Origin of the sequence: Nonomuraea sp. 3-1Str, assembly GCF_031570565.1 — a bacterium.
GTDB lineage: Bacteria > Actinomycetota > Actinomycetes > Streptosporangiales > Streptosporangiaceae > Nonomuraea.
Window position 1 is genome coordinate 57,672 of sequence record NZ_JALHBK010000003.1, and the last position, 57,671, is coordinate 115,342.

General features: G+C 70.9%; 50 protein-coding genes and 1 pseudogene (2 of these 51 cut by a window edge). 16 read left to right on the forward strand and 35 right to left on the reverse strand.

The window, feature by feature from the left end; genetic code table 11:
- From MTP10_RS07110 to MTP10_RS07120, 3 genes are all read left to right on the forward strand, one after another.
- On the forward strand, positions 1–406 hold the 3' portion of the coding sequence (locus MTP10_RS07110) for a VOC family protein (RefSeq protein ID WP_310708216.1). It extends 5 nt beyond the left edge of the window; 406 of the gene's 411 nt are visible here — the last part of the coding sequence; its start codon lies off the left edge, out of view; its stop codon occupies positions 404–406.
- Between the two features lie 78 nt (positions 407–484).
- Positions 485–949, forward strand: coding sequence for a helix-turn-helix transcriptional regulator (locus tag MTP10_RS07115; RefSeq protein ID WP_310708217.1), 465 nt, complete (start codon positions 485–487; stop codon positions 947–949).
- Positions 950–1,230: 281 nt separating this feature from the next.
- A complete protein-coding gene (locus MTP10_RS07120) occupies positions 1,231–1,707 on the forward strand; it encodes a DUF1801 domain-containing protein (RefSeq protein WP_310708218.1) in 477 nt (158 codons plus the stop codon).
- A gap of 73 nt (positions 1,708–1,780) precedes the next feature.
- Here MTP10_RS07120 and MTP10_RS07125 read toward each other — a convergent pair whose 3' ends face one another.
- Positions 1,781–3,172 carry an MDR family MFS transporter gene (locus MTP10_RS07125; RefSeq protein ID WP_310708219.1) on the reverse strand — a complete coding sequence of 464 codons (1,392 nt, stop codon included), beginning with the start codon at positions 3,170–3,172 and terminating at the stop codon, positions 1,781–1,783.
- Between the two features lie 529 nt (positions 3,173–3,701).
- On the opposite strand from MTP10_RS07125, the gene MTP10_RS07130 reads away from it, so the two are divergent.
- Positions 3,702–5,528: a sugar transferase gene (locus MTP10_RS07130; RefSeq protein ID WP_310708220.1), complete on the forward strand. Its 1,827-nt coding sequence runs from the start codon at positions 3,702–3,704 to the stop codon at positions 5,526–5,528.
- A 365-nt stretch (positions 5,529–5,893) separates the two neighbouring features.
- Here the strand turns inward: MTP10_RS07130 and MTP10_RS07135 are convergent, their stop codons facing one another.
- The 4 genes from MTP10_RS07135 to MTP10_RS07150 all read right to left on the reverse strand — a co-directional run bounded on the left by MTP10_RS07135 (position 5,894) and on the right by MTP10_RS07150 (position 16,004).
- Positions 5,894–6,928 carry a hypothetical protein gene (locus MTP10_RS07135; RefSeq protein WP_310708221.1) on the reverse strand — a complete coding sequence of 345 codons (1,035 nt, stop codon included), beginning with the start codon at positions 6,926–6,928 and terminating at the stop codon, positions 5,894–5,896.
- Between the two features lie 76 nt (positions 6,929–7,004).
- A complete protein-coding gene (locus MTP10_RS07140) occupies positions 7,005–13,145 on the reverse strand; it encodes a DNRLRE domain-containing protein (RefSeq protein WP_310708222.1) in 6,141 nt (2,046 codons plus the stop codon).
- An 889-nt stretch (positions 13,146–14,034) separates the two neighbouring features.
- Positions 14,035–14,697, reverse strand: a complete 663-nt coding sequence (locus MTP10_RS07145) for a DUF4240 domain-containing protein (RefSeq protein ID WP_310708223.1) — start codon at positions 14,695–14,697, stop codon at positions 14,035–14,037.
- Positions 14,698–14,840: 143 nt separating this feature from the next.
- A complete protein-coding gene (locus tag MTP10_RS07150; RefSeq protein ID WP_310708224.1) occupies positions 14,841–16,004 on the reverse strand; it encodes an acyl-CoA dehydrogenase family protein in 1,164 nt (387 codons plus the stop codon).
- Between the two features lie 124 nt (positions 16,005–16,128).
- Here MTP10_RS07150 and MTP10_RS07155 point away from each other — a divergent pair, with 124 nt between their 5' ends.
- Complete coding sequence (locus MTP10_RS07155; protein ID WP_310708225.1) at positions 16,129–17,442, forward strand: UDP-glucose/GDP-mannose dehydrogenase family protein; 1,314 nt, start codon at positions 16,129–16,131, stop codon at positions 17,440–17,442.
- A 76-nt stretch (positions 17,443–17,518) separates the two neighbouring features.
- On the opposite strand, the gene purE is transcribed toward MTP10_RS07155, so the two are convergent.
- The 3 genes from purE to MTP10_RS07170 are packed head-to-tail and all read right to left on the reverse strand — an operon-like array spanning position 17,519 to position 20,121.
- Complete coding sequence (gene purE, locus MTP10_RS07160; protein ID WP_310708226.1) at positions 17,519–18,043, reverse strand: 5-(carboxyamino)imidazole ribonucleotide mutase; 525 nt, start codon at positions 18,041–18,043, stop codon at positions 17,519–17,521.
- Complete coding sequence (locus tag MTP10_RS07165) at positions 18,040–19,188, reverse strand: 5-(carboxyamino)imidazole ribonucleotide synthase (protein ID WP_310708227.1); 1,149 nt, start codon at positions 19,186–19,188, stop codon at positions 18,040–18,042. The genes purE and MTP10_RS07165 overlap by 4 nt, the downstream gene beginning before the upstream one ends.
- Positions 19,189–19,233: 45 nt before the next feature.
- Positions 19,234–20,121: a hypothetical protein gene (locus MTP10_RS07170; protein WP_310708228.1), complete on the reverse strand. Its 888-nt coding sequence runs from the start codon at positions 20,119–20,121 to the stop codon at positions 19,234–19,236.
- Positions 20,122–20,421: 300 nt separating this feature from the next.
- On the opposite strand from MTP10_RS07170, the gene MTP10_RS07175 reads away from it, so the two are divergent.
- Complete coding sequence (locus tag MTP10_RS07175; RefSeq protein WP_310708229.1) at positions 20,422–20,895, forward strand: GtrA family protein; 474 nt, start codon at positions 20,422–20,424, stop codon at positions 20,893–20,895.
- Between the two features lie 29 nt (positions 20,896–20,924).
- Here MTP10_RS07175 and MTP10_RS07180 read toward each other — a convergent pair whose 3' ends face one another.
- From MTP10_RS07180 to MTP10_RS07220, 9 genes are all read right to left on the reverse strand, one after another.
- The gene (locus MTP10_RS07180; RefSeq protein ID WP_310708230.1) at positions 20,925–22,202 is read right to left on the reverse strand and encodes an ATP-binding protein; all 1,278 of its coding nucleotides are present in this window, start codon (positions 22,200–22,202) and stop codon (positions 20,925–20,927) included.
- A gap of 3 nt (positions 22,203–22,205) precedes the next feature.
- A complete protein-coding gene (locus MTP10_RS07185; RefSeq protein WP_043620820.1) occupies positions 22,206–22,874 on the reverse strand; it encodes a response regulator transcription factor in 669 nt (222 codons plus the stop codon).
- Between the two features lie 329 nt (positions 22,875–23,203).
- The gene (gene bfr, locus MTP10_RS07190; protein WP_310708231.1) at positions 23,204–23,683 is read right to left on the reverse strand and encodes a bacterioferritin; all 480 of its coding nucleotides are present in this window, start codon (positions 23,681–23,683) and stop codon (positions 23,204–23,206) included.
- A gap of 16 nt (positions 23,684–23,699) precedes the next feature.
- A complete protein-coding gene (locus tag MTP10_RS07195) occupies positions 23,700–23,876 on the reverse strand; it encodes a (2Fe-2S)-binding protein (RefSeq protein WP_310708232.1) in 177 nt (58 codons plus the stop codon).
- 106 nt (positions 23,877–23,982) lie between these two features.
- On the reverse strand, positions 23,983–24,603 hold the full coding sequence (locus MTP10_RS07200; protein WP_310708233.1) for an MBL fold metallo-hydrolase: 621 nt from the start codon (positions 24,601–24,603) through the stop codon (positions 23,983–23,985).
- Complete coding sequence (locus tag MTP10_RS07205) at positions 24,604–25,689, reverse strand: S-(hydroxymethyl)mycothiol dehydrogenase (protein ID WP_310708234.1); 1,086 nt, start codon at positions 25,687–25,689, stop codon at positions 24,604–24,606.
- A 15-nt stretch (positions 25,690–25,704) separates the two neighbouring features.
- A complete protein-coding gene (locus MTP10_RS07210) occupies positions 25,705–26,739 on the reverse strand; it encodes an adenylate/guanylate cyclase domain-containing protein (RefSeq protein WP_310708235.1) in 1,035 nt (344 codons plus the stop codon).
- A gap of 30 nt (positions 26,740–26,769) precedes the next feature.
- Positions 26,770–27,282 carry a PH domain-containing protein gene (locus MTP10_RS07215; protein WP_310708236.1) on the reverse strand — a complete coding sequence of 171 codons (513 nt, stop codon included), beginning with the start codon at positions 27,280–27,282 and terminating at the stop codon, positions 26,770–26,772.
- 58 nt (positions 27,283–27,340) lie between these two features.
- A complete protein-coding gene (locus MTP10_RS07220; RefSeq protein ID WP_310708237.1) occupies positions 27,341–28,162 on the reverse strand; it encodes a biotin--[acetyl-CoA-carboxylase] ligase in 822 nt (273 codons plus the stop codon).
- A gap of 109 nt (positions 28,163–28,271) precedes the next feature.
- Between MTP10_RS07220 and MTP10_RS07225 the strand changes: the two genes are divergently transcribed.
- The 3 genes from MTP10_RS07225 to MTP10_RS07235 all read left to right on the forward strand — a co-directional run bounded on the left by MTP10_RS07225 (position 28,272) and on the right by MTP10_RS07235 (position 32,578).
- Positions 28,272–30,476: an FdhF/YdeP family oxidoreductase gene (locus MTP10_RS07225; protein ID WP_310708238.1), complete on the forward strand. Its 2,205-nt coding sequence runs from the start codon at positions 28,272–28,274 to the stop codon at positions 30,474–30,476.
- Positions 30,473–31,312 carry a formate dehydrogenase accessory sulfurtransferase FdhD gene (fdhD, locus tag MTP10_RS07230; protein ID WP_310708239.1) on the forward strand — a complete coding sequence of 280 codons (840 nt, stop codon included), beginning with the start codon at positions 30,473–30,475 and terminating at the stop codon, positions 31,310–31,312. Before MTP10_RS07225 ends, fdhD begins: the two co-directional genes overlap by 4 nt.
- Positions 31,313–31,468: 156 nt before the next feature.
- Entirely contained in the window at positions 31,469–32,578 is a 1,110-nt protein-coding gene (locus MTP10_RS07235) for an epoxide hydrolase (RefSeq protein WP_310708240.1), read from the forward strand.
- A 146-nt stretch (positions 32,579–32,724) separates the two neighbouring features.
- On the opposite strand, the gene MTP10_RS07240 is transcribed toward MTP10_RS07235, so the two are convergent.
- The 4 genes from MTP10_RS07240 to MTP10_RS07255 form a co-directional block, all read right to left on the reverse strand.
- On the reverse strand, positions 32,725–33,333 hold the full coding sequence (locus tag MTP10_RS07240) for a hypothetical protein (RefSeq protein ID WP_310708241.1): 609 nt from the start codon (positions 33,331–33,333) through the stop codon (positions 32,725–32,727).
- An 83-nt stretch (positions 33,334–33,416) separates the two neighbouring features.
- Entirely contained in the window at positions 33,417–36,038 is a 2,622-nt protein-coding gene (locus MTP10_RS07245) for a phosphoenolpyruvate carboxylase (RefSeq protein ID WP_310708242.1), read from the reverse strand.
- A 68-nt stretch (positions 36,039–36,106) separates the two neighbouring features.
- Positions 36,107–37,675 carry a hypothetical protein gene (locus MTP10_RS07250; protein WP_310708243.1) on the reverse strand — a complete coding sequence of 523 codons (1,569 nt, stop codon included), beginning with the start codon at positions 37,673–37,675 and terminating at the stop codon, positions 36,107–36,109.
- Positions 37,672–38,481: an ABC transporter ATP-binding protein gene (locus MTP10_RS07255; RefSeq protein ID WP_310708244.1), complete on the reverse strand. Its 810-nt coding sequence runs from the start codon at positions 38,479–38,481 to the stop codon at positions 37,672–37,674. Before MTP10_RS07255 ends, MTP10_RS07250 begins: the two co-directional genes overlap by 4 nt.
- Positions 38,482–38,517: 36 nt before the next feature.
- Between MTP10_RS07255 and MTP10_RS07260 the strand changes: the two genes are divergently transcribed.
- The 3 genes from MTP10_RS07260 (at position 38,518) to MTP10_RS07270 (ending at position 41,375) form a co-directional block, all read left to right on the forward strand.
- Positions 38,518–40,128 (forward strand): acyl-CoA carboxylase subunit beta, encoded by a 1,611-nt coding sequence (locus MTP10_RS07260; protein WP_310708245.1) that lies wholly within the window; start codon positions 38,518–38,520, stop codon positions 40,126–40,128.
- Entirely contained in the window at positions 40,125–40,325 is a 201-nt protein-coding gene (locus MTP10_RS07265) for an acyl-CoA carboxylase subunit epsilon (protein WP_310708246.1), read from the forward strand. Before MTP10_RS07260 ends, MTP10_RS07265 begins: the two co-directional genes overlap by 4 nt.
- Positions 40,326–40,433: 108 nt before the next feature.
- Positions 40,434–41,375 carry an NYN domain-containing protein gene (locus MTP10_RS07270; protein ID WP_310708247.1) on the forward strand — a complete coding sequence of 314 codons (942 nt, stop codon included), beginning with the start codon at positions 40,434–40,436 and terminating at the stop codon, positions 41,373–41,375.
- Positions 41,376–41,532: 157 nt separating this feature from the next.
- Here MTP10_RS07270 and MTP10_RS07275 read toward each other — a convergent pair.
- A pseudogene (locus tag MTP10_RS07275) lies at positions 41,533–41,664 on the reverse strand (hypothetical protein); the annotation flags it as partial.
- Positions 41,665–41,717: 53 nt separating this feature from the next.
- Positions 41,718–42,689, reverse strand: coding sequence for a DUF5937 family protein (locus MTP10_RS07280; protein ID WP_310708248.1), 972 nt, complete (start codon positions 42,687–42,689; stop codon positions 41,718–41,720).
- A 62-nt stretch (positions 42,690–42,751) separates the two neighbouring features.
- On the opposite strand from MTP10_RS07280, the gene MTP10_RS07285 reads away from it, so the two are divergent.
- The 3 genes from MTP10_RS07285 to MTP10_RS07295 all read left to right on the forward strand — a co-directional run bounded on the left by MTP10_RS07285 (position 42,752) and on the right by MTP10_RS07295 (position 46,071).
- A complete protein-coding gene (locus tag MTP10_RS07285) occupies positions 42,752–44,005 on the forward strand; it encodes an MFS transporter (protein ID WP_310708249.1) in 1,254 nt (417 codons plus the stop codon).
- Positions 44,006–44,128: 123 nt separating this feature from the next.
- On the forward strand, positions 44,129–45,568 hold the full coding sequence (locus MTP10_RS07290; RefSeq protein WP_310708250.1) for a DNA-3-methyladenine glycosylase 2 family protein: 1,440 nt from the start codon (positions 44,129–44,131) through the stop codon (positions 45,566–45,568).
- The gene (locus MTP10_RS07295) at positions 45,565–46,071 is read left to right on the forward strand and encodes a methylated-DNA--[protein]-cysteine S-methyltransferase (protein ID WP_310708251.1); all 507 of its coding nucleotides are present in this window, start codon (positions 45,565–45,567) and stop codon (positions 46,069–46,071) included. Before MTP10_RS07290 ends, MTP10_RS07295 begins: the two co-directional genes overlap by 4 nt.
- On the opposite strand, the gene MTP10_RS07300 is transcribed toward MTP10_RS07295, so the two are convergent.
- A complete protein-coding gene (locus MTP10_RS07300) occupies positions 46,011–47,216 on the reverse strand; it encodes an MFS transporter (protein ID WP_310708252.1) in 1,206 nt (401 codons plus the stop codon). The genes MTP10_RS07295 and MTP10_RS07300 overlap by 61 nt on opposite strands.
- Before the next feature lie 89 nt (positions 47,217–47,305).
- Here MTP10_RS07300 and MTP10_RS07305 point away from each other — a divergent pair, with 89 nt between their 5' ends.
- Positions 47,306–47,737: a MarR family transcriptional regulator gene (locus MTP10_RS07305; RefSeq protein ID WP_310708253.1), complete on the forward strand. Its 432-nt coding sequence runs from the start codon at positions 47,306–47,308 to the stop codon at positions 47,735–47,737.
- A gap of 84 nt (positions 47,738–47,821) precedes the next feature.
- Here the strand turns inward: MTP10_RS07305 and MTP10_RS07310 are convergent, their stop codons facing one another.
- The 11 genes from MTP10_RS07310 to MTP10_RS07360 all read right to left on the reverse strand — a co-directional run.
- Entirely contained in the window at positions 47,822–48,805 is a 984-nt protein-coding gene (locus tag MTP10_RS07310) for a hypothetical protein (protein WP_310708254.1), read from the reverse strand.
- On the reverse strand, positions 48,802–49,500 hold the full coding sequence (locus MTP10_RS07315; RefSeq protein ID WP_310708255.1) for a hypothetical protein: 699 nt from the start codon (positions 49,498–49,500) through the stop codon (positions 48,802–48,804). Before MTP10_RS07315 ends, MTP10_RS07310 begins: the two co-directional genes overlap by 4 nt.
- Before the next feature lie 95 nt (positions 49,501–49,595).
- Positions 49,596–52,262, reverse strand: coding sequence for a BTAD domain-containing putative transcriptional regulator (locus tag MTP10_RS07320; RefSeq protein WP_310708256.1), 2,667 nt, complete (start codon positions 52,260–52,262; stop codon positions 49,596–49,598).
- A gap of 929 nt (positions 52,263–53,191) precedes the next feature.
- Positions 53,192–53,320 (reverse strand): hypothetical protein, encoded by a 129-nt coding sequence (locus tag MTP10_RS07325; protein WP_310708257.1) that lies wholly within the window; start codon positions 53,318–53,320, stop codon positions 53,192–53,194.
- 1 nt (position 53,321) lies between these two features.
- Positions 53,322–53,585, reverse strand: coding sequence for a pilus assembly protein TadG-related protein (locus tag MTP10_RS07330; RefSeq protein WP_310708258.1), 264 nt, complete (start codon positions 53,583–53,585; stop codon positions 53,322–53,324).
- A gap of 77 nt (positions 53,586–53,662) precedes the next feature.
- Positions 53,663–54,031 carry a TadE/TadG family type IV pilus assembly protein gene (locus MTP10_RS07335; RefSeq protein WP_310708259.1) on the reverse strand — a complete coding sequence of 123 codons (369 nt, stop codon included), beginning with the start codon at positions 54,029–54,031 and terminating at the stop codon, positions 53,663–53,665.
- Between the two features lie 59 nt (positions 54,032–54,090).
- Positions 54,091–54,483 carry a TadE/TadG family type IV pilus assembly protein gene (locus MTP10_RS07340; protein ID WP_310708260.1) on the reverse strand — a complete coding sequence of 131 codons (393 nt, stop codon included), beginning with the start codon at positions 54,481–54,483 and terminating at the stop codon, positions 54,091–54,093.
- 71 nt (positions 54,484–54,554) lie between these two features.
- A complete protein-coding gene (locus tag MTP10_RS07345) occupies positions 54,555–54,779 on the reverse strand; it encodes a hypothetical protein (RefSeq protein ID WP_310708261.1) in 225 nt (74 codons plus the stop codon).
- Positions 54,779–55,699, reverse strand: coding sequence for a type II secretion system protein (locus tag MTP10_RS07350; RefSeq protein WP_310708262.1), 921 nt, complete (start codon positions 55,697–55,699; stop codon positions 54,779–54,781). Before MTP10_RS07350 ends, MTP10_RS07345 begins: the two co-directional genes overlap by 1 nt.
- Positions 55,700–55,746: 47 nt before the next feature.
- Positions 55,747–56,589 (reverse strand): type II secretion system F family protein, encoded by an 843-nt coding sequence (locus tag MTP10_RS07355; RefSeq protein WP_310708263.1) that lies wholly within the window; start codon positions 56,587–56,589, stop codon positions 55,747–55,749.
- Positions 56,589–57,671: the 3' portion of an ATPase, T2SS/T4P/T4SS family gene (locus MTP10_RS07360; protein ID WP_310708264.1), read on the reverse strand. 213 nt of this gene lie beyond the right edge of the window; 1,083 of the gene's 1,296 nt are visible here — the last part of the coding sequence; its start codon lies beyond the right edge, outside the window — the gene reads right to left on this strand; it ends in the stop codon at positions 56,589–56,591. The genes MTP10_RS07355 and MTP10_RS07360 overlap by 1 nt, the downstream gene beginning before the upstream one ends.

Below are 57,671 nucleotides of genomic sequence, written 5' to 3' on the forward strand. Positions count from 1 at the left end.
CATCACCATTCACACGACCTTCCTCCCGCATGACGACCCGGACGCCGCTGTGGCCTTCTACCGCGACACCCTCGGCTTCGAGGTACGCAGCGACGTCGGGCACGGCAAGATGCGCTGGATCACGGTCGGCCCCGTCGGCCAGCCCGGGACGTCCATTCTCCTGGCGCCGCCGGCCGCCGACCCCGGCATCACCGAGGACGAGCGCCGCACGATCATCGAGATGATGGCCAAGGGCACCTACGGCTGGATCCTGCTGGCCACCCGGGACCTGGACGGCACCTTCGAGAAGCTGCAGGCCGGCGACGCCGAGGTGGTCCAGGAGCCGACGGAACAGCCGTACGGCGTTCGCGACTGCGCCTTCCGCGATCCCGCGGGCAACCTGGTCCGCATCCAGCAGCTTCGCTGAGCCCCGCTCCACCCTCACCGGCGAGCACCTCGCCATGCGGCCCGGATGCTCGCACACCTCGATGAAAGGAGTTCTCTCATGTGTCATCCCGCATGGGGACGCGCGCTCACCGCGGCACAGCACCTGAACGACCTCGCGCGACTGCGCCGCGTCCGCGATCGGATCGACCGCGAGTACGCGCAGCCGCTGAACGTCGAGGCGCTGGCCCGCAGCGTGCACGTGTCGGCCGGGCACCTCAGCCGGCAGTTCCGGCTCGCCTACGGCGAGTCGCCGTACGCCTACCTGATGACCCGGCGCATCGAACGCGCGATGGCGCTGCTGCGTCGTGGCGACCTCAGCGTCACCGACGTCTGCTTCGCGGTCGGCTGCTCGTCGCTGGGCACCTTCAGCACCCGCTTCACCGAGCTGGTCGGCATGCCGCCCAGCGTCTACCAGCGCCGCACCGCGGGCGCCGGGGCCGGGATGCCGTCGTGCGTGGCCAAGCAGGTGACGAGACCGGTCAGGAACCGAGAAGCGCCCGTCAGCGAGCCGCAGCCGGCGTGACGGACATGACGTCGATCGCGTCCCTCGCTCTTGAGGGCGCCTTGACCGCGACGGCGTCCCATGGACGGCACCGGCTCCTGCTCGGCAGGGACGCCGGGCCCTTCACGGACTCGGACGGGTTCGCGTGGGTGGCCGCATCACCGGCGACCACGCCGTGACCTGCCGCTGTCGTCACCCAGGCGGTAACCGATCAGTTTTCGAGAAGCCTTCACCGGCGGCGGATCTCTAGCATCAGATTGTCCGGATCAACCCTTTAAGACTTGTATGAGAGGAAACCTGCCATGGAGAGCACGCAGACGTCCGCCAAGAGCACCGGCGCAGCGGCGGAGAAGTACGACGGATTCACGGAGGAGGAGCGGAGCGCGATGAAGGAGCGCGCCCGGGAGCTGAAGGCCTCCACGCGGCGCGGCTCCGGCGCGGCCAAGCCGGACCCGGAGAGCGAAGTGCTCGCGAAGATCGCCGAGCTGGAGGAGGCGGACCGCGTCCTCGCCGAGCGCATCCATGAGATCGTCAAGGCCAGCGCGCCGGCCCTCTCGCCGAAGCTCTGGTACGGGATGCCGGCCTATGCAAGGGACGGCAAGGTCGTCTGCTTCTTCCAGAGCGCCCAGAAGTTCAAGGCGAGGTACGCCACGCTCGGCTTCAACGACCCGGCGAACCTCGACGAGGGCACCATGTGGCCGACCGCGTTCGCTCTGACGCAGCTGACCGCCGCCGACGAGGCACGGATCGGCGAGCTCATCAAGAAGGCCGCAGGCTGAGCCGGCCCTTCACGTGACTGTCGGACAGGCGCCTTCTGAACCGTGGTCAACACCCGCCGCCGCCACGCTGGTGTCATCGACCGGGTTCCACGAGCTCACCGACGCTGTCCGCACGGGCCGGCAGGAGCAGGGCGGTGACGACCACAGCCAAGGACAGCACCGCGCCGATGATGAAAGCCAGCCGCATGCCGTCGAGGTTGGCGAGTGCCTCGCTGACGCCTGCGGATCTCAGGGCATCGGCTCGCGCGCTCATCACGGTGATCACGAGCGCGGTGCCGAAGGCCGCGGCGACCTGCTGCAGCGTGCTCAGGATCGAGCTGCCGTGAGAGTAGAGGTGTGAGGGAACCGCTCCGAGCCCGAGCGTGAACACCGGGGTGAAGGTCGCGGCCAGACTCACCATCAGCAGCGCGTGCAGACCGAGGAGCTGCCAGTACGGCATGGTCATCGTGACCTGGGTGAAGCCGGCGAGCGCGAGCGTGATCCCGATCGCGCCGGGGATGACCAGGACCCGGCCACCGAACTGGTCGAACAGGCGGCCGACGGCCGGACCGAGCAGGCCCATCGCGAGGCCGCCCGGCATCACGAGGAGCCCGGTCTCCAGAGGGCTGAGCTCGCGGACGTTCTGCAGGTACAGCGGCAGCATGATCATCGAGCCGAGCATCGCCATGAAGGCCACCGACATCAGGATCAGCGCGACGGTGAAGGTGCGGTGACGCAGGGTACGCAGGTCCATCAGCGGCGCACCGCGCTTCTGCAACGCCAGCTGGCGGACGACGAAGACGGCGATGGCGACCAGACCGGCTGCCACGATCGCGGCGGCAAGACGGACGTCACCGCCCTCGAACCGGCTGAGCCCGTAGACCAGGCCGCCGAAGCCGGCGGCGGCGGTCACCACGCTCAACCAGTCGATGGTGCTGAGCTCGGGCTCTCCGACGTTCTCGAGCTGCTTCAGGCCGCGCCAGGTGATCACGGCGGCGATGGGGAGCACCACGGCGAACAGCAACCGCCAGGACCCGAATTGGAGGATCACCCCCGAGACCGCCGGGCCCATCGCGGGCGCGACAGAGATGGCAAGGGTGACATTGCCCATAACCCGGCCCCGCTCCGCCTCGGGCACCACCTGCATCAGCGTGGTCATCAGCAGCGGCATCATCACCGCCGTCCCGGACGCCTGGATGATGCGGGCGCCCAGCAACACCTCGAACGTCGGCGCGACGGCGGCCAACGCCGTCCCGATCAGGAACAGACCCATCGCGGTGGTGTACGCGCGGCGGGTGGACACCCGCTGCAGGAACCAACCGCTGATCGGGATGACAGCTGCCATGGTCAGCATGAACGCGGTCGAGAGCCACTGCGCGGTCTGCTCGGTGATGTGCAACGCGCCCATCAGCCGCGGGATCGCATTGATCATGATCGTCTCGTTGAGGATGACCACGAAGGTGGCCAGCACCAGCAGCCGGACCACGGCCGGGGTGCGACCCGGAACGGCGGTCGCTGATGTGGCGGGTGAGTCGAGCTGTGGGCTGGACACGGCACCTCGATCGGGATTGTCGGACATGACGTGATCATGGCTGGCGTCCCAGCCGTGGGTCTCACGAGAAGTAGTAGTCATCAGCAAAGACTGACCTGCACCACCGACAAAACTCATCGCTCATGCCCAGCATCCCGGCAGGCGATGCGAAATTCCACCCGGTTTTCACCGGTGGACAACGATCTGAAGACCATGAGAAGGAGCGCCCGCCGAGCCCGCCGACTCGGCGCAGGAGGGGAGCGACCATGAGCGTCACAGGCCCCGGTGGCGGGGCGAGCGGCCACACACTCCGCCGGGGTGGCTGATCCGTTAGAGTTGCCCGACCGCCTGCTGCAAATCATGAGGTTGAAGAGACATCGCCGCCGACGATCTGTCCCTTGCGGGGGCAGCGCAGTTCGACCCGGAGATCTGCGTCAGCGCGGGGAGAGGCGTCCGGGAGGTCGCCGACGATCTGGCCCGGGGCGTGGACACGTTCTGCCGGGCGATGGATGAGCGGCCCTTCGGTCAGGACGATCTGGGCCGGGCGCTGTTCGAGGGCCATCCCGAGGCAGACAGGCCGGGGTTCGCCCGGCTACGTGACGACCTGCTGAACGACCTCGCCCTGGCGGTGAACCTGTTACGCGGGATGGCGGCCGGATTGGTCGTCGCCGGCGACACGTACGCCGCAGCCGAGGCGGCCAACCTCGGGATTCCGTACGCGCAGCGGTGCCCGGGATGGCTGACGGATCCGGAGGAGTACAAGCCTGAGCTGGGCCCGAGCGGCCTGCCGACGACCACGCCCCCACCTGGCTTGGTGCGCCAGGCGATCTGGTTCCTCGAATCTGTGGGCTTCGGCTCCGCGTGGCCGGATGCCGATCTCGACGGTGTGGCGCGGCTTCGCGATGCCGCGACGGCGCTGGGACGCGTGGTCGGCGACGTTCAGGAGCAGATCGCCGGGCAGGCCGGGCGCGTGACCAGGGCGGGCTTCGGGCCGGCCACGGCCGCGTTCGGGCGGGCCGCGCGAGTGGTGCACGGCGAGAAGGGGCCGCTGGCGGACCTGCGGCGGCGGTGCGAGCATCTCGCCTACTGCGGCCAGATCGCCTATGACGCGATCGTCAAGGCCAGACGGCGCTTCGTGGCATCCGCGGCGTTCGTGGTGACACTGATGCTTCTCGCGAGGCTGCTGGCCCCCCGGCTCGGCCCGCTCCTCGACGTTGTGGTGCGAAGGCTTCTCCGAGCGGAGGGCTTGGCACTGCGGATCATCTTGCTGGTCATCCGGCAGGCCGCGCTGGGTGCTATGTACTCCGGCGGACTGAGCGCGATCGATCAGTTGTTCGCCACCGGCGACGTCGATGCGGCGGAGCTGGTTCGGGACATGTTCCACGGAGCGCTCGCCGGCGGGTTGATGGCCGGTGCCCACGCCGCGCTGCCCGTGCTCCTGCGCCGAGGCGGACCCGCGCTCACCGGCCTGGCCGAGGCCATGGAGTCGGCCACCTGGGAGCGGGCATTCTCCCGGATCATGGCCGGCGGGGCGGTGAGCACAACCGTGCTGGCGACCGCGGGATGGGCCAGCGGTGCCGGCTGGAACTGGAAGCACGCCGCCGAGGTGGGATTCGGCATGGCCGTTCTCAGCACCGGCGCGGCACTCGCCTCCCGGACCTGGCCCGCCCCCAGTTATGCGAGCCTGAGGGGCAGAGCCTGGAAGCAGAGCCCGGCCAAGCGGTGGCATGACGTCAAGTGGGCCTCGGCAATTCTCCTGGTAACCGCTCCCGCGGTCGCCGTCTTCGCGCTCGCGAAGTTCGCCGAGGACAGACGGAACCCCTTCTTCCTGCAGAAACGAGTCGGCCAGTTCGGCCGTGAGTTCGACCTCGCCAAGGGCCGTTCGATGAGCACGACCGACGGCAAGGACAGCAGTCTCGGCTCGTCGGATTCGCGGCGCACGAGGGTCGGCGAACTCTGGGCGAGAACCAGTCTCGACGAGTTCGTCCAACTCGCCTACAACGTCCTCTACAAGAGTGACATGTCAGTCATCAACGACCGGCCGCTCCTGAATTCCACCAGACAGGAGACGATAGAGGCCCTCGGCCCCACCTTGGGACCGCGTTGGGACGAGGCGGATCTGGCCGGAAAACCCGGGCTGTTCGGCCCGTTCCCCAACAAGATCGTCGAGCTCGGCCTCAAGCCGAAGACAGAGGCGTTCGATCTTCAGCGAGGCTACACAGGCATCTGGCACGACAGAACCGCGAGCCTGCATTCGGACCGGAATATCCTCTGGGAGTTCATCTCCACTTACGTGAAGCGCATTTCCTGACCTCGATCTTCATCGCGCCCAGCGGAACGGGAAGGTGAAGCCGTGCCGGGCAGGCGATCGACGACCGGCTGTTCCCCCTCGGCTGTCAGCGTGGATACCCAGGAGCTCGCGGGCATCTGGGCACCTCTCATGGCCGTCACCTCGCCCGCAGTGCCTCGGGGCATCGGGTTCCTGGGCCTGCGCGTCGTGAGTCGTCGTGGCCCACGGGCGGCGCAGCGGGTTGTGGTGCAAATCTGATCTCCGGCGCCTCAATCAGTGAGATCATGAACCACGGCCACGCTCCATCCCGGGGAGGAAACCGCTACTTGCAGCGGGACAGAACCGAGGCTTCTGATCGACCGTCCGACGCACCCCGTGCAGGTCTGTCAGCGTGTTTCTTCCAGGACCCTTTCTCGCAACCAGAGCGTTGCATTGTCCCAGCCCTCTCCAAGGGCAAACTTCGCGTACGTCAGCCCGTCGAGATACGTAGCCCCCTCGGATACAGAGCGCAGACAGTGGTAGATACCCCTGCCCGCGACCCATCGCCGCCATACGTCTTCGTTGCTATCACGGTGAGCGAAGAGCTGTCCCTCCCACCATGATCCGAGATTTAGGACGTCTCTTTTCACCTCGGAGAGAATGGCCGCGTCGAACTGCTCACCACCGCGTGCTTGTCCGATGACGCTCTCAATAGCGGCGCCCTCCGGACCGAAGATGTCGAAGAGAGTCACCGCGACACGGCGCAGCATGATGTTGCGGACAGGCGCGGGCGCGCTGCGGATCCAAGCGTCCAGCCCTGGCTCGTGGCAGGCGAAATCAAGGGGCGGAATCTCGCTTGAGATCGGTTGCTCGATCTCAATTCCGAGATGAGGTCGATCCAAGAAGCCTTGCGGGAGCCGTACGCCTGAGCGTGCCTCGATCATCGCCAATGCCCTGGCCCGCTTGGACGGCCAGATCCGCGAGGCGCCCGAACCGAGCGTCTCTGCTTCTGCTTGGAGAAACACCTGCTCCGAGCCGAGCAGATACGACCGAGGGAGGGGAAAGTCTTTGATCTGCGCGAGTATGTGACCATTCGCCGCGTAGAAGAAGAACGCGCCCATCACATTCCAGCTGACATGCCACACCCGAGCGTGGCGACTGAGCCGGCACAGGACCGTATCCAGGCCCGCATACGTGAACCCATCCTCTTCGAGCAGGGCGATGCCGGATGGAGTCTCGTGTGCATGGATTGGTGGGTACGGGTCTTCCGGGTTTACGTCGACCACGTCAGGACGGCCGCCGCCGGTGAGACGTCTGGCCGTTTCACGCAGCGAAATAGGGCCATCGAGGGGCTGGATCACCGTCCAGCACAGACTCGACTCCAGATCGGGGTCCGTGCGGAGAAGTTCGTGATAGTACTCGAGCGCCTCATCGCCGATCACTGATGTGTCTCCTCTGCGAGTAGCGTCTTGACCGGCGCGGAATCCCGCGCCGGTCAAGACACCGATGTCGGCTAGATCATCCTACGCCGGTGTAGTACGGCGAGCTGGTGTTGATATGGCCCGGCCAGCAGTGATCCTCCATCCGTGGTGGATTGGTCAGTGTGGTGGCGAACCGGTTGAAGAAGTGGTCTTCGAAGATGACCCGATCCTCGTTGAAGAGCCGGTTGAGCACCTTGCCGGCGATCTGGTTCGGCCCGGTCTTTCCTCCGGGCATGGCACAGACGGACAGGTGGCCTGCCTTGTCCGTGTCGACAGTCCGGTTGCTCGCCGCGGCGTAGGGGTACTCGTCGCATTCCTGCCCAGCAGCGCCATAGCCCGGCCACAGACTGCGGCATCGAGTGACAGCCCTCGCACGAATGTTATCAACGAGTTGGTCGTGGTTTTGGGTGGGAGTCCTGCCGGTTCTGGCCAGATATGCGTTGGCGGGTGGACGTGCCGTACCGTTCACCGCGCAGCCCGGGATTGTCTTCTGCGGGTTGTACGGGAAGGTCACGGCCTTGTTGTAGCAGGCGCTCCAGTAGTGGACGTAGGCCGCGTCGTAGCTGTTTCCGAGTTTCCACTGGACCGAGGGGATGACGGGAAGAATGCATCCGCCCTTGCGGCGGGACACGCCTTCCGCGTTGTCGCATCTGACGTGCATCTTGGTCTGGGTCGTCCCGTAACGCCACTCCACCCATTCGCCGTCGTCGTCGCCTTCGTCCTCGAAACTGATTGCGGCGTACGGCTGGAAGTCGCAGCTGGTGATGTTGTCCACAGGGTCGGGGGACGCGCTCTGGGGCGCGGTCAATCGGAAAGTTCCGGCCTTTTTCCAAGGGGTCGTCGTGTCCCCGACCTTGACACCCATGGCCGTCCAGTCCTCGACAGACTTCGTCAGGTGATTTACCTGCGTGGCCCCACCGAAGCTGGTGACGTGCTGGCAGGCGGTCTGGCTGCGGGCCGGTTCCATCCCGATGGTGAGGAGGACCGATTCGACGCGGTTCCAGACGTCATTGACGTTGCCGGTCGTGCCGATGTAGAGGTCGAACCAGATGTCGCGCGCCGAGGCGCTCTCCAGTTCGCGCAGGCCTGACCAGGTCTTCGCGACGAACATGATGTCGATCGACTGCATCGCGTGGACTTCGTCCCGGTCACCCGAGTCCTCCTCGTCGTCGGGTTCCATCACCTGGACGGCGTGCCGCCAGCAGCCGCTGTATCGGTTCTTGAGGTAGCCGTAGCTGCGCTTGAGCCAGCCGTGCAGCTTGCGGCAGTCATCGGGATCCACCCGGTCATAGCGCGGCGCTGGAGCCGCGGCTCGTGCCGCCACGCCCGCGCCTTCGGCAGCCGATGCAGAGCTGCCGTCGTACAGGGCGAAGACCTCGCCGCTTTCGAGCGCGCGGGAGAAGAGCCACGTCTCGTCGAGCATCCCTCTCATGGAGGCGCCCAGCATTGTCGGCCCGCTCGCGTTCCAAGACGCGAAGCTGAGCTGCGACGTGCCGATGAAGTTGCCATTGAGGTACAGGGTCGCGACCTTGCTGACCGGGTCGAATGTGCCAGCGAGATGGAACCACTCGCCGACAGGCGGTTCAACTCCGGACAAGACGCCTTCCACTGCGGGTGCCGCCTGGTCGCTGCCGGTGAAGGTGAAGACGAGGCCATGCTCGGGGTCGTTCCCGAGCGTGAAGGCCGCTTGGTGCTCTCCTCTTTGCTCGATGACGGAATAGCCTCCGTCTTTGTCATCCCATTTGAGCCATGCGCCGACAGTGAATGCCTGATCGGTCCGCATCACCGACCCTGAAGTTTGGGCGAGGGGCGCCGCCTGGGTGGGTGTCAGGTCGATGGAGCCGTTGGACCAGCCGGTCCATGGCGAGGCCGTGGAGGTCCCGGAGTTGACAGCGCGGGCGCGCCAGCGGATCTTCCAGCCGTCGGCCAGCTTCCCGGCGGGGACGCTCACCGTGGCCTGGCCGCCGGAGGTGACCACCGCGGAGGCTCCGGCCCAGATCTGGCCCGTGCCCTGGCCGGTGGCCGCCGGGTCGTGGTCGACCTCGAACTCAGCCCTGACTGACTGCCCTCCAGGATCCGTGACCGTGGCCATGAATGCAGGGGTGAGGCTGGTGATCACGGTCGTTCCGCCGATGACGGCGGAGGGGACGACCGCGAGACCGCTGACGGTCGGCTTGGGCAGAGCGACGGCCAGCGATTGCCACTCCGACCAGGCCGACGCCGCCGTCGGCGACACGGCGCGGGCTCGCCAACGGATCTGCCAGCCATCTGCCAGAGTGGATGCGGGGATGGTGGCACTGGCCTGGCTGCCGGAGGCGACGTCATCGACGCCACCCGCCCAGATCTGGCCCGTCCCCTGGCCGGTAGCGGCCGGGTCGTGCTCGACCTCGAACTCGGCCCTGAGCCTCCCCCCGGCCGGGTCGGAGACCTGCGCCAGGAGGCTAGGGGTGAGCGAGGCAGTGTGCGTCTTCCCGTCGACGACCTGCGATGGATCGACTCGCAGGGCTGTCACCGCCGGTTCGGAGACCGGGTCGGCGACGTCGATCATCACGCTCTGCCAGCCCGCCCAGGGCGAGGCGACGGTGGTGCTCGGATTCACCGCGCGGGCGCGCCAGCGGATCTTCCAGCCGTCGGTCAGCTTCCCGTCGGGAACAGTGGCACTGGCCTGGCTGCCGGAGGCGATGTTGTCGACGGTGCCGGCCCAGATCTGGCCGGTTCCCTGCCCGGTAGTAGCCGGGTCGTGCTCGATCTCAAACTCGGCCCGGACGGGCTGCCCACCGGGGTCGGTGACGGTAGCGAGCAGGCTCGGCGTGACACTGGTGCTCACAGTGACACCCTCGACCAGGGTCGAGGGTGTCACCTGGAGACCGGTCACGGCGGGGTTGGGGACATCGACTGTGGCCATCTGCCAGGCGGACCATGCCGAGGTGGTTGCGGCGGTCGCGTTGGACGCGCGGGCCCGCCAGCGGATCTTCCAGCCGTCGGCCAGCTTCCCGGCGGGGACGCTCACCGTGGCCTGGCCGCCGGAGGTGACCACCGCGGAGGCTCCGGCCCAGATCTGGCCGGAGCCCTGCCCGGTCGCGGCCGGATCGTGCTCGACCTCGAACTCGCCGGTGAGACGGCCGCTCGCCGTGTCGGCGACGGTCGCGGCAAGCTGCGGGGCCAATGAGGTTGTCACGGTGACGCCGTTCACGCTCTGCGCCGGCGTGATGGCGAGGTTGGAGACGACCGGCTGCGAGGCGGGTCCGCTGGTGGTGATGGTCAGTGTGGGCGGCTGGTTGAAGTCGGTGTCTTCGGAGGCTGTGACGTAGCGCCAGTTGGTCGTGGTGCCCTCGGTCGGTGACTGCACCACCAGGCCGTGGTCGGCGGCTCCGGCGGCCCAGTCCTGGGCGATGCCGGTGACGTTCCACTCCAGGCGCTGAGCCCCGCCGGAGCAGGTCAGGTCGTATCCGGCCTTGTTGGTCTGCGCGTCCTCGGTGGTCGCGGCCGGCTTGTTTGCCCAGTAGAGGTTGTCGGTGTCCCAGGCGCCGGTCACCCGGCGGACCTGAAGGCCGTCACCGACCGACGCTCCGCAGGCCGAGCTTTCGAAGTTGTACAGCGACACCTTCGCGTCGGTCACCGTCTGCCCCTGCAGACTTCCTGTGGGGAAGCGCAGGTATGAGCGCATCTTCTGGGTCTGCTGCACGCCGGCGATCATGATCGGGTTGCCGGGGGACGCCGGCCAGTCGACCGTGTCGGTGCTGGCGAGCGTGACGTCCTCGCTGCTCGTCGACGCCGCCATCGGCTGAATCCGGACCGGGTAAGTGGTGGCGGAATCGGTCAGGAACTGGTGATCGGGTTTGAGTACCAGCTCAGTGCGGCCATTCTTGGTGACCACCTCGGTGTTGACCTTGGAAGTCTTGGCGAGCGGATAGCGGCCCTTGGCGCTGCCATCCCACATGATCGGCTGTGGTGCCGAGGCGACCAGCTTCTTGTCCTTGCTCCTCAGCAGCAGTCGTCCGGCCATGCCCTCGGTCAGGGTCAGGCCGTCGTCGTCTACGCCGATGCGCAGCTCCAGCGGCTTCGACGCCTTCTGTCGCAGCACCACCTCGTGCCGGAACCCGGTCGGCAACACCGTCACCACCAGGTCGGCGCCGACTCCCGCCGCGTCGGTGTAGGTTGCGACGCTGCCCTTGACCATTGGCTTCGGCAACGGCGTCGGCCAGCGCAGCGCATAGGACTTCCCATCGGCGGTCATCTTGACGAGTGCATCCGTGCCACCAGCGGATAGCTCAACAGCCACACCGTCGGCGATCACGTTCGGCGTCAATCTGCCGTCCTGAGTCCTCAGCGTGGTGTCGATGGGCACCCACCCCCCGTTGCGCTTGGTCCGCACCGGACCGGCCGCGACTTCTGTTCTGAACGAACGTCCGTCTCGCAGGGCATAGGTGATGCTGGTGGCGGTGGTTTCTTCGGTGACCTCCACGTCGCGGCCTTGACCTGCGGCGAGACCGGATGCCATCGCTCGTGCAGCCTGTGGGCCCTCCGGCTTCGGCCTCGATCCGGTGGTCGCGGCGATGTTAGTCACGGCCGAACCTCTGACGCCGGGTGTCCAGGAGGTTCCGCTGTTGACGGTGGCGTGATGCCCGTTCCCTGACGCGTCGGCCGCTTGGGTGCCGGAAGCCTCGTCGAAGGACCAGCGGCCGGCTAGGTCGTCCGTCGGTGGCGGCAGTGGTGCCTCAACGTCCTCCGGCGAGGCGACGTAGTCCTGGTCGCTGTTGCGGCGGTACTCCGCCGCCTCGGCCTCCGAGATGGGGTCCGGTTGAGGCAGAGTGTTCGATACGCGTCCGCGTGCGGCCAGCTGGCCGATCTCTCCCTTCGTGGTCGGCGCTGTCTCACCCGCGTCCAGCATCACGACGGAGGCCTTCGGCGGGAGCAGGAAGTCGACGGTGAGGATGGGTGGGTGGAGTTGCCCCTTACAGGCCTCTAGCGGGGTGCTCCTGCAGCCGCCTGCTTCGTCGGTCCGATAGCGGCGCCAGTTGGTGCTGTCCGATTCGCTGCCGGCAGTGAGTTGGACGCCGTAGTTGGTTTCGCCGTTCGACCAAGCCTGGGCGATCTCGTCGATCGAGTAGACCAGGTCCCATTCTTTGCCTGCCCAGCTCGCGGCTCCACTGGTGCAGTTGGGGCTGTAGGCAGCATATTCGGTGATCTGCCCCGTGGAGGTGACCGACGGCTGGCTGTTCCACGTCATGGTCGCTTCGTCCCAGGCCGACGTGATCCGCCGGGTGGTGATCCCGGAGCCGACGTAGGTCCCACAGTCGTTGGACAGATGGTTCCACAGGATCAGGTCAGCGTTCTGGACCTTGAGGCCGCGGAACTCGGCGGGCATGTCGGGGAACTTGATGTAGCTGCGCCAGCGGACGGTGCCGCTGTTGGACTTGCCGACCAGGATCCGGTCCAGGTTGAAGTTGTACCAGCTGTCCTGGTAGTCGGCGTTGTTGACGAAGGTGTCCCAGCCCTGCTGGGGCAGACCGCCTGCGCCGGTGTGGGTCTCCCACCAGTCGGCTGCCACGGCCGCCATGGTCACGGGGTAGGTGACCGCAGGGTCGGCCAGGAATGTGGCGTCCGGGGTGAACACCAGCGACTTACCGTCGTCATCGAGGCTGATGGCGGCTTTGCCGACCTTGCCCGCGTCGATGGGGGCGTAGGCGTCGGCGGCCGTGGCGTCCTGCAGGAGCGTTGGCCGCACCTCGGTCAACGTCTCGCTGTCCTTACCCACGATGATGGGCTGGCCTTGAGCGTTCTTGCTGAAGGAGAGTCCGGTGGGCAGTGCCACCGGCATTTTGAAGGTGACCGGGCCGGTGGGCCGTTCGGTGATGACAACCTGCTGCCGGAAGCCGGTCGCGGTCGCGGTCACCAGCAGGTCGCGGCCTTTGCCGTAGGCGGCTGGGTATCGCGCGGTGTTGCCCTTCAGTGTGGGCTTGGGCAACGTCGAGGGTGTGGTGATCTTCGCTGTGTCGGCGCTTGCTGTTGCTTGGCTCTTGAGTAGGGTCTTGTCCTGTCCTGCAGACAGCGTGAGGGTGCCGTTGATCGCCTTGGGTTTGATCACGCCGGCCTGCTCGACGAGCGTGGTGTCGATCGGGGTGAAGCCCTTGCCGTCAGTGTTCTTCACCCGGACTGGCTGGCTGTGCAGTTCCATCCGGAGGGTCTTGCCGTCGGGGTTGGCGTAGACGGTGGCATTTTCTGAGCGTAGCGACTCGATTTCGACGCGACGGTTGTCCTTCTTCGCCTGCGTCAGCGCTTTGCTGGTGGGGGTGGAGGGCGTGCTTGGTGGGGGCGTCGTGGGGCTGCTTGTAGGAGTAGTGGTGGGGGGTGGCGTGGGGCCCTGAGCGATTGCCGGTGCGCTCATTGACGCGAGCGGCAGCGTCAGAGCCGCGAGCAGGGCAACGCGACGGCGCGTCCGGACGGGTAAGCCCGACGCTGTTCGTGATGTGTTCACTCCAGCCTTTCGAACAAAAGTGGCAAAACGGAGTGATCATCACATGTGTTGCGATCTTGTGTAAAGATCCTTTTCGGTGACGGAGCAGGTGGTCTTCTGTGAGCATCGGGCGTGTGGAGCCCGTATCTCTACTGGCGCCAATAGCGGATCGCCCGCCAGCGTGCAAGAGGATGCCTTGGCCGTGCTGAGCGAGCAGGAACTGCTCAGCCAGGGGTGTGATCCCACGCCAAATGCCGGGGCATCGACAGTTGGAGCGTGCGCGGCACCGAACGCGGTGCCTGCACGGTTACGACGGTGTCAAGAAGGCCCTCGGGGGGAGACGCCATCTGATGGTTGGTCCCCTTCGGCATCGTGCTGGATGCCTGCGTCATGCGAGGGCAAGGCCCGACAGAGGAGGGCGGCAGCAGTTCCCGTGTCTACGCTCGCATGATGCCGGGCTCACATGAGCGTGCCAGGCAAGCGATCGATAACCGGCTTTCCAGCCTCGGGCCACCAGGATTGAGATCAAGGATCTCGGCTGACACTCGACGCGTCCCCTATCATGCGGACCTCGCCAACGGTGTGGTCCGCTTCGTTCTGCCAGGGGTCATCAGGCAAGGCCGTAGTGCCGTGCAAGCCGTGGAAGACGGCGAGTGAACTCTGCCTCGTCGTCGAAATCCCACCCCTCGCCATCGGGCTCCGCGTGGCAGGTCAGAAAGGGAAACTTGCTGCGGACGCCTCGTGCGCGAACGGCCTTCCCCAAGCTGTCCGTTTCGAGGCCAGTCGCCCGCCTGTAGGGCTCGAAGGTGACGTAGGCGAAGGACTCGAACCTGGGGTCGTCCTCACCCGGCCACACTTCTCGCCGGATACGAGTGACCCGCTTCAGGCTGAATCTGCCATCCCGGCTCCAGGTCGTCCTCTCGTGAGAGAAGTTCTTCGACAACTCGAGGAGGCGCTGCGCCTCCGGCAGCTCGAGGATCCGATCAGGACAGCCGGCGACCTTCTCGAAGGCGTCACGGCCCAGGCTGATCAGCCAGTTCACGAAGTACTCGAAACCATCGGACGACCCGAATCCGGTGACGGTCCAGAACGCCGCGTACATGTCCCAGGAGCAGGCCCGGTTGGCGCACACCGTGAACAAGGCCTTGAAGTCCACGACCTCCTCGGCGGACAGGCCGGAGAGCTGATCCTTCAGCCATGCCACTCGCGCCTGCCGGGTCTCGGTCTCGCGGGCCGAACGCTCCACCAGTTCCCAGAAGCCGTCGATGTCCACGGCTGCGATCATGACACCTCACGGGCCCTCCTGCCCGGTGATCACGGAACAGCGACGGAACAGCGCTCTTCCGAACCGCTCGACTGATACACCAAAACCCGGGGCCGTACGCGCCCAGCCCCGGGTTTCTGCAGGTCATGGACCTACTTGAGGAGCTGCCTGGCCATCACCATGCGCTGGATCTGGTTGGTGCCCTCGTAGATCTGGGTGATCTTGGCGTCGCGCATCATGCGTTCCACCGGGAAGTCCTTCGTGTACCCGTACCCGCCCAGCAGTTGCACCGCGTCCGTGGTGATCTCCATGGCGGCGTCCGAGGCGGCGCACTTGGCGGCGCTCGACAGGAACGTGAGGTCCTTCTGCGGCCGGCCGTGCATGGCGAGCTCCGACTTGGCCGCCGCGTGGTAGGTGAGCTGCCGCGCCGCCTCCAGTTTCATGGCCATGTCGGCCAGCATGAACTGCACGCCCTGGAAGTCGGCGACCGCGCGGCCGAACTGCTTGCGCTCCTTGACGTACCCGATCGCGAAGTCCAGCGCCCCCTGGGCGATGCCGAGGGCCTGGGCGGCGATGGTGACGCGGGTGTGGTCGAGCGTGGCCAGGGCGGTCTTGAAGCCTGTGCCGGGGTCGCCGATCATGCGGGAGGCCGGGATGCGGACGTTGTCCATGATGACCTGGCGGGTCGGCGACGCCTTGATGCCGAGCTTGCGCTCCTTCGGCCCGAAGGAGACGCCCTCGTCCGACTTCTCCACGACGAACGCCGAGATGCCGCGCGCCCCGGCCGACGGGTCCGTGACGGCCATGACCGTGTAGTACTCGGACACACCGGCGTTGGTGATCCACATCTTGGTGCCGTTGAGGACGTAGTGGTCGCCGTCGAGCACGGCGCGGGTCTTCATGGCCGCCGCGTCCGAGCCGGCCTCGGGCTCCGACAGGGCGTACGAGAACATCGCGTCCCCCCGCGCGACCGGCGCGAGGTAGTGGGCCTTGAGCTCCTCGGAGGCCGACAGGAGCAGCGGCACGGTGCCGAGCTTGTTGACGGCCGGGATGAGCGAGGACGAGGCGCAGGCGCGCGCCACCTCCTCGATGACGATGACGGTGGCGAGCGCGTCCGCCCCCGCGCCGCCGTACTGCTCGGGGACGTGGACGGCGTGCAGGTCCGCCGCGACGAGGGCCTTGTAGACGTCCCAGGGGAACTCGCCGGCCTCGTCAGCCGCGGCGGCTTGAGGGGCGATCTTCTCGTCGGCGAGGGCCCGGACCGTCTCCCTGAGCATGTCGTGCTCTTCGGCGGGCGCGTAGAGAGGGAAGCTCATACCCAGATACTAGGATGTCCGACCAGTTTGTTACTAGTCAGTACGGTTTGTGAAATGGCACAGGTGGCACAGAACGAGATAACGCGGGCCGGTAACATGCCTGGCGATCGAAAGGAGCTCACACGTGCCATATCGCCTCACGGTGATCGGGACCGGATACCTGGGCATCACCCATGCGGCCTGCATGGCGGACCTCGGATTCGACGTCCTGGGCCTCGACATCGACGCCGACAAGATCAATCGGCTCAACAGCGGTGAGCTGCCGATCCACGAGCCCGGCCTGGAATCCGTCCTGCGCCGCGGCCTCGATTCGGGCCGTCTGCGCTTCACCACCTCGTACGAGGAGGTGGCCGAGTTCGGGGACGTCCACTTCATCTGCGTCGGAACTCCCCAGAAACACGGCGAGTATGCGGCCGACGTCTCCTACATGGACGCCGCCGTGGACTCCCTCGCCCCGTACCTGAACCGCGAGTGCCTGGTCGTCGGCAAGTCCACCGTGCCCGTCGGGACCGCCGGGCGGCTGGCCGACAGGCTGGCCCGGCTCGCCCCGGCGGGTGTCCTGGCGGAGCTGGCCTGGAACCCCGAGTTCCTGCGCGAGGGCTACGCCGTCGAGGACACGCTCAAGCCGGACCGCATCGTCATCGGTGTCCGCTCCGAGCGCGCCGAGAAGATGCTGCGGGAGGTGTACGAGCCACTGGGCGAGGTGCCCATGGTCGTCACCGACTTCGCGACCGCCGAGCTGGTCAAGACCGCCGCCAACGCCTTCCTCGCCACGAAGATCTCCTTCATCAACGCCATGGCCGAGGTCTGCGAGGCCGCCCACGCCGACGTCAAGCAGCTCTCCGAGGCGCTGTCGTACGACGACCGCATCGGCGGCCGGTTCCTCAACGCCGGGCTCGGCTTCGGCGGCGGCTGCCTGCCCAAGGACATCCGGGCGTTCATGGCCCGGGCCGGCGAGCTGGGCGCCGACCAGGCGCTGACGTTCCTCCGCGAGGTGGACGCGATCAACATGCGCCGCCGCGCCCGCATGGTGGACCTGGCCCGCGAGCTGGCGGGCGGCTCGTTCCACGGCTGCACGGTCGGCGTCCTGGGCGCCGCCTTCAAGCCGAACTCCGACGACATCCGCGACTCCCCCGCGCTCGACGTGGCGGTCACGATCGGCCACCAGGGCGGCCGGGTCACGGTGTACGACCCGATCGCGCTGGGCAACGCCCGCAAGGCGCACCCGGAGCTCAAGTACGGCGAGTCGGCCCTGGAGGCGGTCCGCGGCGCCCACGTGGTGCTGCTGCTGACCGAGTGGCAGGAGTTCGTGGAGCTGGACCCGGAGGAGCTGGGCTCCGCCGTGGCGACCCGCCGGATCGTTGACGGCCGCAACGCGCTCAACGCGGAGGCGTGGCGCTCCGCCGGCTGGCACTACCGCGCCCTCGGCCGCCCCTAACCCAGGAGAAGCCGCTCCCGGCCTGCAAGAAGCACCGGAGGTCCCCACGTACGAGCAGGGGCCTCCGGAGGTGAGGTCAGCGGAGCTCCGCCGCCTCCTGGCGGAGCTTCTCGCCCTTGGCGTAAGCCTGCTCCTTCAGCCTGCCCTGGAACTCCTCCATGCGCCGCCGGAGCTCCGGGTCCGAGGCCCCCAGGATGCGTACGGCCAGCAGCCCCGCGTTGCGCGCCCCGCCCACGGCGACCGTCGCCACCGGCACCCCGGCGGGCATCTGCACGATCGACAGCAGCGAGTCCATCCCGTCGAGGTACTTCAGCGGCACCGGCACCCCGATCACCGGCAGCGGCGTCACCGAGGCGAGCATGCCGGGCAGGTGGGCCGCGCCGCCCGCCCCGGCGATGATGACCTTGAGCCCGCGCCCGGCCGCCTGCCGGCCGTAGTCGATCATCTCGGCCGGCATCCGGTGCGCTGACACCACGTCGGCCTCGAACGGCACGCCGAACTCGGCCACGGCCTCGGCCGCCGCCCGCATGACGGGCCAGTCGGAGTCACTGCCCATGACGATGCCGATGGTGCCGGCAGCGCCGACCGTGCCGATGGTCATGTGTACTCCCCCGTGGTCAGGTAGACGGCGGCGTGCCGGGCGCGGGCGCGGACCTCGTCGAGGTCGTCGCCCAGCGCGGTCACGTGGCCGATCTTGCGGCCGGGCCGGACCTGCTTGCCGTAGAAGTGCACCTTGACGCCCGGGTCGTGGGCCATCACGTGCTCGTACCGCTTGAACAGGTCGGGGTCGTCGCCGCCGAGCAGGTTGGCCATGACGACGACCGGCGCGGTCATGGCCGGCGAGCCGAGCGGCAGGTCGAGCACGGCCCGCAGGTGCTGCTCGAACTGGGACGTGCGCGCGCCCTCGATGGTCCAGTGGCCGCTGTTGTGGGGGCGCATGGCCAGCTCGTTGACCACCAGCCCGTCGCCCGAGTCGAACAGCTCCACGGCGAGCAGCCCGGTCACGTCCAGCTCCTGGGCGATGCGCAGCGCGATGTTCTGCGCCTGCGCGGCCCGCTCCGGGTCGAGGCCGGGCGCGGGGGCGAGCACCTCGACGCAGATGCCGTCCTGCTGGACGGTCTCCACGACGGGGTAGCTGACGCCCTGGCCGTGCGGCGAGCGGGCCACGAGGACGGCCAGCTCCCGCTGGAACGGCACGAACGCCTCGGCCATCAGCGGCACGCCGCCGGCGAACGCCTCGGCGGCGTCCTCGGCCGAGCGGCACACCCACACGCCCCGGCCGTCGTAGCCGCCTCTGACCGCCTTGAGCACCACCGGCCAGCCGTGCTCCCCGGCGAAGCGGGTGACGTCCTCGACGCCGGAGACACGGGCCCAGGCGGGGCAGGGCGCGCCGATGGCGGTCAGCCGCTCCCGCATGACGGCCTTGTCCTGCGCGTGGACGAGCGCGTCGGCGCCGGGGTGGACGGTGACGCCGTCGGCGGCGAGCGCCCTGATGTGCTCGGTCGGCACGTGCTCGTGGTCGAAGGTGATCGCGTCGCAGCCCTTGGCGAAGTCGCGCAGGTCGGACAGGTCGCGGTAGTCGCCGATCCGCGTGTCGACGATCACCCGGGCGGCGCTCTCGTCGGCCGAGTTGGCCAGCACCCGCAGCTCCACGCCGAGCGCGATGGCGGGCTGCTGGGTCATCCGGGCGAGCTGACCGGCGCCGACCACGCCGACGACCGGGCCGATGGGGCGGTAGGAACTCACGTGTCGTGAGCTTACCCGGCCTTTCCGAGCTCGGCCCGGCCCGGGTCAGCCCGCCGGGCCGCGGCGCACGCCGACGGTCGTGAGGCCGTCGGCGGCGGTGAGCACGCTGGCCAGCTCCACCAGCTCCGTCCCCTCCGGCGACAGCCCCTTCAGAGGGTGCCTGAGCGCCGCCCTCCCGGCCTTGGGCCGCTGCCGGTAGGTGAGCCGTACGACGTCGAAGACCAGCATGGACTCGGCCGACAGCACGACGGCACGCGGCGGGCCCTCGACCAGCTCGACGTCGATGGCCAGCCGGTCCGGCCTGACCTGGGCGGGCCGGCTGACGATCTCGTCCAGCAGCCCGCGCACGGGGTCGCCGGAGGGGAAGCGCACGCCGTTCACGCCGGCCGGGTCGGTCAGGTACGTGAGGTGGCGCTGCGGCACGAGCCGCGCCTCGGTGGCCAGGTCCGGCCCGGCCGTGACGCCGGCGTCGCCGGGACGGACGGGCTTGCCGCGCGCGGGGATCGGGCCCGCGCCGAGCCGCCAGCGACCGTCCTCGAACACGAACACGAAGTACGCGGGCGACGGTTTCCTCGCCAGCGCCGCGAACCAGCCACCCTCCTCCGGCAGGAAGAACTCCGGCTCGCTGTAGAGAGCTGGGCGGCCGTTCCGGGTGCCCTTGCAGGCACGGCCGCCCAGCGGCTTCTCGGCCCACGTGGTGAGCCCGGCGACGGCGGCGCAGTCACGCCGTTTCCACGCCTCGTCGAGCTCGGTGAGCACACCGAACGCCGGCTCGGCCGTGGACGGGTCCACCCGCGGCGGCGGGGACTCCTGGGCCGGGAGCGGCTGCTGCTCGGCCGCCACGGTGCCACCGGTGTCGGCGGGGGCCGTACCCGCGCATCCCGCCGCGCATACGGACAGAACGGCGAGCAGCACGAGCGGTCGTAACGGCACGGTGGGGTCCCGAAGGTCATGGCCGTGGGAACGGCGGTCCGTCTGAGCCCGACACCGGCGCGCGTGGCCCGCCGGCGGTCTGCCTCCGCAGCGTAATACTCATGATCCGCATTTGTCCGTGCATAAGCCGATATTCAGGGGGGTGTTGGTAGGGGTCCCGATCTTCACCGCTCCGGCCCGTGCGTGGGGCCACGGCCAGTACGCTGGTGTGGTCAGCCCGGCCGTGGGCAAGTTGTCACATACGCGGACACCAGGCGGTCAGGACGCGGAGCAGGAGAGGACCGAGCCGGAGACGTGGATGTGATCAGGGTCCTTTACCAGCGGTTCTCGTCCTTGCTGCACGAGCTGACCAAGTTCGGGCTGATCGGCATCGCGGCGTTCGTCATCGACACGGGGATCTACAACGCCCTTCTCGTCCTTGACTGGGGGCCGATGACGTCCAAGGTGCTGGCCACGGCCATCTCGGCCACCTTCGCGTACGCGGGCAACCGGTTCTGGACGTTCCGCCACCGCGAGCAGAGCGGCCTGCGCCGCGAGTACTTCCTGTTCTTCCTGCTCAACGGCATCGCGCTGCTGTTCGGTGTGCTGGTGATCGGCTTCACCAAGTACACCCTGCACCTGCACGACCTGTTCAGCCTCAACGTCGCCAACATCGTCGGCGTCGGGCTCGGCACGCTGTTCCGCTACTGGTCGTACAAGCGGTGGGTGTTCCTGGAGGCCACCGACCCGATCCCGGCCGAGCTGCCCGACACCGAGGTCCGCCAGGAGCGCTGACGCCAGGCACGGTCAGGCGGGAGGCACGGTCAGGCGGGCCCGCTGACCACCCGCGTCCGGTTGTTCTCCTCCACCGGCCGCAGGAAGATCGCGAACGTCGCCGGGCGGCGGCGCACCAGCTCCAGCCGGCCCCCGTCGGCGGCGGCCAGGGCGCGGGCCAGCGTCAGGCCGAGACCCGTGCCGCCTCCCCCGCTCACGTTCCGCTCGAAGACCTTGGGCGCGATGTCGTCGGCGATGCCGGGCCCCTCGTCGGCCACCTCGATCACGATGTAGCTGTCGCCCTGCGTGGTCGTGACTATGACGGTGCCCCCGCCGTGACGCAGTGAGTTCTCCAGCAGGGTGGCGATGACCTGCCCGAAGCCGCCGGTGGTGGCCAGCGCCTTGAGCCCGCGGGTGCCCTCCAGGAGCAGCGTGCGGTCGCAGCCGCGGAACACCGGCTCCCACTCGGTGATCTGCTGGATCAGCACCTCGTCGATGGAGACGGGCTCCGCCTGGGCGTGCCGCTGGCGGCGGGCCGCGGCGAGCAGCTCGTCGATGACGGCCGTGAGCCGTTCGGCCTGGACGATGGCGGCCTCGCCCTCCTCACGGACCACCGTGGGCTGGTCGGAGGCGGCGACGATCTCCTCCAGGCGCATGGTCAGCCCCGTCAGCGGGGTGCGCAGCTGGTGGGAGGCGTCGGTGGCGAACTCCCGCTCCCGGGTGAGCAGGTCGGAGATGCGGGTGGCACTGCGGTCGAGCACCTCCGCGACCTGGTCGAGCTCGGGTATGCCGTAGCGGTGTCTGCTCGGCCGGGCGTCGCCGGAGCCGAGCCGCTCGGCTATCTTCGCCAGGTCCAGCAGCGGCAGCGTCAACCGGCGAGACTGCACGATGGCCAGGCCGACGGCCACGGCCAGAGCCGCGACGGCGAGGGCCACGATCAGCAGCAGGCGCGCCCGGACATCCTGCTCGACCTGGTCCCGGTCGCGGCTCACCCGCACATAGATGCCGTTCTCGGACTGGGCGTCCTCGGCCATCTGGTGGCCCGGCGGCGACGCCGTGCCGACGATGGTCGCCTTGGGAGGGTTCGCTCGTTCGTAGATCTGGATGTAGCGGCCGGGATACTTCTGTTCGAGCTGCTGAGGGTCCAGCGGCGTCTCCTGGATGCGGGAGTACTCCACCTCCCCCACCAGTCGCGTCGCCTCCGCCCTGAGCTCCTGGGCCGCCTCGTCCACGATCAGGCGGCTGACCACGATGCCCAGGGGGACCCCCAGCAGCAGGACCGCGATGACCGCGACGACCAGAGTGGAAGTGAGCAGGCGGCGGCGCATCGCCTACTCGCGTTCGAAGCGGAAGCCGACTCCCCGGACGGTGGTGATGTAGCGGGGCTTCGCCGCGTCGTCGCCGAGCTTGCGGCGCAGCCACGAGATGTGCATGTCGAGCGTCTTGGTCGAGCCCCACCAGTTGGTGTCCCACACCTCGCGCATGATCTGCTCGCGGGTGACCACCTTGCCGGCGTCGCGGACCAGCACGCGCAGCAGGTCGAACTCCTTGGTCGTCAGATGCAGCTCCTTCTCCCCCATCCAGGCGCGGCGGGAGTCCGCGTCGATGCGGACGCCCTGGACCACCGGGGTCTCGGACGTGCCTCGGCGCAGCAGCGCGCGCACCCGGGCGAGCAGTTCGGCCAGGCGGAACGGCTTGGTGACGTAGTCGTCGGCGCCGGCGTCGAGGCCGACGACCGTGTCGACCTCGTCGACGCGGGCGGTGAGTATGAGAACCGGAGTGCCGTGTCCTTCGGCGCGGATCCGGCGGGCGACCTCCAGCCCGTCCATCTCTGGCAGGCCGAGGTCAAGAACGATCAGGTCGATGCCCCCCGACAGAGCCCTTTCCAGGGCCTGCGGGCCGTCGGGGCTCACCTCAACCTGATAGCCCTCACGGCGAAGCGCGCGCGCGAGCGGCTCGGAAATCGAGGTGTCATCCTCGGCGAGAAGTACGCAGGTCATGAAGCGATCGTAGGACCTTAAGCGATCGTTTCCCGGGCACAGCGCACGGTTTGACTTGTCGTTGACCTATCCATTGACCTGGGCAAACGCTGATAAATATCGGTTAGCCGGGCTTAAATTACCGCGATTAGCGGCCGGGACGGCGAATGAGCGCGTCCAGCGGCGCGAAATGGCGTACCGGGCCGGGCGTGTCGCACTCGGGCGTGTCGTTCATAAAATCCGTCCGGGAATGTACGGCCGTGTCCTGTGCCTCCGGCGGCGCGCACCCCGCCCGGAGACGGCGACGCCCGCCGGAGGGGGCCCCGGCGGGCGTGTCGCGCGAACGGGCGTCAGACGGTCGACGGCTCCGTGTAGCGGGCGAGGTAGAGCTGCTCGCCCAGGCTGTGGATGAGCGCCAGCTCCGTCTCCAGGTAGTCGATGTGGTGCTCCTCGTCGGCCAGGATCTCCTCGAAGATGCGGGCCGAGGTGACATCACCCTTCTCGCGCATGAGCTGGATGGCCGGGCGCAGCCGCTGCACCACCGACAACTCGATCTCCAGGTCGGCCTTGAGCTGCTCCTCGACGGTCTGCCCGATGTGCAGCGTGCCGAGCCGCTGGTAGTTGGGCAGCCCTTCGAGGAAGAGGATGCGGTCCGTCAGGCGCTCGGCGTGCCGCATCTCCTCGAACGACTCGTCGCGGGTGTGCTTGGCCAGCTTCGTGTAGCCCCAGTTCTCCTGCATCTTGGCGTGCAGGAAGTACTGGTTGATGGCGGTCAGCTCCGCCGTCAGCTGCTCGTTGAGCAACTCGATGATCTGCTTGTCGCCCTGCATGTACGGGCCCCTCGTGCTATGCGGTCGTCAGTTCCTCAGACCGTTTCAGCATCGCACAGATTTTCCGGACACAAGAGGCACAGTCCCCACCGGCACCAGTGGTGTCGCGCACCTGCCGGGCGCTGCGCGCGCCAGCGGCGATGCAGTCGTGCACCTCGTTCTCGGTCACGGCACGACAGACGCACACGTACATGCGGGGGAAGCCTCACTCTCTGGACGGTCCGTAGGTTAGGCATGCCTAATGTAACCCAGTTTGGTAAGGCTTGCCTACGTTACCTCCGCCACACCGAGGTAAGGGTTCAGTGTCCTCTGGCCAGCCATTCCTCCAGGTGGGGGGCCTCGGCGCGGATGGAGGTGGACTCGCCGTGGCCGGTGTGGACGACGGTCTCGGGCGGCAGCGTCAGCAGCCGGTCGCGGATCGAGGCGATGATCGTGTCGAACGAGGAGTAGGACCGGCCGGTCGCGCCGGGCCCGCCCTTGAACAGGGTGTCGCCGCTGAACAGCACGCCCAGGTCGGGCGCGTGCAGGCACACCGCGCCCGGGGAGTGGCCGGGGGTGTGCAGCACCTCCAGCGTGACGCCGCCCGCCTCCAGCTTCTCGCCGTCGGCCAGCGGCTCGTACGGCACCGCGTCGCCGTACACCTGCTCCCAGAGCACCTGGTCGGCGGGGTGCAGCCGGATCGGCGCGCCTGTCAGCTCGGCCAGCTCACGGGCGGCGTTGATGTGGTCGTTGTGCGCGTGCGTGCAGACGATGGCGGTGACGGTGCGCCCGCCGACGCGCTCGGCGATGGCGCGGGCGTCGTGGGCGGCGTCGATGACGAGCACCCGGCGCGCGTCACCGGCCAGCCAGACGTTGTTGTCGACGTCCCAGGTACCGCCGTCGAGCGTGAACGTCCCCGAAGTGATGACCTTGTCGAGCATTTAGAGGACCACCACCGATCGCAGCACCTCGCCGCGGCCCATCTTGGCGAACGCCTCCTCGACCTCGTCGAGCGCGATGGTCTCGGTGACGAACTTGTCGAGCGGCAGCCGGCCCTGCAGGTAGAGGTCGATGAGCATGGGGAAGTCGCGGCTCGGCAGGCAGTCGCCGTACCAGGAGGACTTCAGCGCCCCGCCGCGGCCGAAGACGTCGAGCAGCGGCAGCTCCAGCGTCATCTCCGGGGTGGGCACCCCGACGAGCACGACCGTGCCGGCCAGGTCGCGGGCGTAGAAGGCCTGCTTGTACGTCTCGGGCCGGCCGACCGCCTCGATGACCACGTCGGCCCCGAACCCGCCCGTGAGGTCGCGCACGGCCTCGACCGGGTCGCTCTCGCGGGAGTTGACCGTGTGGGTGGCCCCGAAGTCGCGGGCCCAGCCCAGCTTGCGGTCGTCCACGTCGATGGCGATGATCTTCGACGCGCCGGCCAGCGAGGCGCCCAGGACGGCCGCCCCGCCGACCCCGCCGCATCCGATGACCGCGACCGAGTCGCCGCGCGTGACGCCGCCGGTGTTGATCGCGGCGCCGAGCCCCGCCATGACGCCGCAGCCCAGCAGGCCGGCGACGGCCGCCGGCGCCTCGGGCGAGACCTTGGTGCACTGGCCCGCCGCCACGAGGGTCTTGCCGAGGAACGCGCCGATGCCGAGCGCGGGCGACAGCTCGGTGCCGTCCTCCAGCGTCATCTTCTGGGTGGCGTTGTGGGTGGCGAAGCAGTACCACGGCCGGCCGCGCAGGCAGGCGCGGCACTGGCCGCACACCGCCCGCCAGTTGAGGATGACGAAGTCGCCCGGCTCGACCCCGGTCACGCCCTCGCCGACGGCCTCCACGACGCCCGCCGCCTCGTGGCCGAGCAGGAACGGGAAGTCGTCGCTGATGCCGCCCTCCCGGTAGTGGAGGTCGGTGTGGCACACCCCGCACGCCTGCACGGCGACGACGGCCTCCCCCGGCCCGGGATCGGGCACGATCACGTTCTCGACGGAGACTTCCCGGCCTTTACCTCGGGCGATGACGCCCCGCACTTCGTACGGCATGGCAGCCATCCTGCGTCAGGAGGATGATCGCCGCAAGAGATGGGGGCGCACCACGCCGAGACCCCGGGCGGTCCTGCGCCGCATGCCGCGCACCTCGAATCCCGGCTCGCCCGCCAGTCCCTCGGCCAGGCCGGAGTCGACGACGACCGTGCCGGGCCTGGCGATGGCGGTGAGGCGGGCCGCCAGGTTGACCGTGGTGCCGTAGACGTCGCCCATCATCGGCACCACCGGCCCGTACGCCATCCCGATGCGCAGCTCGGCCGTGCCGGCCAGGTCGAGCGCGATGGCGGCGGCCCGCGCCGGGGTGGGGGCGGTGAAGAGCACCTCGTCGCCGAGGGTCTTGACCAGCCGGGCGCCGTGGGCCGCAACGATGTCGGCCGCCCGCGCCTCGAACCCCTCCACCAGGTCGGCCAGCTCCCGCTCGTCCAGCTCCCTGGCCCGCCTGGTGAACGCCACGAGGTCGGCGAAGCCCACGGCCATCGCCACGCGGCCCGGCGCGGCCTCGGGCGTCGCCACGCGGCCCGGCGCGGTCTCGGGGCGCGGGTCAGGGGCGGTCTCGGGGCGCAGGTCGGCCATGGCCAGCAGGCGCGTGCCCGCGGCGGCGAGCTGGGCCCGCCAGACGTGCACGAGGAGGTGCTCGAAGTCGGGCAGCAGCGCGCGGGCCGTGTCGAACACGCGCGCCACGTCGTCGTCGGACGGCTCGCCCTCCGCGGGCAGCAGGTGGCCGATGATGATCTCGGCCTGCCACTGGGCCAGCCGGGCCGTGGTCTGGCCGAGGGCACGGGCCATGCGGACGACCGTGGGCTCGTCCAGCAGGCCGCGGTCGAGCATCGTCCGCACCCGCGTCAGGGCGGCCACGTCGGCCTCGGAGAACGCGACGGCGTCGTCGGCGTGGGTGGGGAAGCCCAGGGCGCGCCAGACCCGCTCGGCCAGCTCCTGGGGCACTCCGGCGCCGGCCGCCACCTCGGTGCGGGTGCGGCTGGCGGGCGCGCCGGCCAGCAGCAGGCCGATCTCCTCAGCTGTGGGCCTGCGCGGCCCCTCCCGGCTCAACGGCCCTCCTCGCTCAACGGCCCTCCCGGCTCAACGGCCGTCGAGCTCGCCGTCGGTGGCGTCCTCCAGGAGCCGGAACAGGTCGGCCCGGACGTCCTGGAGGTGCGGGATGTCGCGGAGCACGATCTGGCCGCGGTCGCCCGCCGACTCCACGGTGAGCGTGCCGCAGCCGAGCAGCCGCTCGACGAACGTCTGGTCGGAGCTGACGGTGTTGACCTTGGCCATCGGGATCTCGTCGGTCGACTTGTTGAGCACCCCGGAGCTGATCGTGAAGCGGTGGGTGGTGAGCACGTAGCCGGTGTTCTTCCACTGGAGGTAGGGGACGAACGACCAGACGGTCAGCAGGACGAGGGCGACGGCGCAGACGGCGATCCTGGCGTAGGAGGCGTACTCCCAGTCGCCCGGGACGAAGTACACCGCCGCGCCCGAGGCCGCGGCGATGAGCACGAGCGCGGCGACGGGGCCGACGAGGCGCTTCCAGTGGGGGTGGAAGGACCTGACGCGGCGCTCACCCTGGGTGAGGTGATGGTCCGGGATGGTCATGCGCACATGCTGCCACCTACCGGGACGCGCGGCTACGCCCGTGGACGTAGGGGGGCCGTCACGCGGACGGGCGTAGGTGGACGACATCGCCGGCGCTGAGCGTGTGCTGCTCGCCACCGGCGGTGAGCCGGAGGCGGCCGGCCTCGTCGACGCCGGTGGCGCGGCCCGTCAGGAAGCGGCCGCCGGGCAGCTCCACCCGCACCTCACGCCCGATGGTGGCGCTGGAGGCCTGGTAGGCGGCGCGCAGCCCGGCCATGTCGGCGTCGCCGCCGGCCTCGGCCCAGTCGGCGTAGTGGCTCTCGACCTCGCGCAGCACCGCCCGCAACAACGGGTCGCGGTCGAGGCAGGCGGCCTCCTGGATGGCCAGCGACGTGGCGGTCTGCACGGGCAGCTCGTCGGCCCGCAGCGACACGTTGAGGCCCATGCCGACGACCACCGCGTCCTCCACGCGCTCGGCCAGCACCCCGGCCAGCTTGCGGTCGCCGACGAGCAGGTCGTTCGGCCACTTGAGGCGCACGTCCACCTCGGCCAGCCGGCGCACGGCCGAGGCGGCGGCCACCCCGAACAGCAGCGGCAGCCAGCCGTGCGTGGTGACCGGCGGCGCCGGCCTGAGCAGCACGGACACGGCCAGGCCGGAACGGGCGGGAGCGGTCCAGGTGCGGCCGAGCCGGCCCCGGCCCGCCACCTGCTCCTCGGCGACCAGCACCGTGCCCTCCACGGCGCCCTCCCGGGCCTGGCCGGCGAGGTCGGCGTTGGTGGAGCCGGTGCTCTCGACCACGGTCACGCCCGTCCACAGGCCGCCCGGCCGGACGAGGGCGCGGTTGAGCGCCGCCTCGGAGAGGGGCGGGCGGTTGAGGTCGGAGTAGCGCGAGTCGGGCACCTGTCCATCTTGGCTGACGCGCGGCACCGCCCGGACGCCGCCCCTGCCCTCCCGCGGGAGAGCCGGTGCGCCGGGCTTGGCCCGGCCGGGAAGCGAGCAAGATGGAGGGGTGAGCAAGCTTCTCGATCCACGCAACTGGGCGTCCTGGCGGCCGTTCGGCCTCGGTCTGCGCAAGCCGAACAACTACCTTGAGCTGCTGAAGGCGTTCCGGGCGGTCAAGGGTCGCAGGCGTTACGCCTGGCGGGTCCTCACGCAGGGCACGTGCGACGGCTGCGCGCTCGGCACCAAGGGCATGCGCGACTGGACGATGCGGGAAGTCCATCTGTGCAACATCAGGTTGCGCCTGCTGCCGCTCAACACGATGCCGGCGCTGGACGTCTCGGTGCTGCGTGACGTGTCGGGGCTGGAGGGCCGGCGCAGCGCGGAGCTGCGCGAGCTGGGGCGCCTGCCGTACCCGATGCTGCGCCGCGCAGGTGAGCCCGGCTTCACGCGCGTCCCGTGGGACGAGGCGCTCTCGATCGCCGCGGCCGGGCTGCGCGACGCGCGCTTCGGCGCGTACCTGACCAGCAGGGGCGTGCCGAACGAGAACTACTACGCCGCGCAGAAGGCGATGCGGGCGCTCGGCACCAACAACATCGACAACGCGGCGCGCATCTGCCACTCCCCCTCGACGGTCGCGCTCAAGCAGACGATCGGCGCGGCGGCCACCACCTGCTCCTACGCCGACTGGATCGGCTCCGACCTGATCGTCTTCATCGGCTCCAACCCGTCGAACAACCAGCCGGTGGCGATGAAGTACCTCTACCACGCCAAGAAGGCCGGCACCCGGGTGGCGATGGTCAACGCCTACCGCGAGCCGGGCATGGAGCGCTACTGGGTGCCGTCCAACGCGGAGTCGGCCGTGTTCGGCACGAAGATCACCGACGAGTTCTTCGGCGTGAACGTGGGCGGCGACATCGGCTTCCTCAACGGGGTGCTCAAGCACCTGGTCGAGCGGGAGTGGGTGGACGAGAAGTTCGTGGCGCTGCGTACGACGGGCTTCGAGCGGGCGCGCGAGGCGGTCCAGGCGCAGTCGTGGGAGGAGCTGGAGGCGCTGTCGGGGGCCTCGCGCGACGAGATGCTGCGGCTGGCGCGGCTGCTCGCGGAGGCCAGGTCGGCGGTGCTGGTGTGGTCGATGGGCATCACGCAGCACACCTTCGGCGAGGACAACGTGCGGGCCATCGTCAACCTGGCGCTCGCGCGCGGGTTCGTGGGGCGCGAGTACTGCGGGCTGATGCCGATCCGCGGGCACAGCGGGGTGCAGGGCGGCGCGGAGATGGGCGCGTACGCCACGGGGCTGCCGGGCGGGCTGCCGATCACCCCGGAGAACGCCGGGAGGTTCGCGGACCTGTGGGGCTTCGAGGTGCCGGCCACCCCCGGTCTGACCGCCACCGACATGATCGACGCCGCCCACGCGGGCGAGCTGGACGCGCTGATCTCCAGCGGCGGCAACTTCCTGGAGGTGCTCCCCGACCCCGGGTACTGCCGCGGCGCGCTGCGCCGGCCACGCCTGCGCGTCCACATCGACATCGTGCTGTCGTCCCAGATGCTCGTGCCGTCCGAGGGCGACGTGCTGCTGCTGCCCGCGCAGACCCGTTACGAGATGACGGGCGGCGTGACGGAGACCTCGACCGAGCGGCGGATCATCTTCTCGCCGGAGGTGGAGGGGCCACGGGTGGCGGAGGCGTGGCCGGAGTGGAAGATCTTCACCGAGCTGGCCGCCCGCAGCCGTCCCGCGCTGGCGTCGAAGGTCCGTTTCACCGGCACGCCCGCGATCCGCGAGGAGATCGAGCGGGCCGTGCCGTTCTACGCGGGCATCGCGGGGCTGAGCGCGTTCGGCGACAACGTCCAGTACGGCGGGCGGCACCTGTTCGCCGACGGCGGCTTCCAGACCCCCGACGGGCTGGCGAGGTTCTCGGCCGTGCCGCTGCCCGCGCTGGAGCGGCCGGACGGGTCGTTCATGGTCGCCACCCGGCGCGGCAAGCAGTTCAACAGCATGGTCCACGAGCGGCTCGACGGCTTCAACGGCGCCACGCGCGAGGCGGTGCTGATGAGCGCCTACGACGCCGACCGGCTCGGCCTGCCCGACGGCACCCCGGTCGAGCTGCGCTCCGGCGAGCGCTCCTACCGGGGCAAGGTGCTGAGGGCGCCCGTCATGCCGGGCAACCTGCAGATCCACTGGCCGGAGGGCAACGTCCTGCTCGACGAGTCGCGCCGCTCACCCGACGCCCGGATCCCCGACTACAACGCGACGGTGACGGTGCGCCGCGCATGAGCGAGCGCCCCGGGCCCACGACCCGCGTCCGCATCCGGCGGCTGACCGGCCCGGCCGCCACGGAGCGCCGTGACGACCTGGCCACCGAGGAGCCGCTGGAGATCCGGCTCGCCTCGCTCGACGGCGGACGCCGCACGGTGGCGATCACCATGCGCACACCGGGCCACGACTTCGAGCTGGCGGCCGGATTCCTGCACGCGGAGGGCCTGGTGCGGGCCGGCGGCATCGCCTCCATCGGCTACTGCACCGACGAGGACGTGCCGGTCGAGGCCCGCTACAACACGGTCACCGTACGGCTGCGCGGCCCGATCCCCGAGCTGCCGGCGCTGGAGCGCCACTTCCTGACCTCCAGCGCGTGCGGCGTGTGCGGCTCGGCCAGCCTCGACGCGCTGCGCGACCGCTGCCGTCCGGCGCCGCCCGGCGCCGTCGAGCTCACCCCCGAGGTCCTGTACGGCCTGCCGGACCGGCTGCGCGCGGCGCAGGGCGTCTTCGGCAAGACGGGCGGGCTGCACGCGGCCGGGCTGTTCACGGCGGAGGGCGAGCTGCTGGCCGTACGGGAGGACGTGGGCCGGCACAACGCGGTCGACAAGCTGACCGGCTGGGCGGCGCTGGCGGAGCGGCTGCCGCTGGACCGGCACGTGCTCATGGTCAGCGGCCGGGCCAGCTACGAGATCATGCAGAAGGCGCTGGCGGCCGGGATACCGGTGGTGTGCGCGGTGTCGGCGCCGTCGTCGCTGGCCGTGGACGTGGCCAGGGAGTTCGGCATGACGCTGGTGGGCTTCCTGCGCGGCGAGCGCTGCAACGTCTACGCGGGCCACGACCGCGTCCGCGTCTGACGACATGGGTCGTGGCGGACATCATCCATGACGTGCCGCCACCGGCGGCTCCCATCGGCGTAGGCGGCATCCCGCCCAAACAGTGGAACACATCATTCCGTTCTGCTATTCTGGAACAGAACAAAGCGTTCCGTTCCTTTACGAAGAGGTGTCAGCATGACCGCCATCAGCGCCGAGATCCGTCCCTTCCGCGTCGAGATCCCCCAGGCCGAGCTCGACGACCTGCAGACCCGCCTCGCGCTGACCCGCTTCGTCGACGAGATCCAGGGCGCCGACCAGGGCGTCAGCGTCGAGCGGGTCAGGCGGCTCGTCACCCACTGGCGCACCGGCTTCGACTGGCGCGCCCAGGAGGCCCGCCTCAACGCCCACCCGCAGTTCACCACCGAGATCGACGGGCAGAACATCCACTTCATCCACGTCCGCTCCGACGACCCCGACGCCCTGCCGCTGCTCCTCACCCACGGCTGGCCCGGCTCGATCGCCGAGTACCTCGACGCCATCGAGCCGCTGTCGCGCCACCACCACCTGGTCATCCCGTCGCTGCCCGGCTACGGCTTCTCCGGCCCGACCACCGAGACCGGCTGGGACAACATCCGCATCGCCCGCGCGTGGGCCGAGCTCATGTCCCGCCTCGGCTACGAGCGCTACGGCGCGGTCGGCAACGACGCCGGGTCCATGATCTCCCCCGAGCTGGCCCGCATCGCCCCGGACCACGTCGTCGGCGTCCACGTGACCCAGCTCTTCTCCTTCCCCTCCGGCGACCCGGCCGAGTTCGCCGGCCTCACCGAGGAGGACCAGGCCGGGCTGGCTGTGCTCGACTGGTTCTGGAAGGAGAAGGGCGCGTTCAACGTCCTGCAGTCGCAGCAGCCGCAGACGCTGGCGCACGCCATCACCGACTCCCCCGCCGGCTTGGTCGGCTGGCTGGCCCAGCTCTTCGACGAGGACCTCGACGACGACTTCGTGCTGCTGAACGCCGCGATCCACTGGTTCACCGGCACGTCCGGCTCGGCGCTGCGCCTGTACTGGGAGAACGCCCGCGCCCAGCAGAGCGCTCAGCAGGCCGCCAAGGAGCCGACGACGGTGCCGATGGCGCTGGCCATGGCCGAGGGGGACTTCAGGTCCATCCGCCGCTTCGCCGAGCGCGACCACGCCGGGATCGTCTCCTGGAAGACGCTCCCGGCCCCGGCCCACGGCCACTACACGGCCCACACCGCCACGGAGGCCCTCACCTCCGACATCCACACCTTCTTCGCCGGCCTGCGCTGAGCGCGGCGCGGGTCGGCGAGGAGATCTCACTGGACCCGTCTGGGAGATGGCGGCTACACTGTGTGAAGACGCCGCCGCTTTTCGGAGCGGCCGGAAGTGAGCCCGGGAAGGTCCCTCCGGACGGAGGGGTCCCGGGCTCGCGGCTTTCACGGGCCGGTTCGGTGGATCTCCAGGCAGCCGTCCAACTTTTTCAGGTAAGTGTCATCGCCAGTACGACTTGACACCATGGCGCCGGCCACCCAGTCGGCCGCCCAGAGCAGTGGTTCCGCCGCGCCTGCGAGGTGGTGCACGCGCGTTCGCACAGGCAACTGCCTCCGCGCCAACAACGCGTCCACGAGGCTTCGGTCCTTCCTGTTCTGGGACGCCTCCCGAGACTCAAGGATGAGCTCGGTGACACCCGCCCTGGACAGCTCCCACAGCAGTAGGTCCAGGCACTTCCTACGACGTCGTTCAGCGCTGGCGCCGGGATCACCCTCATGAAGCACGATCACGAAGAGCACACCCAGGCCTTCCAGGAGTTCGCAGATCTCCATGCGGCGGCAAGCCGACTCCTTGACCCAGTGCACCTTGCGTTGGCCGCCAAGGCGTAGCGAGACCAGACGCTGCCTGATCTCGCCGGCCGACGCGCTCTGCACGATCACCGAAGCCAGGATGTAAACGTGAGGGTCGAGGCGCTGGTTCGACTCCGACTCGTCGACGTAGGCGATCCATGCTGCGGGGTCTGCATCAGCGAATCCGTGGCAGGAGGAGAGCATGCGATTACGCTAAGTCAAAACACCCCACTCTTTTGAGAGAAGTCCGAAGGGAAATCGCCACCGCTCAGCCATGGCCCTGCGGGTCAGCCGGTGTTCTGGAGGCCGGCGGCGACGCCGTTGACCGAGAGCAGGAGGAGCGTGGACAGGCGCTCGCGCTCGTGGTCGGACGGGGTGCCGGTGCGTAGGGCGCGCAGGGCGCGGAGCTGGAGGTGCGACAGCGCGTCCACGTACGGGTCGCGGAGCTGCACGGCGCGCGAGAGGACCTTGCGGTTCTCCAGCAGCCGCGTGTGCCCCGTGACCTCCAGCACCAGGCGCCGCGTCCGGTCGTACTCCTCCAGGACCTGGCGCGCGAAGTCGGGCCGGCCGCCCAGCTCCAGGTAGTGCTCGGCGATCGAGCGGTCGGTCTTGGCCAGCGACATCTCGGCGTTGTCGAGCAGGGCGTTGAACAGCGGCCACTCCTGGTACGCGGCCCGCAGCTCCTCCAGCGAGCCGACCGCGGCCAGGCCGGCGCCCAGGCCGTACCAGCCGGGCAGGTTGACCCGGGTCTGCGCCCAGGCGAACACCCACGGGATGGCGCGCAGGTCGTCCAGGGAGCGGGGAGCGCCGAGGCCGCGGCGCGCCGGGCGTGAGCCGAGCCGCAGGGAGCCCAGCTCCTCCAGCGGGCTGACCAGGCTGAACCACTCGGGGAAGCCGGGCGCCTCCGTGAGCGACCGGTAGGCGCTCTCGGAGGCCGTCGCCACCCGCTCGGCCAGCGGGCGGAAGCGCTCGGCCGCGGCGGCCGTGCGCGCGCCGACCGTGACCGAGGAGGCGAGCAGCACGGCGTTGGCCACCTGCTCCATGTGGCGGCGGGCGATCGCCAGGTGGCCGTAGCGGGCGAAGATCACCTCGCCCTGCTCGGTGACCTTGAAGCTGCCCGCGACCGAGCCGGGGGCCTGGGCGAGCACGGCGCGGTTGGCGGGGCCGCCGCCCCGGCCCAGCGCGCCGCCGCGGCCGTGGAACATGCGCAGCCGCACGTCGTGCTCGGCCGCCCAGGCGGTCAGCCGCTCCTGGGCCTCGTACAGCCGCAGCGTGGCCGCGGCCGGGCCGAGCTCCTTGGCCGAGTCGGAGTAGCCGAGCATGACCTCCATGCGCCGGCCGGTGGCGGCGAGCCGCTCGCGCACCTGCGGGATGTCGAGCATGCCGGACAGCACGTCCGGCGAGTTGGCGAGGTCCTGACCCGACTCGAACAGCGGCACCACGTCGAGCACCGGCGCCCGCGTCCCGAGCGCGTGCCGGGCCAGCTCGTAGACGGCGGCCACGTCGGCCGCGCCCCGGGTGAAGGACACCACGTAACGGGAGCAGGCGCGCACGCCGAACCGCTCCTGGATCCAGCCGATCACCCGGATCGTCGACAGCACCTCCTCGGTGCGCTCCGACAGCTCGCCGCCGGCCCTGATCTCCTCCAGCGCCGCGGCGTGAACCTGGGAGTGCTGGCGCACCTCCAGCTCGGCCAGGTGGAAGCCGAACGTCTCCACCTGCCAGATGAGGTGCTGCAGCTCTCCATACGCCTGGCGGGCGGCGTCGCGGGCCAGCGAGTCCTGGGCCAGGCGCAGGTCGGCGAGCAGGTCGCCGGGCGACAGGTAGGCGAGGTCGAGGTCGCGGCGGCGGGTGGCGGCGATGCGGGCCGCGACGAACAGCAGCCACTGCCGGTGCGGCTCGCGCGGGGACCGGGTGGCCAGCTCGGAGACCAGCTCCGGGTGGGCGTCCTCGGCCGCGTCGATGGCGCTCTTCAGCTCGGGCGACGGCGGCGCGAACTCGGCGGTGGCGGTGAGGGTGCGGCCGATGCGGGTGGTGGCGTTCTCCAGCGCGGTCAGCACGTGCTCGGCCTGGATCTGCACGGCCTCGCGGGTGACCTTGGCGGTGACGTTGGGGTTGCCGTCGCGGTCGCCGCCGATCCAGCTTCCGTAGCGGATGAACGGCCGCGCCAGCGGTGCCCGGGTGCCCGTGCCGTCGGCCAGCGCGGCGTCGAGCGAGCGGTAGACCTGCGGGACGACGCGGAACAGGGTCTCGTCGAAGGCGGCCATGGCGGTGCGCACCTCGTCGAGCGGGTCGAGCTTGCTCGGGCGCAGGTGGGCGGTGCGCCACAGGAGGTCGATCTCCTCCAGCAGCCGCCGCCGGCTCTCGGCCCGCTCGGAGGCGCCCCGGCCGGGGGTGTTGTACTCGGTCAGCCGCCCACTGATCCGCTGGATCGCGGTGACGACGGCCCGCCTGCGCGCCTCGGTCGGGTGGGCGGTGAGCACCGGGTGCAGCTCCAGGCGCTCGACCAGCTCGGCGACGCGGTCGGCGCCCAGCTCGTGCACGGCGTGCGCCAGCGACTCGCGCTGAACGCCGCCCTCGGTGTCGCGCTCGCGCAACGTACGGATGCGGTAGTGCTCCTCGGCCAGGTTGGCCAGATGGAAGTAGCACGTGAACGCGCGAGCGATCTGGACGGCCCGGTCGATCTCCCACGCCTCCACCATGGCGGTGATCTCGTCGGCCGACGCCTCGCCCCTGCGGGCGGCGATGACCGCCTTGCGCAGTCTCTCGACGTCGGCCAGGAGGTCTTCGCCCCCCTGCTCGGCAATGACCTGTCCGAGCAGCTTGCCGAGCAGCCGCACATCGTGCCGGAGCTCGTCGGGCATCTCGGTGACGGCGGCGCTACGACGCTCGATCCCCTGGTCAATCATGTGTCGAAGGGTATCCAGTCGCCGACGGAGGCCGTAGTCCGGTCTCACCTAATGGACTAGACCACTGCTCACGTGGGACGGGACACGGCCGCCACGAGCTCGGGCATGCGGGAGAAACCGATCGTCGCGCCGAGCCGGCGGCCGAGCGTCTCGATCAGCAGACCGTAGACCGGGGCGACGACGCAGAGCCAGACGAGTCCGAACGCGATCGGCACCGCGAGCGGCAGCGTCAGGGCGGCGATCCCGGCGAAGGCCCCCATGGAGGACACGAACGCCTGGCCGCCCTGCCCGGGGGCGGCTCCAGTGAAGGCGTTCATGCGCTCGGGCACCGTGTACGGGATCGCCACGCTGGTCACGGCGCCGACGCCGAGCCCGACGCCGAGCGCGCCCCAGCCGGCCAGGACGGCGAACGGGATGGCCGTCGGCTGGCCGGTCAGCAGCGAGCCGGCCACGGCGATGGCGACCAGCAGCGGCGTCGCGGCGATGGCGTTGGCCAGGTGGCGGCCGGCCAGGTCGGTGCGGAAGCCGTCCTCCGAGCCGATGGCCACGACGTTCATCCAGAGGGACGCGCCGTCGATGCCGTAGAGGTTGCCGGACTGGAGCGCGATCATGATGGCGGCCATCGAGGTGGTCGCGATGGGCAGCCACGGGCCGGCCCCGCCCGGGATGTTGGAGCTGAGCGAGAGGGCGAGCACGGCGCTGACCACGACCGAGGTGAACCAGAGCACCCGGAACCGGGGCTCCCGCCGCAGGTACTTGAGCTCCTTGGCGACCACGGCCGCCAGCGGCCCGTCGGGCAGGAACCGGTCGGCCAGCCCGCTCCCCTCGCGCACGGAGGAGCCCTGGGTGGAGGCGTCGGGGGTGACCAGCGCCCGGCTCAGCGCCTTGATCCACAGCCAGGCGGCCAGCACCACGACGAGCGCCACGACGGCGACCTCGGCCAGGCCGAAGAGCCCGCCGTCGGCGATCGCGTGGGCCAGCATGCCCGGCGGCGTCCACCGCAGGACTCCCGCCGTGCCGCGCAGCATCGCGGCGGGGTCGCCGAGGTTGGTGTTGAGGAGCAGGTTGGGCAGCTGGGCCAGCACCACGACGAACAGCGCGGCCACGGCCAGCATGTCGCGCCCGCGCCGGGTGCGCAGGGCGCCCGACAACGACGTGGTCACGAGCCGGGAGAGCACCAGGCAGAGGGCGAACTGCAGGAGCACCGCCACCGCCCCGACGAGCACGCCGCCGGGGCTCGTCGCGAGGCCGGCCAGCCCGCCGGCGACGACCACGAGCGTGGCGACCGGCCAGACGCCGGTGGCCGACGCGGTGAACATGCCGACCGCCAGCTCACCCGTGCGGAGGGGGAACAGCGACAGCCGGGCGGGGTCGAGCGTGTCGTCCAGCCCGAACGCGAGCAGCGGCACGACCATCCAGCCCACGAGGATGGCGGAGTAGGCGACGACGACGATGTCGGCGGCCACGTCGTGCGGCGCGAGGCGCACCAGCGCCATGAGCGCGAAGCCGAGCACGGCGAGGCCGGCGGCCACGACGAGGGAGAAGACGAAGCCGAGCTTGCGCTGGAGGTCGCCGCGCAGGTTGCCGGCGAGCAGGCGCAGCTTGAGCTGCGCGAACAGCGCGACCGTGCCGCTCACGACTCCTCCTGATGGGCGCCGAGCTCCTGGCGGGCGCCGGGCTCCTGGTGGGCGCCGAGCCAGGTCAGGCCCGCGTCGCCGCCCGTGCGGGGCCCGCCGACGAGCTGGAGGAACGCCTCGTTGAGGCTGCGGCCGCCGCGTACCTCGGCGAGCGGCCCCTGGGCCACGATGTGGCCGCCGCTCATCACCGACACCCAGTCGCACAGCCGCTCGACCAGGTCCATGACGTGGCTGGAGAAGATGACGGTCGAGCCGGAGGCGGTGAAGCGCCGCAGCACCTCGGTGAGGGTGCTGGCGCTGACCGGGTCGACTCCCTCGAACGGCTCGTCGAGGAACAGCACGGCCGGGTTGTGCAGCAGCGCCGCCGCCAGCCCGATCTTCTTGCGCATGCCGGTGGAGTAGTCGACGACGAGCTTGCCGGCCGCCTCCTCCAGGTCCATGACCCGCAGCAGCTCGGTGGCGCGCCGCTCGACGTCGGCCTTGTGGATGCCGCGCAGCCGGCCGTTGTAGAGGAGCAGCTCCCGGCCCGACAGCCGCTCGAACAGCCGCAGCCCTTCGGGCAGCACGCCGATGCGCGCCTTGACCTGGAGCTGGTCGCGCCAGACGTCGAGGCCGCCCACCTCGGCACGGCCGCCGTCGGGGCGCAGTAATCCGGTGACCATGCTGAGCGTCGTCGTCTTGCCCGCGCCGTTGGGGCCGACGAGGCCGGCGAAGCTGCCCGCCGGGACGACGAGGTCGACACCCGCGACCGCCACCTGCGGTCCGTAGCGCTTGAAAAGGCCGTGCGTGCGAACCGCGTCCGTCATGGATCCACTCTAGGAGGAGGGATTACCCTTGCGCGCATGACAGCGGACGCCATACCAGAAAAGCCGGACACCCACACCACGGACAACCACACGGACGTCCACACCACGGGCGGGAAGATCGCGGACCTGGAGCGGCGGCTGGACGAGGCGGTCCATGCCGGCTCGGCCGCGGCGGTGGACAAGCAGCACGCCCGGGGCAAGATGACGGCCCGCGAGCGGGTGCTGGCGCTGCTGGACGAGGACTCGTTCGTGGAGTTCGACGCGCTCGCCCGGCACCGGTCGACGATGTTCGGGCTGGAGCGGCGCAGGCCGTACGGCGACGGCGTGATCACCGGCCACGGCACCGTGGACGGGCGGCAGGTGTGCGTGTTCTCGCAGGACGTGACGGTGTTCGGCGGCTCGCTCGGCGAGGTGTACGGCGAGAAGATCGTCAAGGTGCTGGACATGGCGCTGAAGACGGGCTGTCCCATCATCGGCATCAACGAGGGCGGCGGCGCGCGCATCCAGGAGGGCGTGGTCGCGCTCGGTCTGTACGCGGAGATCTTCAAGCGCAACGTGCACGCGTCGGGCGTGATCCCGCAGATCTCGCTCATCATGGGCGCCGCGGCGGGCGGTCACGTGTACTCGCCCGCGCTGACGGACTTCGTCGTCATGGTGGACCAGACCTCGCAGATGTTCATCACCGGGCCGGACGTGATCAAGACGGTGACGGGTGAGGAGGTCACGTTCGAGGAGCTGGGCGGGGCGCACACGCACAACACCAAGTCGGGCGTGGCGCACTACCAGGCCGCCGACGAGAACGACGCGCTGGAGTACGTCAAGGAGTTGCTGTCCTACCTGCCCTCCAACAATCTGGACGAGGCGCCGGCCTACGACACGGCGGCCGACCTGGAGCCCGATCCCGAGCTGGACGGGCTGATCCCGGACTCGTCGAACCAGCCGTACGACATGCACCGGGTGATCGAACGGGTGCTCGACGACGGTGAGTTCCTGGAGGTCCACGCGCTGTTCGCGCCCAACATCGTGGTCGGGTACGGCCGGCTGGACGGGCAGTCGGTCGGCGTGGTCGCCAACCAGCCCATGCATTTCGCCGGATGTCTTGATATCAACGCATCCGAGAAGGCTGCCCGTTTCATACGAACATGTGATGCTTTCAATATCCCAATCCTGACATTTGTTGATGTTCCGGGATTCCTGCCGGGTACAGATCAGGAATGGAACGGAATCATCCGGCGCGGGGCGAAGCTCCTCTACGCCTACGCCGAGGCCACCGTCCCGCTCGTCACGGTGATCACCCGCAAGGCGTACGGCGGGGCGTACGACGTCATGGGCTCCAAGCACCTGGGCGCGGACGTCAACCTGGCCTGGCCGACCGCGCAGATCGCGGTGATGGGCGCCCAGGGCGCGGTCAACATCCTGTACCGGCGCGAGCTGGCGGCGGCCGACGACCCGGACGCCGAGCGCGCCCGGCTGGTGACGGAGTACGAGGACACGCTGGCCAACCCGTACATCGCGGCCGAGCGGGGTTACGTGGACGCGGTGATCAAGCCGTCGGAGACCCGGGCCCAGGTCGTACGGGCGCTGCGCGCGCTGCGCAACAAGCGTGCCTCACTACCGGCGAAGAAGCATGGGAACATCCCCCTATGAAGCCGCACCTCAGGATCGTCCGGGGCGACGCCACGCCGGAGGAGATCGCCGCACTCGTGGCCGTCCTCGCCACCCGCGCCGCCCCGTCGCGACCGTCCGCCGCGCCCTCTCCACAAATGTGGCGAAACCCGGCTAGAAGGATGCGTAAGCCCCTCTCTCCGGGGAAGGCGGCTTGGCGGATGAGCGCCCTGCCCTAGAGAGATCCCAGGAAACGGGTGTCAACTTCCCAGGGAGTTGGGACTATCTAGAAAAAAGCAGGAGTATATAGTCGGCCGATCAACTAACGCTGCGGCCTGGAGGACATCATGGCCATCCCAGACCTCATGCCGCATCCTGTGGCGGCCAAGTACGCCGTCCTCGTGGATGTCGGATACCTGTACGCCGCCGCGGGTGAAGTCCTGCTGGGGGCCAAGGAACGTAAAGAATACCGGGTGGCCGCGGATGAGCTGATCCAAAGTCTCCAGAAGCATGCGATGGAACGTATTTCCGGTGAGCTGCTGCGGATCTATTGGTATGACGCCGCCCGCGACCGCGTGCCCACCGTGGACCAGCGGGTCATCGCCCAGCTGCCCTGGGTCAAGGTACGGCTTGGCAACCTCAACGCCCGCGGCCAGCAGAAGGGCGTCGACGCGCAGATCAGGAGCGACCTGGAGGCGCTGGCCCGCCACCACGCGGTGACCGACACGATACTGCTGGCCGGGGACGAGGACATGGTGCCCGCCGTGGAGGCCGCCCAGGCGTACGGGGTGCGCATCCACCTGTGGGGCGTCGAGCCGCCGTACGGGACCAACCAGGCCGAGCGGCTGGTGTGGGAGTCCGACACCGTCGAAGTGATCTCCGCTGATTTCCTGAGGCCCTTTTTCAGCCGTGCCCCGCAGCCCGTGCCGGTCGCGCCGCCCGTGGCCGCGCCGTCGCCCGCGCAGGTGTTCGCCGGGCGCGCGCCCGTCAAGCCGCATGTCAAGCCCGGCCAGGTGGCCAAGCTCGGCCCCAGCCGCCCGCGGGTGGAGGACGTCGGCGAGCACGTGGCGCAGAAGTGGATCCTCACGCGTGGCCGCGACAACATCCGCGACCTGCTTCCCGGCCCGATCCTGCCCACGGTCATCGACACGGAGCTGCTGATCGAGGCCGAGAAGGAGCTGGGCCACTCGCTGCGGCCGTTCCCGGAGGCCAGGGTGTGGCTGCGCGACGGGTTCTGGGCCCGGGTCTACCGGGAGTTCGACCTGGGCGTGGGCGTCTCGTCCAAGTGACCGGCGGGGAGCGGGCCCCGCCACGCCCGCTCCCCGAGGATCGCCATGGCGGCGGGCAGCAGCACGCCGCGCACCACGGTGGCAGCAGCGACTCCAGATGACCGTCCTGGAAGACCCGGACGAGCACCCCGTACGAGGCCCCGATCGACAGCAGGTTGAGCGCGATCGACATCAGCGGGATGGCCCACGACCGGAACGTCACCGCCAGCAGCACGAACGCCAGCACGAGCACGAACCCGAAGACGGCCGGGGTGCGGCCGTTGACCTGCTGCGCGAAGTCGTACGGCATGGCGGTCTTCCCGCCCACGGCGTAGCCGTGCCTGGGCCGCCGAGTTGCCTTCTTCAGGTGCGGTGCCCGAGGAGCGTCTCGGCCACCGCGGTGCGCGCGTACAGGACGTACCTCCCGGTGCGGTGCGACGTGCACAGGCCGGCGTCGCGCAGCGCCGTGAGGTGCCGGCTCACGCCCGGCTCGGCCAGCTCCAGGCGCCGGGCGAGGTCCTGCGTGGAGGCGGGCTGGTCCAGCTCGGCCAGCAGCCGGGCGCGGGTGCGGCCGAGCACCGTGGCCAGCGCGGAGGGCGTGTCCGCCGCGCGGCTCTCCCACAGCGTGGCCACGCCGCGCGGCGGGTAGCGGACCGTCGGCTGGTACGGCGGCGTCGTGACGGAGAAGACCCTCGGCCAGGCGAACACGCACGGCACCAGCAGCAGCCCCAGGCCGCGCAGTGAGCGGACGCCCGACACGTAGCGGTTCCGCACGTGCAGCCTGCCGTCCTCCCAGGTGACGCCGTCGTCGAGGTCGGCCAGCATGCGGTCCGCGCCGCCCTCGGCGAGCACCCTGGCGCGGCGCAGGATCTCGCCGTCGAGCAGCGACCTGATCCTCGGCCAGTACGGGGCGATGGCCGCCTCCCAGTACCCGCCGACCTCCTCCGCCAGGCGTTCCAGCCCCTTGTCCGGGTCGTCGTACAGGGCCTGGACGCGTTCGGTGCGGGGGCCGCCCACGTTGTCGAGGTCGGCGCGGACGCGGCCGGCGGCGGCGCGCATCGTGGCGAGCTCCACCTCCAGGTCGGGCGTCGAGGTGGACGGCGGGGTGCAGGTGAAGCCGGCGATCGAGACCGTGGGAACGGGCACGAGGTCGGACAGCAGGCGGAAGTCGACGTCCGCCAGGCGGCGCCGTACCTGCTCGGCCCAGGGGCGCAGGGCGGAATGGGCGGCGGGGTCCTTGACCACGCGGACGCTGGCCACGACCTCGCCCAGGGGTGAGACGGCGAAGCGGATGTTGGCCATGTCCTGGGCCGTGAACGCCAGGGTGAGGGGCATGTGGATTAACGCCTCACTTCATCAATAGCCCTATAGGCCGATATTTCAGCATCGTCGGTGGCATGACTTCCACCTCCTCCCCCGCCACCCCTGTTCCGGCCGCCGCCGCGACCCCGCTGCTGCGACACCGCGGCTTCCGCAGCCTGTACGTCGCCGGAGCGGTCAGCGGGCTCGGCAGCCAGGTCAGCCAGGTCGCCCTCCCCCTGCTCGCGGTCACCGCGCTCGGCGCGGGTCCCGGCGAGGTCGGGCTGCTCAGCGCGCTGGGCACGCTCACGGTGCTGCTGCTCGGGCTGCCGGCGGGCGTCTGGGTCGACCGCTCACGGCGGCGGAGCCTGATGATCATCACCGATCTCGCGCGGGCGGTCGTGCTGCTGTCCGTGCCGGTCGCGTGGTGGATGGGAGGGCTCGGCATGGGCCAGCTCTACGCCGTGGCGGTGCTGATGGGGGCCGGGACGATGGTGTTCGACCTGGCGGCCGTGAGCGTGCTGCCGGGGCTCGTCGGACGGGATCGGCTGATGGCGGCCAACTCGCTGCTCGTGGGCACCCAGGCCGGGATGGACGTCACCGGCAAGAGCCTGGGCGGCGTGCTGGTGCAGGCCGTGGGGGCGCCCGTGGCGCTGCTGCTCGACGCGCTCAGCCACCTGTGGTCGGCCGCCTGGCTGCGCCACGTCCCCGAGCCGGCTCCCCCGGACCGCCCGGCGACGGCCGAGGGGGTGGGACGGCAGATCGCCGAAGGGGTGCGCTTCCTGCTCGGCAACACCGTCCTCGTCGCGCTGTGCGCGATGGGGGCCATGGCGAACCTGGCCTTCCCCCTGCTCTCGGTGCTGCTGCCCGTGCTCCTGGTCCGGCAGCTCGGTTATCCGGAGTGGGTGCTCGGGGCGTACCTCGCGGCGGGCGGGCTGGGCACGCTCGCCGGGTCGGCCACCGCGCACCTGTTCGGCCGCCGGCTCGGCGCCGGGCGGACGACCCTGCTGCTCAGCCTCGCCACGGCGCCCCCGGCGTTCGTGATCCCGTTCCTCGACCGCGGCCCGTGGCTGTGGGCCGCGGCCGGGGCGTGGTTCGTGCTGACATTCCGCACGGGGGTGAACAACGTGCTGCTGGTCAGCGTGCGGCAGCGGATCATCCCGGACGGCATGCTGGGCCGGGCGAACGCCACGATCCGCCTCGTCCTCATCGGTGCCGTCGGCCTCGGCGGGCTGCTCGCGGGCGTTCTGGGCGAGGTGTGGGGCGTGCGGGCGGCGCTCTGGGCGGGTGCGGTGATCATGGCGCTGAGCTGGCTGCCGGTCGTGCTCTCGCCACTGCGCCGTCAGCGTTGATCTCGCCCCGCGACAGGGTCCGATTTCCGCCACTCACCCCGTACGACCTGCTGACCTGCGGTTTCACGTTGAGGTCCGATTTCCGCCGGTCCCACCGTCCCGACAGCGCATAACGTCGGAGGCATGTCACCACTGGAGCTCGACTTCGAGTCCTGCTACCGGGCGGTCTCCTCCAGGGACGCCCGGTTCGACGGGCGTTTCTACACGGCGGTGACGACCACGCGCATCTACTGCCGCCCGATCTGCCCGGCACGCACCCCCTCGTCCAGGAACGTGCGCTTCTACCGGCACGCCGCCTCGGCCGAGGCCGCCGGCTTCCGGCCGTGCAAGAGGTGCCGGCCCGAGCTGTCGCCCGGCGACCCCGGCTGGGACGTGCGCGGCGACCTCGTCGGGCGGGCGCTGCGCCTGATCGACGACGGGGCGGCCGACGAGCGCGGCGTCGCCGGGCTGGCGGGGCGGCTGCACATCACCGAGCGCCACCTGCACCGGCTGTTCGTCGCCGAGCTGGGCGTGGGGCCGCTGGCCGTGGCCAGGACCAAGCGGCTGCTGCTGGCCAAGCAGCTCCTCACGGAGACGGCCCTGCCCGTCACGGACGTGGGGTTCGCCGCCGGGTTCGGCAGCGTGCGGCAGTTCAACGCCGCCATGCGGGAGACGTACGGCTTCACGCCGAGCGAGCTGCGCGCCACGGCCGGCGGTCCGGCGCGGGCCGCCGGGGCACAGGCGCCCCGCGTGGGGGCGCCGTTGCGGCTGCGGCTGCACCGGCGCGAGCCGTACGACGTGGAGGGGGTCTTCGCCTTTCTCGCCGCCCGCGCGATCCCGGGGCTGGAGGTGGCGACCACCGCCTCCTACAGCCGGGCCGTGCCGGGGGGCGTCATCACGCTCACGCCGCTGCCGGGGCACATCGCCCTGGACGTGGCGGTGGACGACACACGGCAGCTCGCCCGGCTCGTGGCCCGCTGCCGACGCCTGCTGGACCTCGACGCGGACCCCGGCGCGATCGCCGAGGCGCTCGGGCAGACCTCGCTGCGTCCCCTGGTGGAGGCGCGGCCGGGGCTGCGCGTGCCGGGGACGTTCGACGGGTTCGAGCTGGCGGTGCGAGCCGTGGTGGGGCAGCAGATCTCCGTCGCCGGCGCCCGCACCCTGCTGGGCCGGATCGTCGCCCGCGCGGGCCGCCCGGCCGCGGGCGCGGACGCCACGACGCCGGCGCTGCTGTTCCCCTCGCCCGAGCAGATGCTGGAGGCCGACCTCCAGCAACTCGGGCTGACCGGACGCCGCGTCCTCACCCTCAAGGAGCTGGCCGCGCGGGTGGCGGACGGCCGGCTCGACCTCGACGGCGGCCAGGAGCCCGCCGAGGCCGTCGAGGCGCTGCTCGACGTGCCCGGCATCGGCCCGTGGACCGCCAGCTACATCGCGCTGCGGGCGCTCCGCGACCCCGACGCGTGGCCCACCGGCGACCTGGTGCTGACCAAGCGCATGGCCGCCCTGGGCATCACCGACGACCACATCGAGCGGTGGCGGCCCTGGCGGGCCTACGCCGCCCTGCATCTCTGGAGCTCATCATGATCGACACTATGGTCCTGCCCACCCCGATCGCCCCCCTCTCCCTGCTCGTACGGCAGGGCGTGCTGATCGCGGGCGGGTTCACCGGCGAGCCCGGCGAGCTGTTCGCCCGGCTGTCGCCGGAGCTGCGGGCCGAGGGCATGTCCGTCGCCGCCGACCTGGGCCCGGTGACCCAGGCGGTCCGCGACTACTTCGACGGCGACCTCGACGCGCTCGACGCGATCCCGGTCCAGCAGCCGGGCAGCGAGACCCGCAGGCGCCTCCACCAGGCGCTTCGGGAGGTCCGGGCCGGCACCACGGTGTCGTACGCCGAGCTGGCCGAGCGGGCGGGGCTGCCGAGGACGGCGGCGCGCGCGGCGGGCTCGGCCTGCTCGCAGAACCTCATCGCGCCGTTCGTGCCGTGCCACCGGGTGCTGCCCAGCACCGGCGGCTACGGCGGCTCCCTCTACGGCGTGCCGGTCAAGGAGTGGCTGCTGACGCACGAGTCCACCGGCCGCCCCGCCTGATCGCGGGTGCGCAGGGCGTGGAATCCCGCCAGGCCCGCCACCGCCAGCCCGGCGACCCCGAGCAGCGCGGCGGTCCAGGCGGGAGCCACGTACCCGAGGCCGGCCTCGATCGTGAGGCCGGCCGCGAACGAGCCGATGGCGTTGCCCACGTTGAAGGCGCCGATGTTGGCGGCCGAGGCCAGCGTGGGCGCGCCCGCCGCGGCGTCCAGCACGCGGGTCTGCAGCGGCGGCACCGTGGCGAACCCCGCCAGGCCGAACAGCGTGATCACCACCATGAAGGCGATCTGGTTCCGCGCGACCAGCGCGAGCGCCACGGCCAGCACCGTGAGCAGCGCGACCGAGCCGTAGATGGCCGGCATGACCGCCCGGTCGGCGAGCCGGCCGCCGACGAGGTTGCCCACGACGAGCCCCACGCCGAACAGCGCCATCACCACAGGGACGGCCCCGGCGGAGAACCCGCCCACACCGGTCATCATGGGCGCCACGAAGGTGATGACGGCGAACACCGGCGCGAACCCGAACACGGTCATCGCCAGCGCCAGCCACACGCCGCCCGAGCGGAACGTGGCCAGCTCCCGCAGCACGCCGCCCTCCGGACGCGGCCGGCGCGGCACCAGGGCCAGCACGCCGGCGAGCCCGGCCACGCCGATCGCGACCACCAGCCAGAACGTGGCACGCCAGCCGAACCCCTGGCCGATCCAGGTGCCGAGCGGCACGCCGGCCACGTTCGCCAGGGTCAGGCCGGTGAACATGAGCGCGATGGCGCTGGCCCGCTTCTGCGGCGCGACGAGCTCCGCGGCCACCACGGAGCCGACGCCGAAGTAGGCGCCGTGCGCGAAGGCGGCCAGCACACGGCCGATCATGAGCACGCCGTACGAGGGCGCGAGCGCCGAGAGCAGGTTCCCGGCGATGAACAGCACCATCAGTGCCAGCAGCATGGTCTTGCGCGGCAGCCGCCCGCCGAGCATGGTCAGGGGCGGCCCGCCGACCGCCACGCCCAGGGCGTATCCCGAGACGAGCAGCCCGGCGGTGGGGATCGTGACACCGAAGTCCGTCGCCAGGTCGGGCAGCAGCCCGTTGGTGATGAACTCCGTGGTGCCGATGCCGAAGGCGCTGATCGCGAGGGCGAACAGGGCGAGAGGCATAGAATACTCCTCAGACGACGTTAGTAAGCGTAGACATTATTTGCACACGCCGACTAACTCACCATACAACGATGCCTGGAGGGTGTCACATGCCGCTGCCCGACGACGCCGCGGAGGCCCGCGCCCAGGGCTGGCGCCGGCTCGCCGCGCTGCACGCGCGGATCGAGGACAGGCTGGAGAGAGCCCTGCAGAAGGAGCACGAGCTGAGCGTGAGCGAGTACACCGTGCTCGACGCGCTCGGCAGGCAGGACGGCTGGCACATGCGCATGCAGCAGCTCGCCCGCGCGGTCGTGCTCAGCCAGAGCGCCACGACCAGGCTCGTCACCCGCTTGGAGAACCGCGGCCTGCTCCACCGCTACCTGTGCGAGGACGACCGGCGCGGCATCTACTCCGAGGTGACGCCCGAGGGCCGCGCGCTGCTCGCCGCCGCCGAGCCCACGCACGACGCCGTGCTCAAGGAGGTGCTGGCGGAGGCGGCCGAGGTACCGGAGCTGGCCCCCCTGGCCGCCGTCATCGCCTGACCGCCGCCGGGCTTTCCCGAGGCTTCCTCCCGTGCCGTCGTGCTGCTGGGGCGTTCACTCCGTGCCGTCGTCCTGCTGGCGCGTTCACCCCGTGCCGTCGTCGCGTACGCTGCTCTGCACCTCGCCGACCGGCACATCCCGGGTGGCGCTCATCCGGACGGGCTGGTACTGCACCTGCACCCCCGGGTCGGCCACCTCCACCGGCCACACCGTCGTCACCGTCAGCTGGTACACCTCGCGCGGCTGGTCGATCGACGCGCGCAGGTAGCTCACCCCGCAGGTGTACGTGCCGCCCTTCGTGTACGGCTTGCCGGCCGGACCGCAGTCGGCCGACACCTTCGCCCGGTCGTCGCCGGTGCCCGGGTCGATGTCGATGCTCTTCAGCGTGGCCACCACGGTCGCGCTCATGATGCCGGGCAGCGTCGCCGTGGCCGTCCGCCTCGTCTCGCCGGCGTCGTCCAGCCAGACCCAGGTCGGCAGGTTCACGAAGCTCTTGGCGTCGGGGTTCAGCCGGATCCTGGGCTCGGGCACGGTCAGCGCGGCCCGGGCGATGTCGGTCAGCTCGCGGATCGTGATGCCCTGGGGCGGCGTGGTGTTCGGCGGCACGAAGACGAACATCTCCAGCCCGGTCCAGCACGAGATGCCCCGCGGATCGCTCTCGCTGTAGGCGGGCGTCCACCAGCGGCCCGGCTTGCCGACCTTGTCCTTGAACTGCTCAAGGAAGCGCAGGAAGCTCTCCTCGTCGGCCTTGATCCGGGCGAAGTGGTCGGGCGAGCTCTCCTGCTGCTTCAGCATCTCCTCCGGCGTGGGGCCCGGCTCGTACCAGCAGGGGCTGGTCAGGCGGTAGCCGTCACGATTGCCGCCCTTGACGCCGTTGCCGCTGATGATGATGCGCGAGCCCTTGAGGGTCAGGACGCTGGTGTTGTTGTTCTGGGTCGCCTCGGCGGAGACTCCGCCCAGGTCCTTCGGCGGCTTGCCCCGCACACCCGCGCCCTGGACGCCCGCACCCTGGACGCCCGCGGCGGTCACCATCAGGCTCGCCACCAGCAGAGGGATCAGCGGCTTCATCGGTCACACCCTTTCTCGCCGGCGACGAACGTCCGGATGCGCCACGTACCGTCGTCGTAGCGGTGCGCGGCCACGCCCTGCACGTACGGGGCGCGCGTCCAGGCGGGCTGCTCGGCGACCGCCTTGCCGGTGCGCGTGGACACCAGGCGCACCCCCGTCTCGTCGAAGCACGCGTTGACCTGCGCGCCCTTGCCCATGACGGACTGGACCCGCAGGTTGTACACGCGGGCGACGCCACGCAGGCTCCGCTCCCGGTCGGCGAACGCGTCCACCCACCGGCCCGCCACGCCCACGGCGTCGTACTCCAGGTTGTCGAGGTAGCCGTCGTCACCGGTGACCACGGCCCGCCGGGTGTCCACGTAGTAGTCGGCGACCAGCCGCACCAGCGGGTCGGCGTCGGGCGGCCACTCGATGCGGACCCGCAGCGCGTCACCGATCCGCACGGTCTGGGTGCCTTGGGGGATCGCCGACTTCGCCGTCGCCGGCCGCCCCGTGCTCCCGTCCGGGACGGATGGCGTGGTGGCGTCCGAGGACGCGGTCCCGGTCGGCGGCGCGCTCACGTCGGTCGGCGGCGCGCTCGTGGCGGGCGCCGGGGCGCCCCCCGGCGTGTACGGCCGCGCACTCTGCCCCCCACCCCCGGCCGCCGCCACGCTCCCGGCCACCACCAGCACCACAACCCAGCCGGCCCGCCTCATACGGCCGATCCCGCCGACTCCCGCACCCCACCGGCCCCTTCCGGAGCCCCGCGCACCTTCGGCTCCCGCAGGCCGCCGTACCCATCGCGTTGATCTCATGCCGTCGACTCCCTCACCACGTGGATGCGCCAGGCGGGCAGCAGCTCGTCGATCAGCGCCTCGGTCTCCGGCGCCAGCCCGCCCGTGTAGGAGTGCGCCCCCGATCTCCGGGTCAGCGCGTCGACCACCGCGCGCAGCCGGACGAAGTCGCGGGTCGCGTGCGTCGCGCGCAGCAGGTCGCGCCACAGCCCCTCGTCGTCGGCCGCCAGCAGCAACGCCGCCCGTACGGCCGCCCCCGCGGACTCCGGCTCGCCGTGCGCGAGCCGCAGCTCGCACAGCCGGTGGGCCGCGTCCGCCACCGCCGCCGTGACGTCGTACTCCAGGTCGTCGGCCGCCAGCCACGCGTACCGGCCGGACGGCCGCCCGCTCAGCAGCGGCCCGCGAACCAGCCCCAGCGCCCGTTCGAGCAGCACGGCGCGCGCCGCCGGATCCCGGTGCGACCGGCGCACCAGCTCCCGGAACAACGCCCAGTCCGTGCGCACGCCCGGGCCGAGACTCAGCCGGCCCGCCTCGTCCACCCGCAGGTGCTCCTCGCCGAGCCAGCCCGCGACCCGGGCGATCGTGGCGTCGCGCACCATGCCCTGCACGCCGCGCGGCCACAGCACACCCCCGAGGACGACCGGGTGAACACCGCCGGGATGCGTGGCCAGGTACACCAGCATCTCCGCGGCCAGCGCCATCCGGCCCTCCTCCAGCGGGTCGAGGCCGACGATCTCGATCGGGCCGAGCATCCTTACCTCCACCTCGGCGGGCCGCAGGTCCTCCAGCGGCTCGGCCTCGGCGATCGGCTCGCCGTCGTACCGGCCGGCCGTACGGAACAGCTCGACGAGCGCCTGGTAGTGGCGGCGCGGCAGGAGCTGGGCGGTCACCTCGAAGCCCAGCTCGGCGATCCGCGCCTTGCCCTCGGAGGTGATCTCCAGGGTCCAGGTGGCGTGCGGCACGTCGCCGGTCACCACGTAGCCGGCGGTGTCGTTGCGGGCCAGCAGCGCCAGCCGGCGGGCCTCCTCCTGGGTGGGGGTGACGGCCGACAGCAGGTAGTGGGCGTCGCGCGGGCGGCCCGTGATCCGCCCGGTCAGCACCTCCTGGCGCGGCGCGGCGGCCGCCTCCAGCTCCGGCAGCACCTCGGCCAGGCTGCCCACCGCCCGCACCCGTTCCGGGGCGATGGCGGTCAGCTCCTGGCCGAACCCGACCAGCGTGATGCTCATGCGGTCGGACCAGCGGTTGGTGGCCAGCTCGACGGCCAGCGCGGCGAGCGCGGCGGTGGTCTGCGGGCCACGGATGTTGATCAGGCCCTGGGCGGCCTCCAGGTCCACGAGTACCCGGCCGCCCGCGTCGGTGCCGAGCGACACCAGCCCCGGGTACGGCGCTCCGCCGGGGCCTCCGCCCGCACCGGCGGCGTCCCAGCGCTCGGCCAGCAGGCGGCCCTCGTGGGCCGGCAGCCGCCACACCTGGCCGCCGTCCTGCACGGTCCAGGGTGCGGGCGCGTCGCCGTCCGGCGGGTGGATCCACAGGTCGAGGGTGCGCGCGGACAGGTGCGCCGCGTACACGGTCGGCGGCGTGCGGCCCTGCGCGGCGAGCTCGGCGCCCAGCACCCGCAGGCCGATGTCGAGCAGGCGCGTGCCGGGGGCGTCGGCGCCGATCCGCAGCGCCACCTCGGCGCTGGCGGCGTCGCCACGCGGGCGCGCGATCCGGCGGCCGAACGCGCGCCGCCACAGCTGCTCGCGCCGCCGCCGGCCGAGCAGCGCCAGCAGGCCCGCGGCGGCCAGCGAGGCCCCGGCCAGGTAGTCGACGAGATCCAGCCCCTGCCCCTGCTCCTGCTCCTCCTGCCGCTCGGCGCCCTGCTGATGCGGGGTTCGCTGCTCGGGGCTGTGGTTCTCGGGGCTCTGGTGCCTGGCCTCCTGGCGGACCTCGTCGGCGACGCGGCCCGGCGTGACGGTCGCCCGGCCGGGGTGCTCGCGCAGGGTCTGCGCCCGCGCCTGCTCGGCGGGGACGACGTGGGCGTGGCGGGCGTCGTCGGGCATGTCGAGGACCCAGCCAGGCCTGATCAGGTCGGCCATGCGCAGGCGGGCGCCGTCGGGCTGCTCCTTGTGCTGGTTCAGCTCGAAGATCTCGGGATAGCGACGGCCGTCGCCGAGGCACTTCTCGGCGATCTCCCACAGGCTCTCGTGGTGGCGGCCGTGCGGCGGCTGCACCACGTACACCTTCTTCGCCCGGTGCTGGACCGTGTGCGGCGTCTCGGCCGGCTGCTCGGCGACGGGCGCGGTGAACGCGACGGCCGCCACCACCGGCGCGGCGGGCGGAGTCATGCCGAGGCGCGCGATCGGCACGGCCACGGCCCCAGCGGTGAACAGCAGCAGCACCGCCGAGACGAGCCGGTTGGCCAGCGCCTGGGTGCCGCCGGAGAACGGGACGCGGGCGGGCATGCCGACCCTGCGCACCCCCGCGTACACCTCCACCATGACGCACGCCACGAGCTGCAACCAGGCGAGCCACACCAGCAGGAGGAGCACGGCGACGATCGTGGACGGCCCGACGCTGCTGGTGAGAAGGTCGAGGTCGAGCAGCTCGGGCGCGATGGGCGGTCCGGCGAACCTCAGCAGCGCGTACGGCACACCGCCGACGAGCCCGACCAGGACGACGAGCGCGCCCAGCCCGGCGACCACGTCACCGGGCCCCCGCCGCGCCGCGACCCGCGCATGCCCAGGCCCTGCTCCGGCCGCACGCCTCTGCCCGGCTTCCCGAGCGATCGGCCGACCGGCCGCCCGCGTCCCCTCCCGCCCGGCCCCGGAATCCCAGCCATCGCCCCGACCTCCATCTTCACGCCGGGAATCCCAGGCACCTCCACGGCCGCCGTCACGTGCCCGCCCAGCCTCATGCTGTGAGTCCCACGCACTCGCGCGACCAGCATCTCGTCCCTGCCCAGCATCCCGTCCCTGTCCAGCGTCACGCCCGGACTCCCACGCGCCTCCGCGACCGCCGTCGCGCCTGGATTCACGGCCCCGGGGTTCGTCGGACCGTTCGCGCCCGCGACTCTGCCACGCCCCCCGGACCCGCTCCTGCGCGGACTCCCGCATCGGTTCCCGCGCGGATCCGCGGCCCCGCTCGCGCCCGTACCGCGGCAGCCGTTCCTCCTCGGTCGCCGGCCGCGCCCCGGGCCGCCGCGGCACCCCGTCGCCGGCCCCTCGGTCCTGCCGCGCAGCCGGTTCCTTCGACCCCGGCCCACTCGAGTCCGCGCCGGACCGGTCACGCCCTGAGAGCTCCTGTTCGGAACGGTCCTTTCCGGATCGTGCGTCCCCCTGGCTCCCGGCACGCCAGTCACCCGAGAACACGGACGGCCGGGGAGCCTGCCACGGCCCGGCCGCCGGCCGACCACTCGCAGGCGGAACCGACGAACCGGGCGGAACCGACGAACCAGGCGGGACCGGCGAACCAGGCGGGACCGGGGGGACCGGCCGGCCGGGGAGGCGTGGCCGGTCGCCGGAGGGCTCGCGCCTTGGCGGTGGCTCTGGCGTCGGCATCGCCTCTCCTTTCTCACATCAAGCGTGGGTGCTCATCGCCCCCACATCCATCGACTGACGGGAATCGGTCTGGCTCATCTGGCCTCTGGGCCGGCCGACGCCTCCCCTCGCATCTCGCCGCCCTGGAACCCGAGCGCGCCGAGGAAGAACGCCTGCCAGGCGACGTTGACGCCGACCGTCACCACGGCCTGGTCCCCGCCCACCTCACAGGAGGCGGCGCCCACCCCGTCGCCCCCCCTGCGCGGTGATCAGCTCCTGGGCGCGGGCGCAGACCTCACCCTGGTCGAGCAGCCTGGTCTCGCCGGTCTCGCGCAGATGGTCGATGTCGATCTTGTCGGCGCCGGCGCGGGCGGCCTGCTCGGCGATGTCGGCGGCCCGGAGCCGCGCGTTGATGGCCGCGCCGCCGTCGACCAGCAGCCCCGCCAGCATGAACACCACCACGGAGAACAGCACGGTGAACACCGACATGGACCCGCGTTCCCGGCGCCGTGTCATCCCCTGCGGCCACGGACGGACCCGCGGCCCCTGGCCGGGGTGACGCGCGCTCACTCCACTCTCCTGAGCTGCTCCAGCGGGACCACCGCGGTCCCCGTCATGTCGTGGGTCGCTCCGAAGCCGAGGAATCCGAGGTCGAGCTCGCACGTGACCTCGGCCGTGGCCTGTCCCCCAGCCCGGAAATCAGACTTGTCGAGGGAGACCGACGGCTTCCCGCAGCTGCCCTGGAGCGCGGCGGTGGTGGCCTGCTCGGCCGCCTGTCCCGCCGCGTCGAGATCGCGCTGGACGGAGGCGGCGCGGGCCGCGTCGCGGGCGGCGCCGTTGACCTCGCCCTGCGCCTCCACCACCCGCCCCGCCCCGGCCAGGAACATGAGGAAAAGCAGGAAGACCGGCGCGAGCATGACGGTCTCCACCGCCATCGACCCACGCTCTCCCCGCCCACGCCTGCCGCGCCCGTGCGCGCTCACCCGGTTCGTGGTCATTGGCAGTCGTCGCCCCCGTTGTCGGGCCGGAAGCACTCCACCGGACCGCCCGACGTGGCGGTGATCGTGAACGTGAGCTGCGGCAGCAGCGGTATGACCTGTACGGCGCTGCCCGTCACGGTGACCCACCGCTGGTCGGGTTCGCGTTCGGAGGTCGTGGCCGTGGCGCCGGCCAGCAGGCGCGGCCCGATGGCGCGCACCACGTCCGTGGCCTTCGCCGTGGCCGCCGTCTCCCAGTCACCCGAGTCGAACGGCGCCGAGCGCGCCACCCGGGCGCCCTCGCGAGCCGCCGCCTCTGCCACCTGCCGGCCGTGGAACCAGAGCGCCACCTGCACGATGAGCAGGACGACGGCGAGCACGACCGGCATCAGCAGCGCCAGCTCGATCACGGTGGCGCCACGCTCACCCCGGGGTCGTTCCCGGGAACGCGGGCGAGGGAGGAGCCGGGGGGAGGCGGCGATCATTGGTTGCCGCTGTCCCCGCCGCCGAAGCTGGTCTGGATGTCGTTCTGCTTCTGCTCCACGAGCGTCTTGATGAGCGTGGCCAGGCCGAGCGCGACGCCGGCGATGATCGCGGTGATGATCACCCATTCGACGGCCGAGGCGCCGCGGCTGGGCGCGGTCCGGGCGCGGTGGATGCGCACGCCGAGGTACGCGCGCAGGTAGACGATCCAGGGATGGTTCATCAGGACCCCAACATCTTCATAGCGGCCGGAAAACTGAGAAAGATCACGAACCCGGCGCAGAGCAGGAGCTGCGCCACGAGCATCGACTGGGAGCGCTCGCCGGCCCGGCCCTCGATCTCGGCCAGTTCGCGGCGGCGCAGCGTGGCGGCCCGGGCCGTCAGCGAGGCGCGTACCTTGGCCCCGTCGTCGGCGACGAGTCCCAGCGCGGCGGACAGGTCGCGCAGCTCGTCGACGTTGATCTCCTCGCCGAGCTGGCCGAGCGCCTGCCACGGGGTGATGCCGACGATCCGGGCGCCGCTCAGCGCGTCGCGGATGCGTGACATGGCCCAGTTGGGCTGGTCGCCGCTGATGCTGACCGCCATCATGAGCGCCTCGGGCACGCCGCGCCCGCCCGCGAGGTTCATCGAGACGAGGTCGAGGAACGCGCCCACGACGTGCCGGAAGTCGCGCCGTTTGGCCGCCGCGTCCCGCTTGACCTGGAGGTCGGGCAGGAAGAAGAACACCGCGGCCATCGCCAGAGCCGCCCAGAACGGGATCGTCAGTGACGCGCCCCAGCCCATGAGGAACAACCACGCGAGCAGTACGGGAAACGCGAGCAGCCCCGCCGCGGCGAGCAACGCCTTGGTGGCCAGGTAGCCCTCGAACGACCGCCCCACCAGCGCCAGGTCGGCCTTGGTGGAGCGGACCTCCCAGCCGCGCGCGCCGTACACCTGTGCGAGCCGGACGCCGAGACCGCGCCGGAAGGCGCTGACCTCCTCCTCGGCCGTCACGAGCTGGATGCGCGGCGCGCCCGCGTCCTCCTGCACGGCCTCGATCGCGAGCAGCCGCGCCACCAGGCCGGGCCGGGCCGGGAACAGCGCCCGTACCAGCAGGAACAGCCCGAGGCCGAGCACGCCGCCCGCGAGCACCCCCTCAACCACGGCCGCCTCCCCGGACGCCGGGCGCCTGGACCGTCGTGGTCAGGCCGTCAGCCATGGCCACCTCCGACGAGCAGTCGCGTGGGTTTGTCGAAACGCGCCAGCCGCCGCATCCAGGCGAAGCCGGCGCCGAACAGCCCGGCCACGACCACCAGCACCGCCTGGCCGAGCAGGCTGCCGTACTCGCTGACGTACGACGGGTTGAAGACGACCAGCAGCCCCGCGAACACCAGCGCCGTGATCACCACGATCTGCACGCTGCGGCGGGTGGATCGGCGTTCGGCCTCCACGCGACGGCGCATGTCGAGCTCCTCGCGGGCCGACACGGCCAGGGCGCCCAGCACGTCGCGCAGGCCGGGGCCGCGCAGCCGGGAGTTGAGGATGAGCGCCGCCACGACCAGGTCGGCGGAGGGGTCGTCGAGCTCGTCGGCGAAGAGGGCGAGCGCCTCGGGCAGGGCCATCCTGGTGTGCAGGCGGTCGATGAGGGCACGCAGGTGCGGTCTGAGCGTGGGCGCCGCGGCCCTGATGGAGGCCGGGATGGCCTGTTCGAGACCGGCCGCGCCGGCGATGGTGTCGCGCAGCGACTCGGTCCAGGCGGCCAGCCCTTCGAGGCGATGCATCGCGGCGCGCTCCTCGGCGGCGCCGCCGGACAGGCCGCGCCAGGAGAACACCAGCAGCACCGCGCCCGCGGCGAACACCGGCCAGCGGGTCACCGCGAGCACGACGGCCGCGGCCACGGCGGCGATCGCGGTGCGGGTGGTCAGCATCCTGACGAGCTCGCGCTTCGGCCGGGCCGGGCGGGGGCGCATGCCGTACAGGGAGAGGAAGAGCAGGTAGAGGCCGCCGCCGGCGGCGGCGCCCGGGAGCAGGGCGAGCGGGTCGAGGCCGGTCATCACCACACCCCCGGGGTGTAGCCGTGGGCGATGAGCTCCTGCAGGCAGGAGACGGGGGCGTGCGGCAGGGCGGCGCCGTCCGGACCGGGCACGAACACCTCGCTGGACAGCACGCGCCCGTCGCAGCCGTTGACCTCGCGGATGCTGGAGACGTAACGGCGCAGGGTGCCGCCCCGCTGGTAGTCGTTGCGTTTCTCCACGAACACCACGAAGTCGATGGCTCCGGCGATGAGCATGTGGGTGGCGTCGATGGGCAGGCGCTCCCCGGCCTGGAGGGCGTAGGTGGCGATGCGGTTGAACACCTCCATGCTGGAGTTGGCGTGGATGGTGGACAGGGAGCCGTCGTTGCCCTGGGTCATCGCGTTGAGCATGGTGACGATCTCGTCGCCGAGGACCTCGCCGACGATCACGCGGCTGGGGTTCATGCGCAGGGAGCGGCGGACGAGCTCGGCCATGGTGATCTCGCCCTGGCCCTCGGAGTTGGGCAGCCGCTGCTCGAAGGCCACCACGTTGGGGTGCAGCTCGGGGAACTGGTCGAGGCCGAGCTCCAGGGCGCGTTCGACGGTGATGAGGCGCTCCGTGGGCGGGATCTCGTTGGCCAGGGCGCGCAGCAGGGTCGTCTTGCCGGCGTTGGTGGAGCCGGCGATCATGATGTTCTTGCGGGCGGTGACGGCGGCCGTGAGGAACCTGCCGATCTCCGGGCTGATGGTGCCGTTGCCGACCAGGTCGCTGAGGAACACCTTGCCCAGGCGGGCGCGGCGGATCGACACGGCCGGCCTGAGTGTGACGTCCATGACAGCGCTCAACCGGGAGCCGTCGGGCAGGCGCAGGTCCAGCTGGGGGTTCGCGGTGTCGAACGGCCTGCTCGACAGGCCGGAGTAGGCGGCCAGGATCTGGATCAGCTCGATGAGCTCGTCGTCGGACTCGGCGACCGGCTCCTGCATGAGCTCCTGGCCGTCGGCGTAGCTGACGAAGACGCGGTCGCAGCCGTTGATGTCGATGTTCTCGACGTCGGGGTCGTCGAGCAGCGGCTGGAGGCGGCCGACGCCGAACAGCGCGGCGTGTATGCCCGCCGCCAGGGC

Coding starts and splice junctions, on each gene's coding strand:
- MTP10_RS07115 (WP_310708217.1), top strand. CDS start 485: ATGTGTCATCCCGCATGGGGACGCGCGCTCACCGCGGCACAGCACCTG.
- MTP10_RS07120 (WP_310708218.1), top strand. CDS start 1,231: ATGGAGAGCACGCAGACGTCCGCCAAGAGCACCGGCGCAGCGGCGGAG.
- MTP10_RS07140 (WP_310708222.1), bottom strand. CDS start 13,145: ATGGAACTGCACAGCCAGCCAGTCCGGGTGAAGAACACTGACGGCAAG.
- MTP10_RS07150 (WP_310708224.1), bottom strand. CDS start 16,004: ATGAGCTTCCCTCTCTACGCGCCCGCCGAAGAGCACGACATGCTCAGG.
- purE (WP_310708226.1), bottom strand. CDS start 18,043: ATGACCATCGGCACGGTCGGCGCTGCCGGCACCATCGGCATCGTCATG.
- MTP10_RS07180 (WP_310708230.1), bottom strand. CDS start 22,202: ATGCGCCGCCGCCTGCTCACTTCCACTCTGGTCGTCGCGGTCATCGCG.
- MTP10_RS07185 (WP_043620820.1), bottom strand. CDS start 22,874: ATGACCTGCGTACTTCTCGCCGAGGATGACACCTCGATTTCCGAGCCG.
- bfr (WP_310708231.1), bottom strand. CDS start 23,683: ATGCAGGGCGACAAGCAGATCATCGAGTTGCTCAACGAGCAGCTGACG.
- MTP10_RS07195 (WP_310708232.1), bottom strand. CDS start 23,876: ATGTACGTGTGCGTCTGTCGTGCCGTGACCGAGAACGAGGTGCACGAC.
- MTP10_RS07200 (WP_310708233.1), bottom strand. CDS start 24,603: ATGCTCGACAAGGTCATCACTTCGGGGACGTTCACGCTCGACGGCGGT.
- MTP10_RS07205 (WP_310708234.1), bottom strand. CDS start 25,689: ATGCCGTACGAAGTGCGGGGCGTCATCGCCCGAGGTAAAGGCCGGGAA.
- MTP10_RS07215 (WP_310708236.1), bottom strand. CDS start 27,282: ATGACCATCCCGGACCATCACCTCACCCAGGGTGAGCGCCGCGTCAGG.
- fdhD (WP_310708239.1), top strand. CDS start 30,473: ATGAGCGAGCGCCCCGGGCCCACGACCCGCGTCCGCATCCGGCGGCTG.
- MTP10_RS07235 (WP_310708240.1), top strand. CDS start 31,469: ATGACCGCCATCAGCGCCGAGATCCGTCCCTTCCGCGTCGAGATCCCC.
- MTP10_RS07240 (WP_310708241.1), bottom strand. CDS start 33,333: ATGCTCTCCTCCTGCCACGGATTCGCTGATGCAGACCCCGCAGCATGG.
- MTP10_RS07245 (WP_310708242.1), bottom strand. CDS start 36,038: ATGATTGACCAGGGGATCGAGCGTCGTAGCGCCGCCGTCACCGAGATG.
- MTP10_RS07255 (WP_310708244.1), bottom strand. CDS start 38,481: ATGACGGACGCGGTTCGCACGCACGGCCTTTTCAAGCGCTACGGACCG.
- MTP10_RS07260 (WP_310708245.1), top strand. CDS start 38,518: ATGACAGCGGACGCCATACCAGAAAAGCCGGACACCCACACCACGGAC.
- MTP10_RS07265 (WP_310708246.1), top strand. CDS start 40,125: ATGAAGCCGCACCTCAGGATCGTCCGGGGCGACGCCACGCCGGAGGAG.
- MTP10_RS07270 (WP_310708247.1), top strand. CDS start 40,434: ATGGCCATCCCAGACCTCATGCCGCATCCTGTGGCGGCCAAGTACGCC.
- MTP10_RS07280 (WP_310708248.1), bottom strand. CDS start 42,689: ATGCCCCTCACCCTGGCGTTCACGGCCCAGGACATGGCCAACATCCGC.
- MTP10_RS07285 (WP_310708249.1), top strand. CDS start 42,752: ATGACTTCCACCTCCTCCCCCGCCACCCCTGTTCCGGCCGCCGCCGCG.
- MTP10_RS07290 (WP_310708250.1), top strand. CDS start 44,129: ATGTCACCACTGGAGCTCGACTTCGAGTCCTGCTACCGGGCGGTCTCC.
- MTP10_RS07295 (WP_310708251.1), top strand. CDS start 45,565: ATGATCGACACTATGGTCCTGCCCACCCCGATCGCCCCCCTCTCCCTG.
- MTP10_RS07300 (WP_310708252.1), bottom strand. CDS start 47,216: ATGCCTCTCGCCCTGTTCGCCCTCGCGATCAGCGCCTTCGGCATCGGC.
- MTP10_RS07305 (WP_310708253.1), top strand. CDS start 47,306: ATGCCGCTGCCCGACGACGCCGCGGAGGCCCGCGCCCAGGGCTGGCGC.
- MTP10_RS07310 (WP_310708254.1), bottom strand. CDS start 48,805: ATGAAGCCGCTGATCCCTCTGCTGGTGGCGAGCCTGATGGTGACCGCC.
- MTP10_RS07315 (WP_310708255.1), bottom strand. CDS start 49,500: ATGAGGCGGGCCGGCTGGGTTGTGGTGCTGGTGGTGGCCGGGAGCGTG.
- MTP10_RS07330 (WP_310708258.1), bottom strand. CDS start 53,585: ATGTCGGTGTTCACCGTGCTGTTCTCCGTGGTGGTGTTCATGCTGGCG.
- MTP10_RS07335 (WP_310708259.1), bottom strand. CDS start 54,031: ATGGCGGTGGAGACCGTCATGCTCGCGCCGGTCTTCCTGCTTTTCCTC.
- MTP10_RS07345 (WP_310708261.1), bottom strand. CDS start 54,779: ATGAACCATCCCTGGATCGTCTACCTGCGCGCGTACCTCGGCGTGCGC.
- MTP10_RS07355 (WP_310708263.1), bottom strand. CDS start 56,589: ATGACCGGCCTCGACCCGCTCGCCCTGCTCCCGGGCGCCGCCGCCGGC.